49 protein-coding genes, 1 tRNA gene and 1 pseudogene (1 of these 51 running past the window's edge) are annotated in these 47,694 nt (G+C 61.4%); 12 read left to right on the top strand and 39 right to left on the bottom strand.

Features of this window, described 5'->3' with window-relative positions:
* From uvrC to pyrR, 22 genes are all read right to left on the bottom strand, one after another.
* Positions 1–369 carry the start of an excinuclease ABC subunit UvrC gene (gene uvrC, locus HMPREF2967_RS03320; protein ID WP_070683013.1) on the bottom strand. The gene continues 1,686 nt to the left of window position 1, outside the view, so the window shows 369 of its 2,055 coding nt (coding positions 1–369); the start codon lies at positions 367–369; its stop codon lies beyond the left edge, outside the window.
* Positions 369–992, bottom strand: a complete 624-nt coding sequence (locus HMPREF2967_RS03325; RefSeq protein ID WP_070684985.1) for a PH domain-containing protein — start codon at positions 990–992, stop codon at positions 369–371. Before HMPREF2967_RS03325 ends, uvrC begins: the two co-directional genes overlap by 1 nt.
* Positions 993–1,075: 83 nt before the next feature.
* Entirely contained in the window at positions 1,076–1,558 is a 483-nt protein-coding gene (ribH, locus tag HMPREF2967_RS03330; protein WP_070524305.1) for a 6,7-dimethyl-8-ribityllumazine synthase, read from the bottom strand.
* Between the two features lie 42 nt (positions 1,559–1,600).
* Positions 1,601–2,863, bottom strand: a complete 1,263-nt coding sequence (locus tag HMPREF2967_RS03335; RefSeq protein ID WP_070524307.1) for a bifunctional 3,4-dihydroxy-2-butanone-4-phosphate synthase/GTP cyclohydrolase II — start codon at positions 2,861–2,863, stop codon at positions 1,601–1,603.
* An 11-nt stretch (positions 2,864–2,874) separates the two neighbouring features.
* Positions 2,875–3,513: a riboflavin synthase gene (locus tag HMPREF2967_RS03340; protein WP_070564433.1), complete on the bottom strand. Its 639-nt coding sequence runs from the start codon at positions 3,511–3,513 to the stop codon at positions 2,875–2,877.
* 18 nt (positions 3,514–3,531) lie between these two features.
* Positions 3,532–4,557, bottom strand: a complete 1,026-nt coding sequence (gene ribD, locus HMPREF2967_RS03345; protein WP_083303831.1) for a bifunctional diaminohydroxyphosphoribosylaminopyrimidine deaminase/5-amino-6-(5-phosphoribosylamino)uracil reductase RibD — start codon at positions 4,555–4,557, stop codon at positions 3,532–3,534.
* On the bottom strand, positions 4,554–5,231 hold the full coding sequence (gene rpe / locus HMPREF2967_RS03350) for a ribulose-phosphate 3-epimerase (protein ID WP_070564430.1): 678 nt from the start codon (positions 5,229–5,231) through the stop codon (positions 4,554–4,556). Before rpe ends, ribD begins: the two co-directional genes overlap by 4 nt.
* 28 nt (positions 5,232–5,259) lie before the next feature.
* On the bottom strand, positions 5,260–6,834 hold the full coding sequence (locus HMPREF2967_RS03355) for an RsmB/NOP family class I SAM-dependent RNA methyltransferase (RefSeq protein WP_070684987.1): 1,575 nt from the start codon (positions 6,832–6,834) through the stop codon (positions 5,260–5,262).
* The gene (gene fmt / locus HMPREF2967_RS03360; RefSeq protein ID WP_070684989.1) at positions 6,831–7,829 is read right to left on the bottom strand and encodes a methionyl-tRNA formyltransferase; all 999 of its coding nucleotides are present in this window, start codon (positions 7,827–7,829) and stop codon (positions 6,831–6,833) included. Before fmt ends, HMPREF2967_RS03355 begins: the two co-directional genes overlap by 4 nt.
* Before the next feature lie 88 nt (positions 7,830–7,917).
* A complete protein-coding gene (gene def / locus HMPREF2967_RS03365) occupies positions 7,918–8,427 on the bottom strand; it encodes a peptide deformylase (RefSeq protein ID WP_070684991.1) in 510 nt (169 codons plus the stop codon).
* 152 nt (positions 8,428–8,579) lie between these two features.
* Complete coding sequence (locus HMPREF2967_RS03370) at positions 8,580–10,622, bottom strand: primosomal protein N' (RefSeq protein WP_070684993.1); 2,043 nt, start codon at positions 10,620–10,622, stop codon at positions 8,580–8,582.
* 11 nt (positions 10,623–10,633) lie between these two features.
* Positions 10,634–11,857, bottom strand: a complete 1,224-nt coding sequence (gene metK / locus HMPREF2967_RS03375; RefSeq protein ID WP_070532969.1) for a methionine adenosyltransferase — start codon at positions 11,855–11,857, stop codon at positions 10,634–10,636.
* A gap of 115 nt (positions 11,858–11,972) precedes the next feature.
* Entirely contained in the window at positions 11,973–13,193 is a 1,221-nt protein-coding gene (coaBC, locus tag HMPREF2967_RS03380) for a bifunctional phosphopantothenoylcysteine decarboxylase/phosphopantothenate--cysteine ligase CoaBC (RefSeq protein ID WP_070685030.1), read from the bottom strand.
* A gap of 214 nt (positions 13,194–13,407) precedes the next feature.
* Positions 13,408–13,710 carry a DNA-directed RNA polymerase subunit omega gene (gene rpoZ, locus HMPREF2967_RS03385; RefSeq protein ID WP_070524322.1) on the bottom strand — a complete coding sequence of 101 codons (303 nt, stop codon included), beginning with the start codon at positions 13,708–13,710 and terminating at the stop codon, positions 13,408–13,410.
* 38 nt (positions 13,711–13,748) lie between these two features.
* The gene (gene gmk, locus HMPREF2967_RS03390; RefSeq protein WP_070684995.1) at positions 13,749–14,318 is read right to left on the bottom strand and encodes a guanylate kinase; all 570 of its coding nucleotides are present in this window, start codon (positions 14,316–14,318) and stop codon (positions 13,749–13,751) included.
* Positions 14,319–14,326: 8 nt separating this feature from the next.
* Positions 14,327–14,647, bottom strand: coding sequence for an integration host factor, actinobacterial type (gene mihF, locus HMPREF2967_RS03395; RefSeq protein WP_010186801.1), 321 nt, complete (start codon positions 14,645–14,647; stop codon positions 14,327–14,329).
* A 270-nt stretch (positions 14,648–14,917) separates the two neighbouring features.
* Positions 14,918–15,766, bottom strand: coding sequence for an orotidine-5'-phosphate decarboxylase (gene pyrF / locus HMPREF2967_RS03400; RefSeq protein ID WP_070596569.1), 849 nt, complete (start codon positions 15,764–15,766; stop codon positions 14,918–14,920).
* The gene (carB, locus tag HMPREF2967_RS03405; RefSeq protein ID WP_070684997.1) at positions 15,750–19,091 is read right to left on the bottom strand and encodes a carbamoyl-phosphate synthase large subunit; all 3,342 of its coding nucleotides are present in this window, start codon (positions 19,089–19,091) and stop codon (positions 15,750–15,752) included. Before carB ends, pyrF begins: the two co-directional genes overlap by 17 nt.
* 30 nt (positions 19,092–19,121) lie before the next feature.
* Positions 19,122–20,285 (bottom strand): glutamine-hydrolyzing carbamoyl-phosphate synthase small subunit, encoded by a 1,164-nt coding sequence (carA, locus tag HMPREF2967_RS03410; protein WP_070564404.1) that lies wholly within the window; start codon positions 20,283–20,285, stop codon positions 19,122–19,124.
* A 103-nt stretch (positions 20,286–20,388) separates the two neighbouring features.
* Positions 20,389–21,747 (bottom strand): dihydroorotase, encoded by a 1,359-nt coding sequence (locus tag HMPREF2967_RS03415; protein ID WP_070564400.1) that lies wholly within the window; start codon positions 21,745–21,747, stop codon positions 20,389–20,391.
* A 44-nt stretch (positions 21,748–21,791) separates the two neighbouring features.
* Entirely contained in the window at positions 21,792–22,763 is a 972-nt protein-coding gene (locus HMPREF2967_RS03420) for an aspartate carbamoyltransferase catalytic subunit (RefSeq protein ID WP_070564397.1), read from the bottom strand.
* The gene (pyrR, locus tag HMPREF2967_RS03425; RefSeq protein WP_070532978.1) at positions 22,764–23,354 is read right to left on the bottom strand and encodes a bifunctional pyr operon transcriptional regulator/uracil phosphoribosyltransferase PyrR; all 591 of its coding nucleotides are present in this window, start codon (positions 23,352–23,354) and stop codon (positions 22,764–22,766) included. It lies immediately after the preceding gene.
* Positions 23,355–23,515: 161 nt separating this feature from the next.
* Here pyrR and HMPREF2967_RS03430 point away from each other — a divergent pair, with 161 nt between their 5' ends.
* The 5 genes from HMPREF2967_RS03430 to HMPREF2967_RS03450 are packed head-to-tail and all read left to right on the top strand — an operon-like array spanning position 23,516 to position 27,020.
* Positions 23,516–24,913 (top strand): TIGR01777 family oxidoreductase, encoded by a 1,398-nt coding sequence (locus HMPREF2967_RS03430; RefSeq protein WP_070684999.1) that lies wholly within the window; start codon positions 23,516–23,518, stop codon positions 24,911–24,913.
* A gap of 35 nt (positions 24,914–24,948) precedes the next feature.
* Positions 24,949–25,464: a YbjN domain-containing protein gene (locus HMPREF2967_RS03435; RefSeq protein ID WP_070564391.1), complete on the top strand. Its 516-nt coding sequence runs from the start codon at positions 24,949–24,951 to the stop codon at positions 25,462–25,464.
* Positions 25,457–25,978: a YbjN domain-containing protein gene (locus HMPREF2967_RS03440; RefSeq protein ID WP_070564388.1), complete on the top strand. Its 522-nt coding sequence runs from the start codon at positions 25,457–25,459 to the stop codon at positions 25,976–25,978. The genes HMPREF2967_RS03435 and HMPREF2967_RS03440 overlap by 8 nt, the downstream gene beginning before the upstream one ends.
* Positions 25,975–26,493: a hypothetical protein gene (locus HMPREF2967_RS03445; protein WP_070564385.1), complete on the top strand. Its 519-nt coding sequence runs from the start codon at positions 25,975–25,977 to the stop codon at positions 26,491–26,493. The genes HMPREF2967_RS03440 and HMPREF2967_RS03445 overlap by 4 nt, the downstream gene beginning before the upstream one ends.
* On the top strand, positions 26,490–27,020 hold the full coding sequence (locus tag HMPREF2967_RS03450) for a hypothetical protein (RefSeq protein ID WP_070524349.1): 531 nt from the start codon (positions 26,490–26,492) through the stop codon (positions 27,018–27,020). The genes HMPREF2967_RS03445 and HMPREF2967_RS03450 overlap by 4 nt, the downstream gene beginning before the upstream one ends.
* Before the next feature lie 3 nt (positions 27,021–27,023).
* Here HMPREF2967_RS03450 and HMPREF2967_RS03455 read toward each other — a convergent pair whose 3' ends face one another.
* Genes HMPREF2967_RS03455 through HMPREF2967_RS03490 form a run of 8 tightly spaced genes read right to left on the bottom strand, consistent with a single transcriptional unit; the run spans position 27,024 to position 34,928 of the window.
* The gene (locus tag HMPREF2967_RS03455; protein WP_070564382.1) at positions 27,024–27,878 is read right to left on the bottom strand and encodes a PPK2 family polyphosphate kinase; all 855 of its coding nucleotides are present in this window, start codon (positions 27,876–27,878) and stop codon (positions 27,024–27,026) included.
* A gap of 10 nt (positions 27,879–27,888) precedes the next feature.
* Entirely contained in the window at positions 27,889–28,659 is a 771-nt protein-coding gene (locus HMPREF2967_RS03460; RefSeq protein WP_070564379.1) for a sulfite exporter TauE/SafE family protein, read from the bottom strand.
* A 6-nt stretch (positions 28,660–28,665) separates the two neighbouring features.
* On the bottom strand, positions 28,666–29,142 hold the full coding sequence (coaD, locus tag HMPREF2967_RS03465) for a pantetheine-phosphate adenylyltransferase (RefSeq protein ID WP_070596563.1): 477 nt from the start codon (positions 29,140–29,142) through the stop codon (positions 28,666–28,668).
* Between the two features lie 2 nt (positions 29,143–29,144).
* Positions 29,145–29,747: a 16S rRNA (guanine(966)-N(2))-methyltransferase RsmD gene (gene rsmD, locus HMPREF2967_RS03470; protein WP_070564376.1), complete on the bottom strand. Its 603-nt coding sequence runs from the start codon at positions 29,745–29,747 to the stop codon at positions 29,145–29,147.
* 42 nt (positions 29,748–29,789) lie between these two features.
* Positions 29,790–31,886: an ATP-dependent DNA helicase RecG gene (locus HMPREF2967_RS03475; protein ID WP_070524361.1), complete on the bottom strand. Its 2,097-nt coding sequence runs from the start codon at positions 31,884–31,886 to the stop codon at positions 29,790–29,792.
* Positions 31,887–31,889: 3 nt separating this feature from the next.
* Positions 31,890–33,275: a DAK2 domain-containing protein gene (locus tag HMPREF2967_RS03480; protein WP_070564373.1), complete on the bottom strand. Its 1,386-nt coding sequence runs from the start codon at positions 33,273–33,275 to the stop codon at positions 31,890–31,892.
* Between the two features lie 10 nt (positions 33,276–33,285).
* Positions 33,286–33,894 (bottom strand): uracil-DNA glycosylase, encoded by a 609-nt coding sequence (locus tag HMPREF2967_RS03485; protein ID WP_154762012.1) that lies wholly within the window; start codon positions 33,892–33,894, stop codon positions 33,286–33,288.
* Between the two features lie 35 nt (positions 33,895–33,929).
* The gene (locus tag HMPREF2967_RS03490; RefSeq protein ID WP_070524368.1) at positions 33,930–34,928 is read right to left on the bottom strand and encodes a thiamine-phosphate kinase; all 999 of its coding nucleotides are present in this window, start codon (positions 34,926–34,928) and stop codon (positions 33,930–33,932) included.
* 57 nt (positions 34,929–34,985) lie between these two features.
* Here HMPREF2967_RS03490 and HMPREF2967_RS03495 point away from each other — a divergent pair, with 57 nt between their 5' ends.
* Positions 34,986–35,900 (top strand): DUF3515 domain-containing protein, encoded by a 915-nt coding sequence (locus HMPREF2967_RS03495; protein WP_070524370.1) that lies wholly within the window; start codon positions 34,986–34,988, stop codon positions 35,898–35,900.
* 50 nt (positions 35,901–35,950) lie between these two features.
* Here the strand turns inward: HMPREF2967_RS03495 and HMPREF2967_RS03500 are convergent, their stop codons facing one another.
* Both HMPREF2967_RS03500 and HMPREF2967_RS03505 read right to left on the bottom strand, forming a co-directional pair.
* Positions 35,951–37,021: a D-alanine--D-alanine ligase family protein gene (locus HMPREF2967_RS03500; RefSeq protein WP_070685001.1), complete on the bottom strand. Its 1,071-nt coding sequence runs from the start codon at positions 37,019–37,021 to the stop codon at positions 35,951–35,953.
* A gap of 21 nt (positions 37,022–37,042) precedes the next feature.
* On the bottom strand, positions 37,043–38,041 hold the full coding sequence (locus tag HMPREF2967_RS03505; protein ID WP_070685003.1) for an NAD(P)H-dependent glycerol-3-phosphate dehydrogenase: 999 nt from the start codon (positions 38,039–38,041) through the stop codon (positions 37,043–37,045).
* A gap of 147 nt (positions 38,042–38,188) precedes the next feature.
* Between HMPREF2967_RS03505 and HMPREF2967_RS03510 the strand changes: the two genes are divergently transcribed.
* Positions 38,189–39,187: an NUDIX hydrolase gene (locus HMPREF2967_RS03510; protein WP_070623540.1), complete on the top strand. Its 999-nt coding sequence runs from the start codon at positions 38,189–38,191 to the stop codon at positions 39,185–39,187.
* A gap of 46 nt (positions 39,188–39,233) precedes the next feature.
* Here HMPREF2967_RS03510 and HMPREF2967_RS03515 read toward each other — a convergent pair whose 3' ends face one another.
* The 3 genes from HMPREF2967_RS03515 to leuC form a co-directional block, all read right to left on the bottom strand.
* On the bottom strand, positions 39,234–40,142 hold the full coding sequence (locus HMPREF2967_RS03515) for an EI24 domain-containing protein (RefSeq protein WP_070685005.1): 909 nt from the start codon (positions 40,140–40,142) through the stop codon (positions 39,234–39,236).
* Positions 40,143–40,217: 75 nt separating this feature from the next.
* Entirely contained in the window at positions 40,218–40,808 is a 591-nt protein-coding gene (gene leuD / locus HMPREF2967_RS03520) for a 3-isopropylmalate dehydratase small subunit (RefSeq protein WP_070685006.1), read from the bottom strand.
* A gap of 16 nt (positions 40,809–40,824) precedes the next feature.
* On the bottom strand, positions 40,825–42,267 hold the full coding sequence (leuC, locus tag HMPREF2967_RS03525; RefSeq protein WP_070685008.1) for a 3-isopropylmalate dehydratase large subunit: 1,443 nt from the start codon (positions 42,265–42,267) through the stop codon (positions 40,825–40,827).
* A gap of 48 nt (positions 42,268–42,315) precedes the next feature.
* On the opposite strand from leuC, the gene HMPREF2967_RS03530 reads away from it, so the two are divergent.
* The gene (locus tag HMPREF2967_RS03530; protein ID WP_070524385.1) at positions 42,316–43,029 is read left to right on the top strand and encodes an IclR family transcriptional regulator; all 714 of its coding nucleotides are present in this window, start codon (positions 42,316–42,318) and stop codon (positions 43,027–43,029) included.
* Positions 43,030–43,137: 108 nt separating this feature from the next.
* Here the strand turns inward: HMPREF2967_RS03530 and HMPREF2967_RS03535 are convergent, their stop codons facing one another.
* Complete coding sequence (locus tag HMPREF2967_RS03535) at positions 43,138–43,884, bottom strand: S1 family peptidase (protein ID WP_232770624.1); 747 nt, start codon at positions 43,882–43,884, stop codon at positions 43,138–43,140.
* Positions 43,885–44,107: 223 nt separating this feature from the next.
* Between HMPREF2967_RS03535 and HMPREF2967_RS12775 the strand changes: the two genes are divergently transcribed.
* Together HMPREF2967_RS12775 and HMPREF2967_RS03545 are read left to right on the top strand one after the other, a co-directional pair.
* Positions 44,108–44,398 carry a hypothetical protein gene (locus tag HMPREF2967_RS12775; RefSeq protein ID WP_083312576.1) on the top strand — a complete coding sequence of 97 codons (291 nt, stop codon included), beginning with the start codon at positions 44,108–44,110 and terminating at the stop codon, positions 44,396–44,398.
* Positions 44,399–44,513: 115 nt separating this feature from the next.
* A complete protein-coding gene (locus HMPREF2967_RS03545) occupies positions 44,514–45,230 on the top strand; it encodes a hypothetical protein (RefSeq protein WP_232770626.1) in 717 nt (238 codons plus the stop codon).
* A 56-nt stretch (positions 45,231–45,286) separates the two neighbouring features.
* On the opposite strand, the gene HMPREF2967_RS03550 is transcribed toward HMPREF2967_RS03545, so the two are convergent.
* Positions 45,287–45,359, bottom strand: a tRNA-Glu gene (locus HMPREF2967_RS03550).
* A gap of 633 nt (positions 45,360–45,992) precedes the next feature.
* Between HMPREF2967_RS03550 and HMPREF2967_RS03555 the strand changes: the two genes are divergently transcribed.
* Both HMPREF2967_RS03555 and HMPREF2967_RS03560 read left to right on the top strand, forming a co-directional pair.
* Positions 45,993–46,397, top strand: coding sequence for a hypothetical protein (locus HMPREF2967_RS03555; RefSeq protein ID WP_070623551.1), 405 nt, complete (start codon positions 45,993–45,995; stop codon positions 46,395–46,397).
* Positions 46,390–46,719, top strand: coding sequence for a transcriptional regulator (locus tag HMPREF2967_RS03560; protein ID WP_070623554.1), 330 nt, complete (start codon positions 46,390–46,392; stop codon positions 46,717–46,719). Before HMPREF2967_RS03555 ends, HMPREF2967_RS03560 begins: the two co-directional genes overlap by 8 nt.
* Here the strand turns inward: HMPREF2967_RS03560 and HMPREF2967_RS03565 are convergent.
* Both HMPREF2967_RS03565 and HMPREF2967_RS03570 read right to left on the bottom strand, forming a co-directional pair.
* Positions 46,714–47,277 (bottom strand): RBBP9/YdeN family alpha/beta hydrolase, encoded by a 564-nt coding sequence (locus HMPREF2967_RS03565; protein WP_070685012.1) that lies wholly within the window; start codon positions 47,275–47,277, stop codon positions 46,714–46,716. The two genes, HMPREF2967_RS03560 and HMPREF2967_RS03565, sit on opposite strands and share 6 nt — an antisense overlap.
* A 244-nt stretch (positions 47,278–47,521) precedes the next feature.
* Positions 47,522–47,694, bottom strand: a pseudogene (locus HMPREF2967_RS03570) (integrase core domain-containing protein); the annotation flags it as partial.

Below are 47,694 nucleotides of genomic sequence, written 5' to 3' on the forward strand. Positions count from 1 at the left end.
TGGGCCGCGGTAGAAAAACGCTCGCGGGATGGTCTCCCCCACAGATACCGCAAGCATCGGATACGTTTTGTCATCGCGGTACATGACGTTGAAGCGTGGATCGAAGCGCTTAATCCACGTGTACTCCAGCTGCAGCGCTTCCACCTCGCTGGCCACCACGGTCCATTCCACCGAAGCCGCAGTGAGGACCATTTGGCGGGTCCGCGGGTGCAGTTGCGTGATGTCTTGAAAATAATTCGATAGCCGCGCCCGCAAATTCTTTGCCTTGCCCACATAGATGACGCGGCGATTATCATCGCGGAACTTATAAACGCCCGGATCCGTGGGGATGCTTCCGGGCGCAGGGCGGTACTCAGAGGGATCGGCCACTAGTCATCCTGCGGCATGTAGCGGGCTTCCAAGTCACGGAAAGAGCGGACCTTGGTGATAATGTCCTGCTTATCGCCCGATTGCAGGGCCCACACCGGAACATATTCAAAGTCAGGAAGTTCGATGCGTGCCATGCGCGAGCCTTCGGGAAAGGACAGGCCATAGATGACCTGCCACGGGTAGAAGCGGGTTCCCACAATGTTGCGGATCTCTACGCCATCGGAGTTCGCGCGCAGCCGCGGACGCGTCAGCGCCAACCAAGACAGAATGGAGATAATCACGCCGACGCCGGGGAAGGCAAACTTATCAATCGTCGTCACAGTCGCGCCGGTAAAGGACAAGCCAACCGTGAAGCCCATAAACAGGTGCGCTGCCATCACAAGGATGATCCAGATGATTGCCACCTTGCGCAGGTAGGGCGAGGTGGCCTCATACTCCCAGGGCTTGGATGAAGTCTGGGCGAAGGGATCGGCGCTGGTATAAGCCCGCACCTGCTCATCGCTCACGCTCGAGGAACCCCCAGACGCAGCGGGCGCGCCCGGCTGCGAGGATTGGGAGGCCTTGCCAGCGCGGGCTGACCGCGCGCGCTCTTCGTGCGCCGAAGGCACCTGTGGATCCGTCATCGAGTTTCCATCTCCTCATCACTCCGCTAAGACAGGCCACGGGCCTGCGCGATATGCAGATCGCCGTGGTTGCGCTTGGCAGCCTACTTTAGGGTCGACTCGTTCAGTGTACGCAACGTATGCACGGTTTCTAAAGCTGCATGCATAGCCTCCGCGCCTTTATCTTCTGAAGAGTTCTCAAATCCGGCGCGATCGACGGCTTGCTCATAGTCGTTCACCGTCAGGACACCATTTCCCACGGGCGTCGACTCGTCGAGAGCAATCCGCGTCAGTCCCTGCGTGACCGAATCACACACGTAGTCAAAGTGCGGAGTGCCGCCGCGGACGACACAGCCCAGCGCCACGACAGCATCGTGGGTGCGCGCCGCAGCTTGGACCACGACGGGCAGCTCAAGGGCGCCGACGACGCGCAACGGAGTGACCTCAGCGCCAGCGGCTTCGGCGGTCTCAAGCGCGCGGCGGTGCAGCTGATCGCAGATCTCGGCGTTCCACGTGGCGGTGACTACGGCGACGCGCAGTCCCTCTCCCGAAACATTGTTCGGGGTTGGCAGGCCTTCCTTGCTCACGGTGTGCTCCTTTGTTTTGTTCTAGTGTTCGGTCTTAATGCTCTAAGAGTGTTTGAGATCCCATTCGGCCACCTGTGGCAGGTCGTGGCCCATCCTGTCGCGCTTCGTGCGCAGATAGCTAATGTTTTCGGCCGTGGCGGGTGTAGCCAGCCCGGTGCGGGCGGTGGCGTCAATGCCGAAGCCCTGTAGCCCTTCACCCTTGTGTGGGTTGTTGGTCAAGAGGTTGACGGATTTCACGCCCACATCGCGCAGGATTTGTCCGGCAACGGAGTACTCGCGGGCGTCTTCAGGCAGCCCCTGTTCCACGTTGGCGTCGACGGTGTCCATCCCGTCATCTTGCAAGCGATAGGCCTTGAGCTTGTTCACCAAGCCAATGCCACGCCCTTCCTGTCCGCGAAGGTAGATGACAATGCCACGCCCGGCCGCTTGGACCGCGCGGAGGGATTCCTGCAGCTGCGGGCCGCAGTCACAGCGCTCAGATGCAAAGACATCACCGGTCAGGCACTCAGAGTGCACGCGGACAGGTACGTCTTCCGCACCGGAATAGCTCTCCACGTCACCGACGAAGAGGGCAATGTGCTCGCGCTTGTCGACGCCATTCACATAGCCCACCGCGCGAAACTCGCCGTACTCGGTGGGCAGGCGGGTTTCTACCTCGCGGTGAACCTGTTGCTCATTGTGGCGGCGCCATTCGATGAGCTGCTCGATGGAGATCATCGTGAGCCCATGGGCGTCGGCAAAGCGGCGCAGCTCCGGCGAGCGAGCCATATCCGTGGGGTCTTCTTCGGAAACGATCTCACAGAGCACGCCGGCCGGGCGGAGCCCCGCCAACCGTGCCAGATCGATCGCGGCTTCCGTGTGGCCATCACGCTCGAGCACACCATTCGGGCGGGCAGCCAGCGGGACGACATGGCCCGGGCGCGTAAACTGCGACGGCTCGGAGGAGGGATCAGCCAACTTGCGGATGGTCTCACAGCGCGAGGTAGCGGAGATGCCAGTGGAGCCATTAGCCAGGTCCACGGTGACGGTGTAGGCGGTCTGCCGCACGTCCTGGTTAACCGCCATCATCGGGGGCAAGTTCAGGCGCTTGCAGTCCTCTGGGAGCAAAGGTGCACAAATATATCCGGAGCTATAACGCACCATGAAAGCCACGAGTTCCGGGGTGGCGAGCTCGGCGGCGAAGATGAGATCACCTTCGTTTTCCCGATCTTCATTGTCCACGACGACGACGGCCTTGCCGGCCGCGATGTCGGCGATGGCTTGCTCGACGCTATCTAAACTAAAAGCTGAATCTGCAGCGCTCATAAGGACTAACTCTATCCCTCTGTGCCCGCGGCGTGGGCGTTAGGGTGAACCATTTTCTCAACATACTTTGCAACCACGTCTACCTCGAGGTTTACGCGGTCGCCGGGCGCCATCGCACCAAACACGGTATCGCGCAATGTGGTGGGAATGAGAGAGACCTCAAAAAAGCCATCCGCGCCAGGTTTATCTTCATCCGCCGACACCGCGGACACCGTCAGGGACGTTCCTTGGACGGCGATGGATCCCTTCTCCACGACGTATCGGGCGAGCTCCCGCGGCAGGCTAAAACGCAACACCTCCCAGTGCTCCGAGGGGGTGCGGGAAAGCAGCGTGCCGGTGCCATCGACATGGCCTTGCACGATGTGGCCGCCCAAACGAGTCGTTGGGAGCACCGCCCGCTCGAGGTTAACCGCCGAACCCACTTCGAGTTCTCCCAATGAACTACGGTTCAAGGATTCCTTCATAACGTCTGCGATGAAGGTTCCTTCTCCCAGCTCGGCTACTGTCAGGCAGACGCCGTTGACAGCGATGGAATCACCCAACTGCGCATCACTCAGCACGGTGGATGCCGCGATGCCCAAACGGACTGCATCGCCCTGCGGTTCCACGCTATCGACGCGCCCGACTTCTTCTACGAGTCCGGTAAACATAGTCCGTACTCCCCTTTCCTACTTCTCGTTCTTCCGGTATTCCACGAGCAGGTCGGCGCCAAGCTCGGTAACCGCTGCGCGCTCCCACCTCGGAGCCAGCGCCAAGCTCGAGGCCACAGCCCGAGTGAGAACTCCCCTGCCCTGGCCAAGGATGACGTTGCCGATGTATGCCTGAATGAAATCCACGCTGCCCAGTTCCATAAAGCTCGTCGCGAGTCCAGCGCCGCCTTCGACGAGAATGTCGCGCGCGCCGCTGGCGTATAGCTCAGCTAGCGCCTCCTGCGGGGTGGCATAGTGCTCGAAACCTAGCTTTGCCAGATTACTGCTTCCGCCTCGGTCCACGTCCCGGGAGCCGATGACGACGCGCCGCGGCTGCGTTTCACGCAATGAGCCGTCCGGGTAGCGTGCCGTCAACGACGGGTTATCTGCCAGCGCGGTGCCCGTGCCGATGAGGATGGCATCCCTTTGTGCCCGGTCGCGGTGCACATGCTCGCGAGCCTGCTCTCCGGTAATCCATTGGCTGCTGCCATCCACTGCGGCGGTGAACCCGTCGAGGCTTTGGGCAAACTTGAGCGTCACGTGCGGCCTGCCCAAGCGCACCGAACCCAACCACCCGGCGAGTGCATCGCTCACGCCTTCCGGCGCCTCAATATGCCCCACGGTAATGCCGGCGCCGCGCAATGTGGCCGCGCCGCCGCCGGCCTCCGGGGTGGGGTCTGGGTGGAGGAAGTAAACGGCGGCCACAGAGGCATCGATAAGCGCCTGCGCACAGGGCCCAGTACGGCCGGTGTGGTTACAGGGTTCCAAGGTAACGACCGCCGTGCCGCCGCGCGCCTTGTCGCCCGCATCGCGCAACGCCATGACTTCGGCATGCGGACCGCCCGGGGGCTGGGTTGCGCCGACACCGGCGACGCGGCCGGCGGCATCAAGTATGACCGCTCCTACAGGCGGGTTTGGGCTCGTCGTGCCGCGCACCTTATCGCCGGCCTCCATGGCCACACGCAGCGCCCGCGTGAGAACCGCTGAGTCTAGGTGTGGGATCACAGCGTGGCCAAGCTACGCAGCTCGTCGACGGCCGCTGCCTTATCTGCTTGTTTGTAGATGGCGGAACCTGCGACGAAAGCATCGCAGCCCGCCTCGGCGGCGGAGCGAATCGTTTCAGCGGAAATGCCACCGTCAATCTCGATGAGGACGTCCAGACCGCGCTCGTCGATGGCCGCGCGCAAGGCGCGCACCTTGTCCAGCTGATCCGGCATAAAGCTCTGACCGCCAAAGCCCGGCTCAACTGACATAACGAGCACTTCGTCGAAGTGCTCGAGGGCGTCCAGCCAAGGCTCGATCGGCGTGCCCGGCTTAATGGAAAAGCCCGCGCGCACACCTAAATCCCGGATTGTGCGCGCCAGGGCGATGGCCGCGTCCTTGTCGGCGACGGCCTCGACGTGGAAGATGATGCAATCGGCGCCGGCCTTTGCGTAGGTTTCTACCCACTTCTCGGGTTCCTCAATCATGAGGTGAACGTCCAGCGTCTGCGGTGTAATCCCGTCCACCGTCGCAGTGATATCCGGGCCAAAAGACAGGTTCGGGACGAAGTGTCCATCCATAATGTCAACGTGGATCCAATCCGCGTTGGCCACGGCGCGGACCTCGTCGCCCAAACGGGTGAAGTCGGCGGCCAAGATGGACGGGGAAATAATGGGACCAGACGAGAGTGCAGACATGACCTTCAGCCTAGTCCCTCTCGCAGCCTCAGTCCGCTACTCGGCGCAAGACCGCGAAAAACATCGCATCGGTGCCATGGCGGTGCGGCCACATCTGCGCGGACAGCTCGGCGCCAAGGTCCCCCATCTCCGGCAGCACGTCGCGCGCATCCAGTTCTTCGATGTGAATCGCTGATCCCTCTGCGTGCCGCTGCACGGCGGCATCCACGATGCCCCTGGTCTCACGCAGATCCGGCGAGCAAGTCGAGTACACCACGACGCCACCTGGACGCACCAGCTCCAACGCGGACTCGAGCAGCTCGGTTTGCAGCTGGTTAAGCTCGGCAATGTCTGATTCGGCCTTGCGCCAGCGAGCTTCCGGGCGCCGCCGGAGCGCGCCTAGGCCGGAGCAGGGGGCGTCGACCAGCACGCGGTCGAAGCCTGGTTTCAGTCCTGGCGCTCGGCCGTCCGCTTGGTGCACGCGCACTGGCAGGTCCCCCACCGTCTTTTCCACCAACGTGGCGCGATGCGGGGAGACTTCGACGGCATCGACTGTCGCGCCCTCTATGCGTGCAATTGCACCCATGAGGGCGGCCTTGCCACCAGGTCCGGCGCACAGATCCAGCCAGCGTCCGGTGTCTTCACCACTGAGCTCGGCTTCCGTTACCGCGCGGGCAATGAGCTGCGAACCTTCGTCTTGGACTGCCGCTAGCCGTTGGCGAACCGGCTCTAGCGAACCAGGATCCCCGTGCTCAAGGTAGACCGCATAGGGAGAATAGCGGCCTTCCTCGCAACCGGTGATCAGGGCGAGTTCTTCGGCGGAGATCTCACCGGGGCGCGCTACCAAGTGCACAACGGGGCGTTGGGAGTCCGCCTCGAGTGCGAGCTCCAGCTCACGCGACTGATCGGCGCTGAGCGCACCAGTGCCATCGGGTTCCAACACACCCAAGGCACGGCCGAAGGAGCGGGCAATCCACTCCGGATGGGCATGGCGGAAGGCCAAAGCAGCCACCTGACCTTGGGGAGCAAGCTGATCCAACCACGCTTGCGCCGGTGTACGGGTGATGGTGCGCATGATGCCGTTGGCAAAACCTTTTGCCTTGTCCTGGCCAGCTGCTTCCACGAGGCGCACGGTAGTATCGACCGCCGCGTGTGCCTCAACGCGGGTATAGAGCACCTGGTAGGTTCCCATTCGCAGGGCGGTGAGCACGTCGGGGGCGATAGCGTCGAGGCCACGAGAGGCGCACTCGGCGATGACGGCATCGAGCACGCCCTCGGTCCGCAGCGTGCCGTAGGTTAACTCGGTGGCGAAGGCAGCATCGCGGCCACTGAGGCTATTGGCACGTACGGCTTTCGGCAGCGTGAGGTTGGCAAAGGCATCATCTGCGTTCACGCGTTGCAATACTTCGAAAGCCACAGCACGTGGACGATCCACCCCGCAGCGCCGCGCGGCAGAAATCACCGACGTCGACCGCACCGGGCGACGTGTATCGTGACGCTGACCGCCGCGACGCTCCCTGTTGCCCTTGGCTGGGCGTTTCGCACCGCTGCGTTGTTGCTGCCCTCGCTGTGCGCGGTCTGCAGGATCGCCTGACTTACTGCGGGATCTAAAACCTCCGCTCATGAGAACTTCACCTCATCCTCGCCACCTTCTACTGACTGCGAAGCCTTGCGTGCAAGCCCGCGGCCCCAGTCGGCGGCATTCATCATCTTCTTGCCTGGCGGTTGAATCTTTCCCAAACGTACCGGGGTGCTGCCAGTACCGACCATCACTTCCTTCTTGGCCACGTGAACTTCACCCGGCTGCAATGCGGGAAGCGCAGAGTGCTCAGTAAGGACCTCAAGTTCTGTGGGCGGCACTAGGCTTACTGGACCAAGCTTTAGGCGTGACTGCCCCAGCAGGGTCCAAGCACCCGGCCCTGGGGTATGCGCGCGAATGTGGCGATCAACTGCCTCGGCGGGCGCGGTCCAGTCGATGCGCGCATCGTCGGTAGAAATCTTGTGCGCGTACGAGGCTTCACCTCTCTGCGGCTGCGGCGCGATGCTGCCATCTTCCAGCCCATCCATGGTCCGCACGAGAAGGTCGCCACCGGCATAGGCCAGCCGCGTCAATAGGTCATCAGCGGTATCAGTGTCCTGGATGTCCTCTTCGATCGTGGCGAGGATGTCCCCGGTGTCCAGGCCTTGGTCGATGCGGAAGGTCGTAGCTCCCGTGCGGGTATCCCCAGCCGCAATAGCTGCTTGCACCGGTGCCGCCCCACGCCACGCCGGGAGCAGGGAGAAGTGAAGGTTCACCCAACCGTGCGTCGGAAGGTTCAGCAAGTCCTCGGTGATCAGGTTTCCGTAGGCAACCACGGGGATAGCCTCGGGAGCAATTTCTGCTAGTCGTGCACGCAGAGCATCACCGTCCTCGGTGCCAGGCTTAAGTGTGGTCGGCGTAAGCACCTCGATACCGTGTTTTTCCGCCAGTGCCTTCACCGGACTTGGATGTACCGTGCGGCCACGGCCCCGGCGGGCATCAGGCCGAGTAATGACTGCGGCCACCTCATGGGATGAGTCGATGAGCTTCTCCAAAGCTACAACGGCGGGCTCCGGGGTTCCGGCAAAAACAATACGCACTGCTAGAGCATGCCTTTCTCGTGTGAGAGTGTCTAAATCTACTGTTCAAGAATGAATCTGCTGTACTACTGATAAAGCAGGGCTATGGCTATGTGTTGAACCACTCCGATTGGCGGATGGTTTTCATGGAATCCTTCCGCAGTTCATCGCTCAGACGCTGCAAGAACAAGATCCCATCCAAGTGGTCCGTTTCGTGTTGGATACAACGCGCCATCAGCCCAGAGGCAAGCATGGATATCGGGCGGCCGTGTGGGTCGAAACCGCGCAAACGTACGGTAGAGAACCGTTCAGTGGGCTGCGAAATACCGGGGATAGACAGGCAACCTTCGGCCCCCAACTGCATATCCTGGCCCACCGCCTCCCATACCGGGTTAATGACGGCACCGCGCAAACCATGCTGATAATGCGAGCAATCGAAGACAAAGATGCGTTTGGTCACACCGATCTGGTTGGCCGCTAAACCTACTCCACCTGCAGCTTCCATTGTCTCCAGCATGTCCTGAGCTAAGCGTTCCAATGATGGCCCGAACTCGGTGATTTCCTCAGCTCTGGTGGTGAGGACCGGGTCGCCGTAGAGACGAACCTCGCGCACGGTCATAGTGGTACTCCTCGTGGTTGACGGTGTGGCACGTCGTGCGGGGGTTGTCGGCCTAGGCATTCCTTGCCTGCCCAGGACCCTCCGCGCTCCTGCACCGAGAATAGTTCACCTTCCGCGGGAGGCGCTCGACAGGGGTGGAAAGGAGCGCAGCGTTAACCGATGTTTATCGGATCCACGGCGATACGCAGAGGCAAGACATCCTTGCGAGCGCTGCGCAAGGAATTGGCTGTGCGCAAGGCCTGGCCCAGCAGGGACCTCGGGCCCAGCGGGGTTCGAATTAGCAGACGCTGTGGTTCGCCGCCGCGCTCATGATCGTATTCACCCGGCAAGCTCACGCCAGGCGGCAACGGTACGGGCCCGAGAAGCTCCGCATGCTCCGGCAGTTCCGCTAGCTCCAGGAATGCATCGAGGGAGGCGTCGGCCCCGTCGATCGCCGCCATATGCACCGCGGGTGGAAAGCGAACCTCGCGGCGCGCCTGCAACTCGGCCGCTGCGGCGCCCACCATGTCCCACCGACTAAAGAAGCCCACAAGCGGCAGCTGTTCATCCGCGGCGACGATAACGACACCACCCTCTTTGGCTGGCGCTACGAGGGTGGCCGCCGCGGCCCATGTGGCCAACGTGTCCTCCGTGGCGCGCAGATCCTGGCGGCCGAGCGACGCCCCGGTTTCCACAAGGAGCGCAGCCCCGTACATCCCGCTTTTCGCTACGCGCGGCTCCGCGCCGGGTGTCGCGATGACGAGCGCCGGTGCGTCTGGGATTTCATCTACGACGGTGGATCCACCGGATTGAATCACGCGTGTATTGGGAAAGGCCCGGCCCATCTCTTCCGCAGTGCGCTCGGAGCCCAACACGATGGCGCGCAACCGCGGTGAGCCGCACTCCGAACAGCGGTAATGCGCGTCAACGCGCCCGCACCACCGACACGTGGGCAGCGCCGCAGAATCGGTCGACTCGTGCTTCGAGCCGCGAGCGGAAGGCAGACCTAAGGGGCCGTTGCAATGACGACACCGCGCAGGAGATGCGCACTGCCCACAGGCGAGGATTGGGGCGTAGCCCTTGCGCGGGACTTGAACAAGGACGGGCTCGCCGCGGTCGAGGGCTGCGCGCGTGGCTTGGAAGGCGGAGCCGCTTACCGACGTCGTGCCTCCCCGCATATGGCGGGCCACGTTGACGCCATACGCACCCACCGCAACAATCTCGGGGCGCCTATCTTCCAGTGTGTTGGCGGCGGGTAGAAGATCGTGGGCCCACCCCGATTCAACGAGCAGTTGGGCTTCCGCGGTGCGGGCGTGGCCGGCGAGGATAAGGCTGCAACCTTCCTGCGCGGAGCGTGTGCTCAGCACTTCCCTGGAGTGAACATAGGGCTTGAGGTTGTCAACCAGGCTATCGTCGCCATCGTTGAGTAGGACGGCCAATTGGAGGCCCTTGACCGGGGCAAAGGCGGCGGAGCGCGTCCCGATGACGATTCGAGCTTGACCCGTCAACGCCGATAGATAGCGGCGATAGCGTGCCTGGGGGCCGGTGCTGTGCGCGAGCACCGTGATTTGTTTGGCAGAGACGTGGCGGCGAAAAGCCTCCTCGAGCTGATCCAAGTCCTTCTGGTCGGGTACGACCATGAGCACGCCGCCGCCTTGGAGCGCCACACTGGTGCCCAGCGCTGCCAGCGCGCTTGCCCAATCCTCCCCCGGCGCTATCTGCCATGCTGCTCGCGCGATATGGCCCGACAGCACCGAGTCCACGAAGGACTCACCATGCTGGTACCCGGACCACGCAGAAAGATCCGGGTGCTCCGCTGTGCCTAATTCTTCCCACGGTGTATCGACATCCGCTTCCTCAGCCTTCGCATGACGCGCCGGGATAGCGGCGCGAATGATATCGGAGCGCACGCCGCCATAGCGGGCCGCAAGGGATTCGATGAGCGCCGACATTTCCGGCGAGTACACCGCAAAGGGGGAAATGACGCGATCGATAAAGCGAAGTGATCCAGCGAAGTCGGAATCGCTGGCGCGGGAGAGCAGGATGGCGTCGACCAGCCGGCCATTGAAGCGAATACGCACGCGTACGCCTGGCTGGGCGGCCTGCGAATCCGATTCATCGATGAGGTAGTCGAATTCGCGGTCCAGGTGCGCTACCCCCAACAAAGGCAACACCCGCGCGACCGGTTGCTGGGCGGCGGGTGTCTTCTTGGGCATAGCGCCCGATTCTACAGGCCGGCGGCGCGGCGCAAGTCGACAGCCCGCGAGGTGTCCTCCCACGGAAGGTCAACATCGGTACGGCCAAAGTGACCGTAGGCCGCAGTTTGACGGTAGATCGGGCGCTGCAGGTTTAGCTCGCGGATAATGGCGGCGGGGCGCAGATCAAAAACCTTGTCCACCGCAGCCTGAATGTCGGCATCGCTCAAACCGGGTTGAGCAGTGCCGAAGGTTTCGACATAGAGACCAACGGGCTTTGCGCGGCCAATAGCGTATGCAACCTGCACTTCGGCGCGATCGGCCAGACCGGCGGCCACGATGTTCTTAGCTACCCAACGCATAGCGTAGGCGGCTGAGCGGTCCACCTTGCTCGGGTCTTTGCCGGAGAAGGCACCACCACCGTGGCGAGCCATGCCGCCGTAGGTATCGACGATGATCTTGCGCCCAGTCAGGCCTGCATCACCCATTGGCCCGCCAAGAATGAAGGAACCAGAGGGGTTGATGAGGAGCTCGGTGTCTTCGGTGTAGTACTTGCTCAGGTTCGCATCGTTGACGACCCACTCGACGACATGGGTGCGAAGCTGCTCCGCGAGCCAGTCCTGGGTCACCTCCGGATCATGCTGGGTGGAGATGACAATCGTCTCTAAGCGAGTCGGCACATCGTCCTCGTCATATGCAAAGGTGACCTGGGTCTTGCCATCTGGGCGCAGGGAAGGAACGATGCCTTCCTTGCGGACCTGGGTGAGGCGCCGCGAAAGGTGGTGTGCCGTAGAGATCGGCAGCGGCATGAATTCTGGAGTCTCATTCGTTGCGTAGCCGAACATGAGGCCCTGGTCGCCAGCGCCATATTGATCGTCATCCTCAAACTGGCCCGAGCGAACCTCGGTTGAGGCGTCCACTCCGGCACCAATCTCTTGGGATTGCTCACCAATGGCTACGTTGACTCCACAAGTGTGGCCGTCAAATCCCACGTCGGAGGAGGTAAACCCGATCTCCACGAGGGTCTTGCGTACAATCTGCGGGATCTCCACATACCCGGAGGTACGCACCTCACCCACAACGTGAACTTGACCCGTGGTGACAAGAGTCTCCACGGCGACGTGTGCGTTTGGGTCTTCCTTAAGGAGGGCGTCAAGAATGGCGTCCGAGATAGCGTCACAAATCTTATCCGGGTGACCTTCTGTCACGGATTCGCTGGTAAAAAGACGTACCGCCTGAACAGCTGTTTCAGTCACAAATCTTCCTTAAACTAGTTCTGCGCGCCGTGGGCAAGGCAGCGCCTATCCCACGTCCCGGCTAATAACACCGCCCCATCGTAGACCAAGCGGTCTACAGCTGCAAGAACGAGCGCTACCTTTCCAGAATTTCATTCACCACGTTAAGTATTTGGGCGGCTACAACCTGTTTCGACCCCGGTTCAACCTCCACCGGATCAGCACCCTTCCGAAGGATCCACCCTGCACTCGTTGGCTGTCCGAAGACCTTGCCCTCCCCAACCTCGTTGGCCATGAGTACATCGCACCCCTTCTTCAAGAATTTTTGCTGGGCGTACTCGAGCACGGTCGTGTGTGCATCCCCGGTCTCCGCTGCAAAACCGACGATGATGGCATCGCGCTTCAAGTCCCCATTCTCGCGGCGTTCGACCAACCCCTTGAGGATATCCGGGTTTTCCACCAGCTCGAGATGAGCTAAGTCCTCGTCAGCGGCCCCCTTCTTCATCTTGGAGTCCGCGACGGAAGCCGGCCGATAGTCTGAAACAGCTGCAGCCATGATGACGATATCCGCATCCACTGCTTCAGCGTTGATTGCCTTGTGCATATCGCGCGTAGAAGTCACCCGCACAACGGAGGCGCCTGATGGAATCGGAAGCGCGTCAGTATTCCCGGCAACGATAGTTACATCTGCACCGCGCTGCGCGGCTACTTCTCCCAAGGCAAAGCCCTGGCGACCAGAAGAACGATTGCCCAGGTACCGCACCGGATCTAGGTTCTCCTGCGTCCCCCCGGCAGAAATCACGACCTTGAGCCCCTGCCAATCATGATCCACGCGGTGGCCAGCAATAATTGTGCGGGCAAACTCCGCTATCTGCCCCGGTTCCGGCAAGCGGCCTGCACCGGAATCAACGCCGGTGAGCCGCCCATGGGCCGGTTCCATCACGATAACGCCGCGACGACGCAATGTCGCCACGTTGTCTTGCGTCGCAGGATTGAGCCACATCTCCGTGTGCATAGCTGGGGCAATGATGACAGGACACGTAGCAACCAGCACAGAGGCGCTCAGCAGATCATCGGCGCGGCCACAAGCCAGCCGAGCGATCAAGTCAGCGGTAGCTGGGGCGATGACGACGGCATCGGCCTGCTGCCCCAGCGCGACATGCTGCACCTCATCAACAGCATCGAAAACGGTAGTCGAGACCGGATGCCCTGACAGGGCCTCGAAGGTGGCTGCACCGACGAAATTTAACGCGGCTTCTGTAGGAATCACGCGGACATCATCGCCGTGCTCCGTGAAGTCCCGAATCAGATGACACGCTTTATAGGCGGCGATTCCGCCAGCCACACCGACAAGGATGCGACGCGGCTGCGTGGTTCCGCCTGCACCCGGTGAAGCCGCCTCTGCGGGAGCCGAGGCAGTGCTGCTCTCTGGACTATCTGGGGTTTGCTGTACATCCTTCACTCGGACGATAGTACCCAAGACACAACAAACCCACCCAAGCGCCTCAAGCGACACTAGGGTGGGTCTATTTCGGAATACGCGCTAGGCTGCTGCCTTCACGGGGCGAAGGCTAGTTGCCTTCCTCGTGGTCCAGCAGGCCGGCGTCGATCTCGCGCAGTGCGATGGACAGCGGCTTCTCGCCCGGCTCCGGGGTCACCAGCGGTCCGACGAACTCGAAGACGCCTTCGTCCTGTTCCTTGTAGTAGCTGTTGATCTGACGTGCGCGCTTAGCGGCGAAGATCACCAGGGCGTACTTAGACGAGACCTTGCCCAGCAGCTCATCGATAGGCGGGTCAGTGATACCCGTCGGCGGATCGAATACTGGCTCCGGCTTTGCGGCCTCAGAATTGGCAGGTGTGGTCACGTTGGTCACATGCACCTTTACTGTTGGTAGATGGTCAAAATCGTGGTCTATCCACGCAGGATAGCACTAATTGCAGCAACGGCCTCATCGAGATTGTCATTGACAACGATGTGGTCGAACTCTTTTTGCGCGGCAAGTTCCGTTTCTGCGGTGTGCAAACGGCGGTCAATCACATCCTGTGGCTCGGTACCGCGCCCAGTCAGGCGCTCCACCAAAACCTCCCAGGACGGTGGGGCCAGAAACACGGTTTCCGCCTCCGGCATCGCCGCCTTCACGTTGCGGGCGCCTGCAAGATCAACCTCCACCAACACTGGGTGACCAGCCAACATCGCTTCCCTAACGGGTTGAGCCGGCGTACCAGAACGCTGCAAACCACCGTGGATCTCTGCCCATTCGAGCATGTCTCCGGCGTCTATGTGTTCCTGGAAAGCCTCCGGGGAGACAAAGAAGTAGTCCACCCCATCAGACTCGCCGGGGCGGGGTTGGCGCGTCGTCATCGAGACGCTGAAGTAAAGGTTGTCTACATCATCGCGCAGGCGCGAAACCACAGTGGACTTACCCACAGCGGACGGCCCGGCCAGAACGACCAGGCGCCCGCGTGCAGTTTCGTCAGCCATTGCGCTAATTACTCGCCGTAGCCGAAACGCTCGAGCAGGGCGCGGCGCTGACGGTCACCCAGGCCACGCAGGCGGCGGGTCTGAGCAATCTCCAGGTCCTCCATGATTTCCTTAGCCTTGACCTTGCCAACCTTCGGCAGAGCCTCGAGAAGCGCGGAGACCTTGGTCTTACCGATGATCTCATCGGTCTCGGCCTTCTCCAGTACTTCCTGTAGGTTGGTTTCGCCGCGCTTCAGCGCAGCCTTGAGCTCAGCGCGAGCCTTGCGAGCCTCAGCGGCCTTTGCGAGAGCTTCTTTGCGCTGCTCATCTGTCAACTTGGGAAGGGCCACGGGTTTCCTCCGATTTCATTAGTACGAACATTGTCATCTGATGGCTAACACCAGAATCTCGGCTCACGGTGGGAAGATTTCCCCAGCGCGGGGTAGCTTTTGCTACCGCCGCGAACCGACTTCTGGCAATCCTAGCACTGGTCTGTACGCGATGACGTAACCCGGCCCCTTTCTATTAAAGGTTCCTGCACGTCAACGCACATGCCTTAAACAAAATACCAGGTAAACGGCGCGCCTGTTAATCCAGCGCGCCGTTTGAGACCGAGCTCTTTAGTCTCGGAACTCGGCAGCCGTATCAATTACGGCTTTGCGCAGGTCAGCAACGTCTGGGCCCGCCGAAAGGATGGCTCGGGAGACGTTGGCAAAGCCCAGCTCGGGTGCCGCGGAGGTGAGTTGCCTAACATCAGCCGGAGTCGCGCCCTGCGCGCCCACGCCCGGAAGAAGAACCGGACCATGTAAATGGTCTAATACCGGCGGCGCGTCGAGTGTCGCACCGACAACCACTCCGAGCGCTCCCACAGCGTCATCCATGACCATTGCCGCGGCATTGCGCTGTCCGAGTTCATCCACGACGCGCTGCGCGACGCTGCGGCCATCGACGCTCAGCGATTGCAACGCTACGGCCTCCGGATTGGAGGTCGCCGCAAGGACGAAGACACCAGCACGGGTCTTTTCCGCAATATCGAAGACAGGACTCAACGCTCCCACACCGAGGTAAGGCGATACCGTCACCGCGTCCGCGCGCAACGGCGAGTCCTCCCCCAGCCAGGCCTCGGCATAACCCGCCATGGTGGAGCCGATATCGCCGCGTTTAGCATCGGCCAGACTCAGGCAGCCTTGCTCGCGCAGTGCTGCCAGAACCTCTTCGAGGACGGCGAATCCGCGCGAACCACAGCGCTCAAAGAACGCCACTTGCGGCTTGACTACAGCTGCCGTGTCGGCGAATGCCTCTACGCAACGCATACTGAAGGTGCGCAGGCCGTCGACGTCGACTGACAGGCCCCACGCCTCCAGGAGGTGTGGGTGTGGGTCAATACCTACGCACAGACGCCCTCGTTGCCTACCGGCGGCGACAAGGCGATCGCCAAAGGTAGGTGCAGCATTAGTTGGCTGGGTCATGCTTGAGCTCCTGCAGCGCGCGTACCTTAAGATCTCCCTGACGCAGCGCCTCGATGCCCTGCACCGCCGCGGTAACGCCCTGGACGGTCGTCACCAGCGGAACCCCGACGGATACTGCCGCGGCGCGAATGTCATAGCCGTCGTGGCGTGCGCCGGCCGAACCGGCCGGGGTGTTGAGGATGAGGTCGACCTTGCCGGCCAGGATGGCGTCGACGATAGACTCTTGTCCCTCCTCAGCCTCGGAGACCTTGACTGCCACCTCGCACTCCACGCCATTGCGGCGCAGCATCTGCGCGGTGCCTGCCGTGGCGACGATGGTGTAGCCCATGTAGGCCAGGCGCTGAATCGGGAAGATCAGCGTGCGCTTGTCGCGGTTGGCCACAGACACGAAGACCGTGCCCTCCGTCGGCAGCTCGCCGAAGGCGGCCATCTCACCCTTGGCATAAGCTGCGCCGAAGTTGTCGGCCAAGCCCATGACCTCACCGGTGGACTTCATCTCCGGAGAGAGCAGCGTGTCAAGCAGCTGACCGTCCGGGCGGCGGAAGCGGTTGAACGGCAGCACGGCTTCCTTAACCGCAATCGGGTGCTCAATGGGCAGGGAGCCGCCGTCATAAGTGGACGGGATGATTCCCTCATCCTTGAGCTGCGCGATGGACGCGCCGAGCATGACGCGCGCTGCGGCCTTAGCCATCGGCACACCGGTGGCCTTGGACACGAACGGCACCGTACGGGACGCGCGCGGGTTGGCCTCAATGACGTAGAGGGTGTCGTCCTTAAGCGCGTACTGGACGTTCATCAGGCCCTTGACGCCGATACCATGCGCTAGACGACGCGTCGACTCCCGCACCTTTTCAACATCCTCCCGGCCGAGCGTCATCGGCGGCAAGGCGCAGGAGGAGTCGCCGGAGTGGATACCCGCCTCCTCGATGTGCTCCATGACTCCGCCGAGGTAGACCTCCTCGCCGTCGCACAGCGCGTCGACGTCGATCTCGATAGCGTTGTCGAGGAAGCGGTCCACCAACACCGGGTGATCCGAGGTGATCTCGGTGGCGCGCTCGATGTAGTCACGCAGGGAGTCTTCGTCATAGACAATCTCCATGCCGCGGCCGCCCAGCACGTAGGACGGGCGGACCAGCACTGGGTAGCCGATGCTCGCGGCGACCTCGCGGGCCTCATCGAAGGAGGTAGCGGTGCCGAAGTCCGGTGCTGGAAGCTCGGCAGCGGCAAGCACCTTACCGAACTCGCCGCGGTCTTCCGCCAGGTCGATGGCGGCGGCAGAGGTTCCGACGACCGGAACACCCGCGGCCGTCAGGCGCTCGGCCAAGCCCAGCGGGGTCTGCCCGCCCAGCTGGACGATGACACCGGCAACCTCACCACAGGCGGCCTCTGCGTGGTAGACCTCCATGACATCTTCGAAGGTCAAGGGCTCGAAGTAGAGGCGGTCTGCAGTGTCGTAGTCCGTCGAAACTGTCTCTGGGTTGCAGTTGACCATGACCGTCTCATAGCCCTCGCGGGAGAGCTCCAGCGCGGCATGCACGCAGGAGTAGTCAAACTCGATGCCTTGACCGATGCGGTTCGGGCCGGAGCCCAAGATGATGACCTTGCCCTTGGTCTTTTCGGAACTGGCTCGAACCTCGGATTCCGCGTTCGGATCCATCTCGTAGGTGCTGTAGTGGTACGGGGTTTGTGCCTCGAACTCGCCCGCACAGGTATCAACGGTCTTGTAGACCGGGCGAATACCCAGGGACCAGCGCAGGGAACGCACGCCATCCTCACCGGCGAACTCCGGGCGAAGCGCGGCAATCTGGGCATCTGAGAGGCCAAAGACCTTGGCGCGGCGCAACAACTGCGCGTCGAGCACTGGGGCGTTCTCGAGCTCCTCGCGGAACTGCACGAGTGCTTCGAGCTCCGCCAAGAACCACGGGTCCAGGTGGGAGTGCTCGTGGAGCTGCTCAACGGTAGCACCCAAACGCAGCGCCAGCTCGATGTCGTACATACGGCCCTCGGTCGGGCGCTCTAGATCCTTGAGCACGGCGTCGAGGTCGGTGGCGCGCTCACCGGCGAAATACTCATCCGGCTTGGTCCAGAAACCAGAAGGCTTGCCCTCCAGCGAGCGCATGACCTTATTGAGGCCGGAGATGTAGTTGCGGCCAATGCCCATGGCCTCGCCCACAGACTTCATCGTGGTGGTCAGGGTGTCATCAGCGCCCGGGAACTTCTCGAAGGCAAAGCGAGGGGCCTTGACGATGACGTAGTCCAGCGTCGGCTCGAAGGCGGCCGGGGTCACGCCGGTGATGTCGTTACGAACCTCGTCCAGGGTGTAGCCGATAGCCAGCTTGGCAGCCAGCTTGGCAATCGGGAAACCGGTGGCCTTAGAAGCTAGCGCCGAAGAGCGGGACACACGCGGATTCATCTCGATGGTGATGATGCGGCCATCATCCGGGTTCACAGCGAACTGGATATTGCAGCCGCCGGTGTCGACGCCGACCTCGCGGATGATGGCGATACCCTGGTCGCGCATCTTCTGGTACTCGCGGTCAGTCAAGGTCAAGGCCGGGGCTACGGTGACGGAGTCACCGGTGTGGACGCCAAGGGCGTCGACGTTCTCGATGGAGGCGATGACCACGACGTTATCGTCGCCATCGCGCATGAGCTCAAGCTCGAACTCCTTCCAGCCCAGGATGGACTCCTCGATGAGGACGTTCGCTTCCGGCGAGGCGGCCAGGCCGCCGCCGGCGATACGGTCGAGGTCCTCCTCGTTGAAGGCCAGACCAGAGCCCAGGCCGCCCATCGTAAACGATGGGCGTACAACGACCGGGAGGCCGAGCTCGGCGACAGTCTCGTGAACCTCATCCATGGTGTGGCAGACGCGGGAGCGCGCGGATTCGCCGCCGATGGAGGCCACGATGTCCTTGAATTTCTGGCGGTCCTCGCCGCGCTCGATGGCGTCGATATCGGCACCGATGAGCTCGATATCGTACTTCTTCAGGATGCCCAGGCGGTCCAGCTGTACGGCGGCGTTGAGGGCGGTCTGGCCACCGAGGGTTGCCAGCACGGCGTCGATAGGATTGCCCTCTTCTTTTTCCTTCTGGAAAATCTTCTCGATGAACTCGGGCTCGATGGGTTCCACATAGGTGTGGTCTGCGAACTCCGGGTCGGTCATAATCGTTGCCGGGTTGGAATTGACCAGCGTTACGCGCAGGCCTTCCTCCTTGAGCACGCGGCAGGCCTGGGTACCGGAGTAGTCGAACTCGCAGGCCTGGCCAATAACAATCGGGCCGGAGCCGATAACCAGGACGTGATTGATGTCGTTGCGCTTTGGCATTAGTTTCTTCTTCCTCTTCCTGGTTGCGTTCTACTTGTTCGGGGACTTCTCAGTCATGAGCTCGATGAACTGGTCAAAGAGCGGGTTAGCATCGTGCGGGCCAGCAGCGGACTCAGGGTGGTACTGCACGGAGTAGGCCATGCCGTTCTTGAGCGCCACGCCCTCGATGGTGTTGTCGTTGAGGCAGGTGTGGGACACAACTGCCGGGCCGAAGTCAGTATCGAACTCCTCGCCCGCCGGGTTCTCCTTGCCCGAGGGGCTGGCCAGGGCGAAGCCGTGGTTCTGCGAGGTGATGTCGAGCTTGCCGGTGAGCTGGTTGCGCACCGGGACGTTGATACCGCGGTGGCCGAACTTCAGCTTGTAGGTGTCCATACCCAGCGCGCGGCCGAGGATTTGGTTGCCAAAGCAGATGCCAAAAAAGGGGTACTTGGCAGCAAGGATATCGCGCACGATGCCCACCATGGTGTCAGCGGTAGCCGGGTCGCCCGGACCGTTGGAGACAAACACTCCATCCGGGTTGTACTGCTTGATCTTCTCGAAGGGGGTGTTGGCTGGAACCACGATGGTTTCGATGCCGCGCTCAGCAAAGTTCTTCGGGGTCGCGGTCTTGACTCCCATGTCATAGGCCACGACAGTAAAGCGCTTCTCCCCTACGGCCGGGAAGGTGTAGACCTCATCAGTCGATACTTCTTCGGACAGGTCAAGACCGGCCATAGACGGCTGGTTCTTGACCTCAGCGATGAGCTCCTCAACGTCCCGCTCAGCTGCCTCGCCGGAGAAGATGCCGGCCTTAATGGAGCCGTGGTTACGCAGGTGACGCACCAGGGTACGGGTATCAATTCCGCCGATGCCGATGATTCCCTGCTTCTCCATCTCCTCCGGCAGGGAACGGGCGGCGCGCCAGTTGGAAACACGGCGGGCAAGGTCACGGATAACCAGGCCGGCAACCCAAATCTGGTCGCCGTGGGACTCGCTGTCCTCATCGTTCCAGCCCGTATTACCAATCTGGGGCGCGGAGGCAACCACGATCTGACGGTGATAAGACGGGTCAGTCATGGTCTCTTGGTAGCCAGTCATGGCGGTAGTAAAGACGGCCTCGCCCAGGGTTGTGCCCGTGGCGCCGAAGCCGAAGCCACGGAAAGTACGGCCATCGGCGAGGACCAGAATGGCGGGGGTGGTGCTAGTGGAAGTCACTGTGCGTTAAACCTTTCAGTGATTTTGTCGGTGAAGGGTTGGTTGTGTTGGCTATGAGCGTTGGGTACTCGGGTTGAGCAACTCTGACTCTCGATTATCCCGATTATTCGTCTGCCTCGTCACCACTTTCAGCAGAGAGGTCATAGGTCACCGCGCCGCGCAGGATGGTGTAGGTAACGCGCGCGCCAAACTCCTCCCCCTCATAGGGGTTGTTCTCCGACTTCGAGGCCAGGCGGGTGGAATCTGATACCCACTCATGTTCCGGATCAACGATGGTGAGGTTGGCCGGCTCGCCGACCGCAATCGGGCGACCATGGCCGGGCAGGCGGGTAATCTCCGCCGGACGCTCCGACATGACGCGAGCAACGAAGCGCCAATCCGCCAGACCAGTGGCGACAAAGAGCTTGGCGATGACCGCCAGGGAGGATTCAAGTCCCAGCATGCCCGGCTTGGCGTGCTCGAACTCGACACACTTGTCTTCGCTGCCGTGCGGGGCGTGGTCCGTTGCCACGACGTCGATAAGCCCGTCGAGCAATGCCTGGCGCAGGGCCAGGGTGTCGGATTCCTCGCGCAGCGGCGGGTTGACGCGGAAGACGCCGTCATAGGTCACCAGCTTGTCATCGGTCAGCAGCAGGTGGTGCGGGGTCACCTCAGCGGTCAGCGGAATCCCCTGCTCCTTAGCCCACTTGAGCAGCTCGACTGTGCCCTTCGTCGAAGCGTGGCAGATGTGCATGCGGTTACCGTAGTCACGCGCGAGCAGTGCGTCGCGCGCCACGATCGATTCCTCAGCCACGCGCGGCCAGCCGCGCAGACCCAGGCGGGCGGCAACCTCGCCCTCATGGGCACTCGCGCCTTCGGTCATACGGTGATCCTCTGCGTGCTGGGCCAGCAGGACGTCGAGCCCCTTGGCGTATTCCAACGCACGGCGCATGAGCTGCGGGTCCTGGACACACTTGCCGTCGTCCGAGAACATGCGCACCTTTGCATCCGAGCGGGCCATCATGCCGAACTCGGTCAGCGTTTTGCCCTCCAAGCCCTTCGTGATGGAGCCAACCGGATGGACGTCGCACAAACCGCGCGCCTGGCCCTTGGCCCAAACGGACTCCGCGATGATCGGCTGGTCCGTGACCGGGGAGGTATTCGCCATGGTGAACACGGCAGTAAACCCACCCTTGGCGGCGGCCCGCGAGCCGGTCTCGATGGTTTCTGTGTCCTCGCGGCCGGGCTCACGCAGGTGGACGTGCATGTCCACCAATCCCGGGAGCAGCACGTTGCCGCCCCCGTCGATGGTGCGGTCGACGCCTTCCGCTGGGGTGATATCGGCGGCGCCGATCGCCTCGATGACGCCATCCTTGATCAGGATGTTAGTGGGTTCCCCTTCCCCATAGGGGCGAACATTGGTGATGAGCAAGGTGCCCGCCGCGGGAGCAGAGAGCACGCCGGTGTCTGGATAAGTAGTCATGGTTTCTGAAAAGCTCTCCTCGTTGATTTATGAGATAACTCGTTTTAGATACCGGCGTTCTCGCCGTTGGTGAGCAGCGTAAAGAGGGTGGCCATGCGCACGTGGACACCGTTGTGGACCTGCTGGAGCACTGCGGTGTTGTCATAGTCAGCCACCGCGTAGTTGATTTCCATGCCGCGGACCATGGGGCCCGGGTGCATGATGATGGCGTCCTTCTTCATGGCAGCAGCGCGTTCCTTGGACATCCCGTAAAGAGCCGCATACTCGCGGTGCGAGGGGAAGAAGCCGCCGTTCATACGCTCAGCTTGGACGCGCAGCATCATGACGACATCGGCCTTGGCCACCTCGGAGTCGAAGTCATGGGAGACGCGTACCGGCCAGGTGTCGACGCCAAAGGGCAGTAGCGTCGGCGGAGCGACAAGCGTAACCTCAGCGCCCAACGTCGACAGCAGGTCCACGTTGGAGCGCACGACGCGGGAGTGCAGGCAGTCACCGACGATGGTGACGTTCAGGCCCTCGAAGCCGGTGCCAGAGGCGGAGCGATCCGTACCAAGGTGTAGCCGCTGGCGCATCGTGACGGCGTCGAGAAGCGCCTGCGTGGGGTGCTGGTGGGCACCATCGCCGGCGTTAATCACGCTCGGTCCCTGTCCTCCCGGTGCTACCCAACCGGCCAGCTGCTGCGCCGCACCGGAGGAAGGATGGCGGATGATGATGGCATCGGCGCCGATGGAGGTCAACGTCAGGCCAGTGTCCTTGAGGGACTCGCCCTTCTTCACCGAAGACGTCGACGCAGACAGGTTGATGACATCCGCCGACATCCACTTTCCCGCCGTTTCAAAGGAGGAACGAGTACGGGTGGAGTTCTCATAGAACAACGTAAACACGGTTCGCCCGCGCAGAGTCGGCAACTTCTTGACTTCGCGGCCGTCCAAGGCTTCCCGGAAACGGTCGGCCTCATCCATGAGCCCAAGGATTTCCTCGGCGCTGTGGTCGGCGATATTAATGAGGTGCTTCATTTATGCCTCCTTGCCGGGCTGTGCAGTGAAGCGGGTAAGAACGACGGCATCCCGGCCGTCGATGTCGGCGTTGTAGACGGTGACGTCCTCGTCGCGCGCAGTGGGGATATTCTTGCCCACGTAATCGGCGCGGATGGGCACCTGGCGGTGCCCGCGGTCCACGAGGACGGCAAGTTGGATAATGTCGGGGCGCCCGATATCTGCCAGGGCGTCCAGCGCGGCGCGGATGGTGCGGCCGGAGTACAGCACATCATCAACAAGGATGACCGTGGCGCCGTTGATACCACCGGCTGGGACTGTGGTGGGCTGCAATGCCCGGTGCGGGCGGGCATATAGATCGTCGCGATACAACGTGATGTCCAGGGAACCCCAGGGAACCTCCACCCCGGAGAATTCCTCAATCTTTTCGGCAAGGCGCTGCGCTAAAGGCACGCCACCAGAGGGAATGCCTAAGAGCAGGACCCGAGGAGATTCACTCGAATCAAGCGCCGTTTTCTCAATGATCTGGTGCGCGATGCGTGCGACAGTACGCGCGACGTCTTTCGAGCTCAGCAGCTCGTTGGACTCCGCGTGGGTGCCGGTTTCACTCATCGTGACCTCCTTCCCCGCCTCACGGTGCGGTCTTTAAAGGATGTCGGACAATGGTTAATAGGACTTGTCTATGCTTGAAAGCCAGCCCCAACCATAGCACTCTTCATCCGTGCTGTATACGCCCTCGCACCCCCGAATTTTCTGAGGCAGGTCCATAGACAGTGAGTTTTACTACCCAGCACGTTGTTCCAGCCCCGCGCGGAGAGGTATGGCAATGGCACACCCGCCCCGGGGCGCTCGCCCGCCTCACCGCGCCATTTGGATTCATGTCTCCCCTGCAGCAGGCCGAGTCACTGGCAGACGGAACATCGGTCTTGAGCTTGCCTGGCGGCCTGAAATGGGTTGCCCGGCATGATTTGAGTAGGTACCAGCCGCGGCGTTCCTTTGCGGATCTGTGCATCAACGCCCCCTTCCGTTCGCTGGCGAACTGGCGCCATGAGCACTTCTTTGAGGATCACCCGGAAGGCACACTCATCACCGACAAGGTGGACACACGCATTCCCACGGGTGCGGTGGAGTCGGTCTTTGCCTACCGTCAGCAACAGCTCATCGAAGACTTTCGCTTTGCCCAACGGCTCGGTGAGCTCAACGCCGAGCCCCGCACAATAGCGATTACGGGAACGCACGGGACGGTTGGCGCTGCTGTGGCCGCGCAGCTTGGCACCTTGGGCCATACCGTCGTGCCTCTAGTGCGCTCCTCCCCGGGCGCCGGCGAGCGCTTGTGGCGCCCAAACATTCCCGCCAAGGATTTGTTAGAGGGAGTCGATGTTCTCATCCACCTAGCCGGGGAGCCAATCTTCGGTCGTTTTAACACCGCTCACAAGGAGGCGATCCGGGATTCGCGCGTGGGCCCCACTCACCTGTTGGCCCAGCTTGTAGCCCAGACACCGTCCGTGTCAGCGATGATCTGCGCCTCCGCCATCGGCATCTACGGTCCGGACCGGGGCGACGAGGATCTCACCGAAGAATCGGAGCGTGGGGATGGTTTCCTCGCCGACGTCGTGGGGGCGTGGGAGGAGGCCTGCGCGCCGGCGCGCGAGGCGGGAAAGCGCGTGGTGAACCTGCGCACCGGCATAGTGCAATCAGCCAACGCGGGTATCCTCCCGCTGCTGCGTGCATTGTTTTCTACTGGACTCGGCGGCGCGTTCGGCAAGGGCACCATGTGGAATAGCTGGGTTGCACAGGACGATCTTTCAGACATGTTTGTCCGCGCCGCGCTCGACTCAGAGTGGCAGGGCGCGATCAACGGGGTCTCCCCGCAGCCGGTGCTCAACCGAGACTATGTCGACGCCCTCGGCGCCCTGCTCCACCGTCCCACCTTCATCCCCATTCCCAGCGTCGGGCCCGCCCTGCTGCTGGGTAAGGAAGGCGCACGCGAGCTCGCACTGGCTAACCAGAAGGTGGTGCCCAGCCGACTGGAGAATCTGGGCCACGTCTTCCGCTACCCAGAGTTAAAACCAGCACTTGCCCACGAACTCGGCGGCGAACAGCTCGTCGATGCCCCCACCTGCGCACCCGAGGCGGACGGCTCCGGTAGTGTCGGGGCCGGAAAAGATTAAGAAATATGTAGCAAGTAGCAAAGTGAGTAGAAGAATTGACGGACACCACTAATCACGACGACGCGCAGCAGCGCCAGCTGCAGCCCGACACCCCCATCGAGGAAGTCACCCTCGAGCGCATCGCGGAGATCTTTGAGTCAGAGAACTTGGAGTACCGCATCGAAGAGCAAAAGACCCAGGACGGCCAGACGGTCAACCTTCTGCGCACCGGTTTCTCAAACGCCGCCATTGCCTTCCAGCTCGTTGGCTCCTCCCTCATCGTCGATTCCGTGTGGCGCGGCTCGGTCCCCGCCTCCGAGGGGCCTGCGCTCCTCATGCACATCAACGCGTGGAACCAGGACCATTTCACCCCGGCTTTCCGCTTCTTCGAGGCGCCCGATAACGCCTTGGCGGTCTCTGGTGCGCGTGATCTCGACGTGACACATGGTGCCTCCCGCAACCAGCTTGGCGCGTTCGTCATGTCTACCTTGGATGCCGTGTTGCAGTCCTTCGAGTGGATTGAACAGCAGTACCCGCAGCTCGTTACCTGGAAGGAGCACAACCATGACTAATCCGACAACCACCGCCGCCGAAGACCCGCACGCACTGCCGGAGGTCACCCTCGACCGCATCATCGAGGCGATGAAGACCTTCGACATTGAACTCGAGCCAGTCACCGGCCGCGACGATGCCGCCACTGCAAACCTCAACGGTCTGCCCTGCATGTTCGCCGTGTTGGAGAGCGTTGCCATCGTGCGCTGTGATGTGCCGACGGACGTCAACTACGCCAAGGCTGATGCAGGCCTTTTCCTGGCGGCCAACCAGATCAACTCCGTGGCCATGGGTGCCCGCGCGGTGATCGCGGACTTCGACGGCATGCTCCTCGTGCGCACTGAGGCCGACCTTCCATGCGCGGCCGGAATGACTGACGAACAACTCGCGGCCGCACTGCGCGCCTCCGTGGACGGCGTCATCAACGCCCAGAACGCCATGGTCGCCGCCGCCGAAGAGATGGCCAAGCTCGGTTCGGAATCCGCCGCGCAGGCGGGAGAAGGATCCGAGGCCGCCCAGGGTGAACAGCAGTGACCGATCTCCACGTGGTTGAGCCGGTCACCATCGACCGGCTAGCGCAGTTGTGCGAGCTTATCGACGCCGACTATGCACTCATCGAGGCAGCACCAGAAGCCGCCGAGGACGCGGCTGCTGACAACTCCCCGGCCGCGCGGCGCGTGCTGCAGACCGGTGTCCCCCATATCGCTGTGCACTGTGACCTTGACGCCGAGGGTGACGTGTTGAGCGCCTTCGCCTCCTGGGAAGGCACGCTTCCCGCACACCTGGAGCAAGACGTGGCCGCCGCCGTGGCGGAGCTGAACTGGGCTAGCGTTGCACCGACGTTGAGTTACCTCGTGGAAGAGGATGCAAAGGGAAACGAGGAAATCCACCTAGGAGCCAACCGCGCCATGGCTGTGGGCGAAGGCCTCTCCTTGGCCCAGCTGGGCCACTTCCTGCTGAGCTCGCTCGCCAGCTTCGCGGAAATCTTCGATATCGTGGCGCAGCGCTTCCCGCAGGCAGTCACCTGGGATAAGGAGGAGCAAGCATGAGCCACAACTCGACAACGAACCAGAATGCATCCGTAGGTTCCGATCCCTTCGATATCATGTCCGGCTCACCACTGCCCGCCGTGAGCCGGGATCGCGTGCTCACCGCGCTGAACAGCACCGAACTGGACATGGCGGCCACTGCGCACCCGGAGGATGCGACTGCCGCAGTTGCCCGCCTCAACGATCTGGACTGGGTCATCACCGTGGAAGAGGGCCTCGTGCGCATCGAGTGCGTACTCTCCACGCAGCTCAACGCCGACATGCTCCCCATCTTCCACGTCCTGTGCAATGAGTTCAATGCAGGCGCATTCGATGGGCGCGCGCTCGTCGGGCTGGTCGAGGATGAGGTGGAGCTGCGCGGTGACGCCTGCTTCGTCACCACTGCCGGACTGAACGAAGACCAGCTCTTCCACGCGCTTAACGTGGGCGTCATCAATGCCCAAGAAGCTCTGCTCTCTGTTCTCGATACCTTCAACGCCGCGGCCCGTGAACTTGCCCGCGACGTCGATGACGCAGAAAGCGACTAGCTCTTAGTCGGCGTCCTTAATGCGCTGGCGCTCTACTTCCGGATCAAAGTCGGGCGCTGGCCATTCCAGGTCCAGGTGGCGTAGGAGATCCACGATGAGGAACTTCAGCGCCATCCGGGCATACTTTTTATTATCGGTGGGGATGACGTACCAGGGTGCGTAGTTTTCATCTGTGCGCCGAATGGCATCCTGATAGGCCGCCATGTAGTCATCCCAATAGGCCCGCTCTTCCACATCGGAAGGGTCATATTTCCAGAACTTGTCCTCCCGTTCCGTGCGCTCCAGTAGGTTCTTCTTCTGCGCGTCCTTGGACAGATGCAAGAAAACCTTGATGACCTTGACGCCCTTCGCCGTCAGATCCAGCTCATAGTCGCGGATGGCTTCGATGCGTCGGTCCACTTCTTCTTCATCGACCCACTCGTGTACGCGTTGGATGAGGACATCTTCGTAGTGCGAGCGATCAAAGGCCACGATTTGCCCCGGCTGTGGGTCATGCTTGCGGATGCGCCACAAGAAGTCGTGTTCTAATTCCTCCTCGGTGGGCTTACCAAAGCTCACGGTCGTGGTTCCCTGAGGGTCAAAGGTGTTCAACACGTGGCGGATAGCCCCGCCCTTGCCCGAGGTATCCATGCCCTGCAAGACAATGAGCACCGCTGGGGCGTCCTCACCATAGCTGCGACCATTGGCAAAAAGCCGCTCTTGGAATTCATACAGCTCATCATCGTACTTGGAGAAGCGAGCGGCGAGCTCCTCCTTATCGCCGTCAAAACCGGGGGTTGCCGAAGCATCGACCGAATCAATCTGAAAATTCTTGCCAGCGCGCAGGGACAGTGCGTCCTCAATCTTGAATTTCGCCATGGGTCCCACCCTACCCAGGCGCTGTCCAAGCACCCAGAGTGAACAAGCCTCGCAGCAATGCGCTGAGCGCCCCCAAGCTTGCCAGCGATAGCGAGAGCTTATGCGCCTTGTCCCGTGAGACCCGTCCTGCAATCTTCTTACCTAGGAAGATGCCAATGCACATGCCAACGACGCCGCAGGGCCACACCAGCCAGTGCAAGCCCTCAAAACCGCCGGATCCCAAGAAGAATTTGGTCAACACCGACGACAGGCCGCCAATGAAGAAGCAGGGCTGTAGGGTTGGCGCGAGGACCTCCTTGGGCCACCGCGCAGCCTGCGCATACACAGTGATGACCGGGCCGGCCACGCCCGCAAGCGTGTTGGTGAACCCACCCAAGATGCCCGCGGAAATGGCTGGGCCCGTACCGCGCATCTCCGGGACGAACTTTCGCCCGAAGACCACCACACCCAACGCGATCAACAAGGCCGCGCCAACGAGTACCAACAATGCTGCGGTATCAATACGCGCGATGAGCAGGGCTGCCGGGATTGAGCCGAGGATCATGAAGGGGCCGATGCGCAGCCACTTTCCCCAATCCACGTTCTCACGCATCGAATAGGTCGTGAGAACAGCGTTAAGGCAGGCCAAAACATTGATGACCATGATGCCTTCCACCGGGCCGAGGAAGAGGGTCAGGATTGGTCCACCAATGAGGCCAAGGCCCATGCCGGACACTCGTTGCAGGCAGGAGCCAGCTAGAACTGTGAAGAGAACAACGAGCGGTATTGCCAGTACAGACATGTCCCCTTAGCCTCGGTACCGTTCCATGACAGCAGCAGCCACATGCTCCGGGAACATACCCGTGACGTCGCCTCCGTAGTGTGCCACCTGCTTGCACAGCGAGGAGGAAATGTAGCCGTACTTCTCATCTGTTAGCAAGAAGACCGTATCGATTCCGGAAAGGCGCCGGTTCATCTGCGCCATGGGCAGCTCGTATTCATAGTCCAAGGAGGAGCGAAGGCCCTTCACAATCGTGTCTATGCCATGCGCGCTGGTGTAGTCCACGAGCAGACCGCCCCACCAGTCCACCTCGATTTCCGGGGCGACGGTACGGCGAATCAAATCCACGCGCTCCTCCACGCTGAACAACCCGGAAGGCTTGTCTGGGTTGCCCGTCACCAGCACCGTGACCTTGTCAAAGAGCTCGCTCGCACGGTTAAACACGTCAACGTGCCCTAGCGTGATGGGATCGAAAGAGCCGGGGCATACGGCGTGGGTCGGCATGGCTAGTCCTCCTGGTTGTCGGTGTGATTGGTGTCCGAGGTCTCCGCGTCGCGGTGATAAATCGCCATATCAAAACGCGCGATACCGAAGGTCCGCTTCTTGAGCTTCTGACCGGTGGGCTCGAAACCTTCCGGCCATTGTGTCTGTGGGGAATCTACATGGCGCTCGATGACAACAATCGCGGCATCATCCAGCACCGGCTCGATCGCCGCGAGAAGTCCGTCGACGTCATCGAAGCTATACGGCGGATCCGCGAGCACCATGTCGAAATAGCCGCGCGGTGCGGTGGCCAGGTAGGAGGAGGCATTCATTTCTCGTACCTCGACGCGCGGGTGCTTGACCACCCCAATGTTGTGGCGGATGACTTTTACGGCCGCGGCGTTGTTCTCCACGAGGACGACTTCTTCGGCACCGCGGCTGGCCGCCTCCAGACCCAGCGCACCTGAGCCCGCAAACAGATCCAGCACGCGGGAATCAATGAAACCCCAACGCACGTTCAGAGATGAGAAAAGTCCCTCACGGGCACGGTCGGACGTGGGCCTCGTCCCGGCTTCGGGCACCTTGATGGTGCGCCCGCGGGCCTCCCCGGCGATGATTCTGGTCATGGCTTCTACCCTATCTCCCCTGTCCCAGCCGCGGAGACTCCCCTAGTTCTTCTCCAAAAATCCCTGCTCATCGGCGCTCAGATTGTGCGTCAACTGCTCCGCCAGGTCAGGATTGCGCTCAACCAATGCGGCGGCATCGGCATGCGTGCGCTCGATGATGTCCCTGTCATAAACAAGGTCGAGCAATTTGAGCGTGCGCTTCGTGCCGGATTGGAGTGTTCCTAAGATGTCGCCTTCGTGGCGTTGCGTGAGATCCAATTCGGCAAGGTCAAAGCCGGACGGCGTATCCGCAATGGCTTTGATGCGCCGAAAGGACTTGCTGTCTGGCTCGGCCAGCGTATGCAGCAAACACACGGATTCGTTTCCCCCGCGGCCCACGCGCCCGCGCAGCTGATGTAACTGCGAAACTCCAAAATTCTCCGATTCACGGATGAGCATGACGGTGGCGTTGGGCACATCGACGCCGACCTCGATGACCGTGGTGGCCACGAGGACGTCAATCTCCCCGCGGGCGAATCGCTCCATCACCTCATCCTTATCGGGCATCTTGCCGTGGAGCATCTCCACTCGAAGCCCGCGAAAAGGTAGGTTGCGCAATTGCAAAGACATGGTTTCCACCCCGCCCTCGCCTTCAATTCGCGGGCAGACGATATAGGCCTGGTGGCCTTTGCTCACCTCTTCGCGAATGCGCTCGATGGCGCGGCGCACCCATTCCGGTTTCCATTCAGGCACCACCGCGGAAAGGATGGGTTTGCGCCCACCGGGAAGCTCCTTGAGCGTCGAGACTGCCAGGTCACCGAAGACGGTCATGGCAATGGTGCGCGGAATGGGGGTTGCTGTCATCACCAGCACGTGCGGGCTGATGCCCTCACGCGTCTTGGTGCGCAGACTATCGCGCTGCTCCACGCCGAAACGGTGTTGCTCATCCACGATGACCAGGCCAAGATCGAAAAACTCTACGCTGTCCTGGATGATGGCGTGGGTGCCGATGACGATATCGGCCTCACCAGAAACAATCTCCAGCAGCGCCTTGCGCTTCTCCGCCGTCTTCATCGACCCTGTCAAGACCGTAACGGTGACACCATCCGGAACGCTGGCGCTTATCGACGCCCCATGCTGCGCCGCCAGCACCTCCGTCGGCGCCAGGAGCGCGGCCTGCTTGCCGGCGTCTACCGCTTGCAGCATGGCGCACGTGGCAACGAGCGTTTTTCCCGAACCCACCTCGCCTTGCAGCAGTCGCATCATGGGCGCGGTGCCGCAGAGATCAGCATCGATTTCGGCGATGACGCGGCGTTGGCCGTCGGTTAGCGCAAAGGGCAGCTCAGAAAGCAGCTCATCGCGGTAGCCCTCCAGAATGGCTGGCATTGGGGTTGCCGTGCGCGCCTTGACGTCGCGCTGACGAAGGGCCATGACCAATCCGATCGACAAGGCCTCGTTGTATTTCAGACGCTGGATGGCGCGTTCCGGCCCGCTGTCTCCCGGTTCGTGGATTTCGCGCACTGCCTGATCGAGCGTCACCATCATCCGATAGTCCAGCGGCTCCGGAATAGGCGGGGTGTGTTCGAGGACCTTGTGGATGGCACCCATGATGTACCACGACGTCACCTTCCCGCTGGCCGGGTAGACGGGGATCCATTCACGTTGCAAGAAGGTGTCTAGTGAACCGAACTGGGAGAGCTTCTTGAGCGAGCCTGTCCCCTGCCCGGTTGCGCTATCCAGCAGGGACTCCTGATAGCGGCCGGGATCAAGGATGAGGAAGTCGGGGTGCTGCAGGCTGGGATATCCGCGAAAGTACTTCAGCTTGCCGGAGAGCATGACGCGCATACCTCGGCCCAGCACGCGCTGGACGTAGTGCGCGTTAAAGAAGGAGGCTTGGACTCCGTTATCCATGTAGAGGATAAACACCATGGCTTTAGAGGTGTGCTTGACGCGGGCCTCCTCAATGACGCCGGTGATGGTGACGTGATCTCCGTCCTCGGCACCGCCGAGGCCCACGTCCTTGTTGTGGCGGATATAGTCACGCGGATAATGGCTAAGCAGCTCCCCGCACGTGGTGTAGCCGAAGGCGCGCTTGAACGCCGCGGCATCCTTCTTTGCCAGTACTTCCGTCAGCGCCCGATCGTCTTGCCATCCCAGCATGGTCTACTCCACCCCGATCTCCGTGCGCAATCCGGGAACTCGAAGCACAACGACGTCGACACCAAGAATCTGCGTCAACTCTTCAGCATCGATGTCACAGCCGGACAACACAGTGATTTGTTCGCCCCCATAGGCCAACTGGGTGCGGCATGCCGCGATGATGCCGTCGAGGCTTTCTGTTTCCGGATGAGCCACCCGCATGGAACGCGCGGCATCGGACATAGCGGCCACTACTTCGGCCGAACGAGAGGGGTTGGGCGAATACACCGATAGCGCGGCGAGCCCGGCCACGATGGAGCCAGTCGGTATGACTGTCGCCCTGCCTGGATCTCCACCGCACCCGTTGGGCAGGAAAAGATCGCCTGCCGCAGCATGTTCCAGATCCTCGCCGGGCCCAATTGCTCGCGCCCCAGCCTTCTCAAATAGCTCCCGCGCGGCCCCTTCGGGCACCGCGGCAAAAATACGCCGCTGCGGGCTCTCGCCCTCGCTGTGCTCCGTGGCGCACGCCCCCGCCTCTGCGGGCGGCAGCGCCTCGAGCCGCAGGTTGCTGACCTTTCCCAGGCCGTAGGCCTTTTCGATCACCGTGCCGGCCTCCGGACTATGGATGTGAACGCTGCCAGAGGTGTCCGTCGCCCGCGCGATGACGAGGCTATTGCCCAGCGAGGCCAATGTTTGTTCAACCTCAGCGAGGTTTCCCTCGAAGAAGAAGACGACTTCGATCTCTGCAAGCTCCTCAGGTTTCTCTGGCACCGAAACGCTCAACGGCTGGTTGGCGGGTTCTTCACCGGTGACCTGTGCAAGGAGGCACTCCAGCAGAATCACGAAGCCGGTACCGCCGGCATCCACGACACCTGCCTCGCGCAGCGCGGGCAGTTGCGACGGAGTCTGCGCCAGGGCCTGCCGTGCGGCGTCTAACGCTGCAACCAGGATGCCGTGTAGCTGGGCACCGGGCTGCCCGGCGGCCTCACTGGCAGCGGCCGCTGCAGCGCGCAAAACGGTGATGATGGTGCCTTCTACTGGGGCGGCAAGCGCGCGATCGACCAACGTGACAGCCAGCGTCAAAGCATCAGCGAGGACCGCACCATCCACGCGCGAGTCCGTTGTGGCATCGGCAACGCCACGCAGCACCTGCGAGAGCACCATCCCCGAGTTGCCGCGGGCACCGCGCACCGAACCGATGGCCAATGCTTCAGCGACGTCCGCCTCACCCTTATCGGCCTCCGCCAAGGCGGACTCCATGGTGTGCGCCATGTTGGATCCCGTGTCCGAATCGGGCACCGGGAAAACGTTGAGGGCATTGATTTCAGCGCGGCGGCGCTGCAGCTCCTCCACGGTTCGTGCGGCCCACTCATGCAGACCACGAGCGTCCAACTCGGCGGGATATGACATGGTGGCTAGTTTACAAGCGCCAGTCCACCGCGGGGACGCCACGGGCCTCTAAGGCCGCGTTTGCGCGGGAGAAAGGGCGCGAGCCGAAGAAGCCACGCCGCGCTGACAGCGGCGAGGGATGCGGGGAAGTAATGCAGTCCGTGCCCGGTAGGTAGGCCTGGCAGGACTGGGCGTCGCGGCCCCACAGGATGGCCACGATATCGCGCCCCGCCAGCGCCCTAATGGCTGCCTCGGTAATCGCCTCCCACCCGAGCCGGCGGTGCGAACCCGCCTGGCCCGGGGCCACGGTGAGTACCCGGTTGAGCAGTAGTACGCCCTGGTCAAACCAGGCCCGCAGGTCACCATCGGCGCGGCCGGGGATGCCGAGGTCGGCGCCAAGCTCGGCGTAGATATTCTTCAGCGAACGCGGTGCCGGCACGCCCGGCCGCGTGGAGAAGGACAAGCCCATGGCATGCCCCGGCGTGGGATAGGGATCCTGGCCCACGATGAGCACCCGCACGTCCTCGAGGGGCATCGACAGGGCGGCAAAGACGTCCTCGGCCGGCGGCAAGAACTCTGCCCCAATCTCACGCTCGATGCGTGGGAGGTTGTCCTCCAAGGCCTGCCTGATGTGCGGCATCCACGAATAGTGGATGTGAGAAGTATCGATGTGGCTCACGCAAATCCCTCCCAGCCCTCGCTATAGCGAGGTTCCTCTCCATCGATGGTTACTCCGGTGCCGCGCATCACCCGGCCAATTTCCCGGAACCCGGAGGGGGCAGCCTTAAACGTCGTAGCCAACAGCGTGTGGTCCTCCCCACCCGCCAAGACCCACTCCCAAGGGTCGATGCCGAGCACCGCACCGGCGGCGGCCACAAGCGGATCGGGGGCAATGGCGCCGCGGTCAAAATCGATGCGCACCCCGGAGCGCTCAGCCAAGTGCCCCACATCGCGCACGAGACCATCCGAGTTATCCGTCATCGCGGTCGAGCCGGTTGCCCGAGCGATGACGCCGCGTCCGGGTGCGAGGGTGGGCGCGCAGTGGGCGTCGATCAGTGGCCAGAGCTCGTCCAGCTCCGGGGGCAGCGCGCGGCCGTAACGTTGCAAGAGGGCCAAGCCCGCCCCGGAATACCCAATCTTGCCGTGCGCCACTAACTTCTGGCCCGCACGCGCACCATCCAGAGTTAACGGTGCGCCGCTTCCGCCCAAAGAGCCCATCGCTGTGACGTTGATGACCAGGCTGTCGCTGCGGGTCAAATCACCGCCGACCAGCTCGGCGTTGTACACCGCGCACCGCTCAGCAATGCCTTGCGCTATCCCCCGCACGAAATCCACCGGGGTATCGCCCGGGGCGGCGATCGCCAGAAGCGCTGCAGTGGGCCGAGCCCCCATTGCCTCAATATCGGCAAAGTTGCGCACGATGGCCTTGTGACCGACTTCCGCGGCGGTGGACCAGTCCCGCCGAAAATGCCGGCCCTCCACCATCATGTCCGTCGAGGCCACAGTGCGCGAATTAGGCGCCGCCGGATAAAGCACCGCGGCATCATCGCCGTTGAGTGCACTCGGCGCTGCGGTGACGATTTCATGGATAACGTGCCGTTCGCCGGCTTGGTCGAGGGTATGGGATAAACCCACCGTCACGGACTCCTTTTCCTTGCGCAGATGGCGCACCATTCTGGCACGCCTTCAACGTTCGTTCTTCTTGGGCTATCAGCGATAGGATAAGCCCCTATGGATACCCAATTTAACCGCACCGCTATATACATCTCACTCGGGATTGCCATCGCGATGGTCTTCGCGGTGATTTTTGGGGCAAAGTACGTCATCACCAGCGCCGCGCAACAGCCGGTGGCGCTGCCTCCCACTCCGTCTGAAGCAGCGGACTCCCCCGAATGCGCCGCTGTCGTCGACTCTCTGCCGGAAAAGCTCATGGGATACTCACGGGTCGAACTCGTCGACCCAGCCCCGGCGGGTGCCGCAGCCTGGACGAAGAGCTCGGAGGACAAAGTAACCCTGCGCTGTGGCGTTGACCTGCCGCAGCAGTTTACGGATTATTCCCAGACCATCGAGGCCGACGGCGAATCCTGGTTGCAGGTCATTGACGCCACCCCCGGCTCGAACCTCACGACGTGGTACAGCACCCAGCGCACTCCTGCGGTCGCCGTGACTACGTCTACAGGCGACGCACATTCCGACGCCCCGCAAGGGCTAACAGAAGCCCTCAACAAACTAGATAAAAAGCCTCAAGACCCCAATCCGGCACCGCTATCCAAACTCAAGGCAGGTCCGGATTCCATGTGCCCCGCGCTGGACAAGGCTCTGCCAGACTCACTCGCGGAGGGCTATACGCGCCGCACGGATGCTGGCGCTAAGAACACCTGGGTCTACAGCGCGCCGGGCCATGAGGAAATAGTCGTGCGCTGCGGTGTCGCCGCTCCGGAGAACTACCGCGCGGGCGTTCAGCTCCAGCAGGTTAATGACGTCCCTTGGTTCGAGGACACCACGCTGGCGGAAGGCACAACGGCCGGCACGTGGTTCGCACTCGGCCGCGCGGAGGACCTCGCGCTGTCTGCCCCGCAAGAGGCAGCGAACTCGGCGCTGGTGCGGCTTAGCGACGCCCTCGTTGAAGCCACCCCCGCTCAGTAGGTGTCGCGGCCTCTTTCTTCACCACCTTCCCTTCGCGCACGGCTCAGGGACTAGGAACGCGCGAGAGCGGTCTGGATGAGAGTATCGAGCAGTTCGGCGTAGCCCACTCCCACGGCGGCGAAGACCTGCGGGTACATCGAAATCGGCGTGAATCCAGGGAAGGTATTGATCTCGTTGATGCAATAAGAGTCTTCGCTAACGAAGAAATCCACGCGCGACAGCCCCGTAGCGCCCAGCGCCCGGAAGGCCTCGATGGCGCGCTGACGCAGCTCGTCGATGAGCTCCGCGCTTAGCGGCGCAGGAATCGCCGCCGACACTCCCTCATCGATGTACTTGGCATCGAAGTCATAAAAGCCTTCCTCCGACTCGGTGGTCCCCAAAAGCTTGGCCGGAACAGAGGCTTGCAGGCTTCCGTCCGGGTGCTCGAGGACGCCCACCTCAACCTCATCTCCGCGGATCTCAGGCTCGACTAGGACCTTGTCATCGGACTCATAAGCCAGGGTCAGCGCCGCGTCAAAATCTTCCCACGCGGAAACCTTGGAGACACCGATGGAGGAACCGCCCCGCGCCGGCTTCACGAAGACAGGCAAACCAAGGCGCTCTTTCTGGGCATCATTCAGCGTATCTCCACCGCTAAGCACTTCTTGGGGTGCGACGGGAAGACCTTCGGCCACTAGGAGCTTCTTGGTGAACTCCTTGTCCATACCCACCGCAGAGGCCAGTACGCCCGCGCCGACGTAGGGGATTCCGGAAAGCTCAAAAAGACCCTGTACCGTGCCATCTTCCCCATAAGGTCCATGGAGAACTGGAACGATGACATCCACCTCTGTGTAGTGCTCGTGGCGGGTGACATTGTGGATGCGCCCGCGTGTTGCGGGGTTGAGGGATAGCGCCAACTCATCGTGGAGTTCCACCTCAGGCAGGCGCCCATCGACGATGGCGAGGCCCGCGCGGTTGCCCTGGGTCCAGGTGCCTTCCCGCGTGATACCGATCGGCACGACCTCATACTTTTCTGGATCTAGGTGCTCCATGATCGCGCCGGCGGAAATGCATGACACCGAGTGCTCGGAGCTGCGGCCGCCGTACACAACGGCTACGCGCACAGGTTTCGCTTCAGTCATACCGAGCAACTTTACTCGGCTTTACTCAGCTTTCTTGGTACGACCCATCAGAGCGACGATCATGTCGTCGACAGTCACGCCACGGTGACACACTCCATAGACCGCCTGGGTAATGGGCATCTCCACGCCCGCGCGCTGCGCCAACCTAAAAATGGAATCGGAAGAGATAACGCCTTCCGCGACCTGCCCGTTAGTGGCCGCGGTAGCTTCCTCCAGAGTCCCGCCCTGGCCAAGGCGGTAGCCAAAGGTACGGTTGCGCGAGAGCGTCGAGCTGCACGTCGCCACAAGGTCACCCATTCCAGCTAGACCAGAGAAGGTAAATGGATCCGCGCCCAGTTTCACACCAAGGCGGGTAATCTCAGCAAGCCCGCGCGTGATAATGGTCGCCATCGTGTTATTGCCCAACCCCTTGCCAGCGGCCATACCACACGCAAGAGCAATAACGTTCTTGCAGGCGCCACCAATTTCTGCGCCGATAACATCGGTGTTGGTATAGGGGCGGAAATATGGAGCGGCAGCTGCGTGCTGGACGGCCTCCGCGCGGGCAGCATCGCTGCAGGCAATAACCGTAGCGGCCGGCTGCTCCTGAGCCACCTCCTTGGCCAAGTTGGGCCCTGAGAGCACGGCAATGCGGTCAGCGGATACGCCGGCGGCGTCCGCGATGACCTCGCTCATCAAGTTAAGCGTAGCTTTCTCCACGCCCTTCGAGATTGAGACCAAGGTAGCGTCCTCCGGCAAGAGCGGCGCCCATTTCTCCAGGTTTCCGCGAAGGGTTTGGGAAGGAACGCCGAAGATGACGATGTCTGCAGTTTTCAGAGCAGCGGCGGGTTCGGTGGTTGCCCGGATCGACTCAGGCAGTAAGAGCTCCGGGAGATAGTCCGGGTTTTCGTGGCGCGTGTTGATGGTGTTTGCCAGTTCCTCGCGGCGCGCCCACAAGCTGACGTCATTGCCGGCGTCAGCAAAGACTTTCGCCAGCGTGGTTCCCCACGAACCCGCGCCCATTACTGCCACGTTTGCCATGTGCCACCTCACGATCAATTCCACTGCATCGACTTTTCCCATTAAAGCACGCCCGGCATTGAAATACGTTCGGCGCGTAAAGCTGCATCGTGGCGGCGAGTGGAGGAAGATGGAGAAGGTCACAAGCTACAGGCACAAAGGAGCAGCATGCCCAAGGCAAAGAACATGCATGAGACGGATAAAGATATCCGATCGGAGGTCTTCATCTCTGGTCGCCACCAGGAGATCCCTGTCGATCCGGCGGATGAGTTCAAGCGGACGACGCTTGCCGCTGGTGCGGTTCTCTGGCGTGGGGATCCGCACGATCCGGAGGTTGCTATCATCCACCGCCCGCACTACGACGATTGGTCGCTGCCTAAGGGCAAAGTCGATCCGGGCGAATCACTTCCCGTCACCGCCGCGCGCGAGATCTTCGAGGAAACCGGCTACACCGTGCGCCTGGGCAAGCTCATTGGCAAGGTGGCTTATCCCGTTCAAGGACGCACGAAGGTTGTCTACTACTGGCTGGCACGTGTACTCGACGGCGAATACACCACGAATTCGGAGACCGATGAGCTGCGTTGGATGACAATCGACGAGGCCTGCACGCTGCTCTCCTACGACGTTGATACGCAGGTGCTGGCGAAGGCTAAGAAGCGCCTACGCCTGGCTCCGACGACGCGCGTGCTGTATGTCCGCCATGCACGCGCTCACCAGCGCCGCTCCTGGGAGGGCGATGATGACCTGCGCCCGCTGGATAAGAAAGGCCGCCGCCAAGCAGAGATGCTCGTGCCGATGCTCACGCCTTTTCACCCGACCGCCATTTACAGCGCCCCGCCGCAGCGCTGCCAGCACACCGCTGCCCCGTTGGCGGATGAGCTCGGCATGGACATCGCTGTAAACAAAGCATTCGGTGACGATGTGTTTGCTGAATCCCCTGAAGACGCCCGCGCGGCCTTCCAGCGCGTTGTTGACGGCGGCGGTGTCCCCGTCATCGTGAGCCAGGGACTAACCATTCCGGGGATTATCGAATCCTACGCGCCGAAGTTCATCACGACTCCCATCGACGAGCTCAAGTTCAAGAAGGCTTCGGTGTGGGTGCTCTCCTTCAACGACGGTGAACTTACCGGCGCAGACTACCTCGCTAGCCCGCTGCCCGTGCGATAAGCACTACATCGCCACTTCACCAGGTACCTTTCGCCGTCCTGCTGTTCTATTCCCAACGCACAGCAGGGCGGCGCTGCATAGCACGGGTGAAAAGGACCATCCCCAAAGCCCAGATCGGGTAGGCGGCAAGGAAGCCAACGATGGGGATAAATATGACAAAGCTCGTGATGAGGGAACAGATCAAGATAAAGAGCAGCGATTGCCCAAGGTTCTCAATGACCAAGTTCAAAGCCTCCCGGAAGCACTCCATGAGAGGCTTATCCGGGGCATCAGCCTTGATGACAGGCGCTGGCCACAGAAGCGCAAAGAGAATCAGTCCGGGGAAGCCGCCCGCAATTGTTCCGAGCATTGCCAAAATAAAGAAGCAAGCATAGACGCCGGCGCAACCATTCAGCTGGGCAAACCTAAAGTAGTCGCGGAAGGTGACCTTCTCCCCATCAGCGATCTTCCGGGAGCCATTAAAGAGGTTCGCCATCAGCCAGAAAAGATAAGCGAAGGCGGCTAGCCCCATGACAACCATGAGAGGGATCCCCACGGTAGTCGCTAAAGGCTCGATGTCCGTGCCATTTCCTTCCATTACTGCGAATACACCGCCTACAACGGTTCCCGGCACAAGAAGAAGAGCAAACGTGATAATGAGATGCACCTGCATGGCCAGCATTCCTGGCACCGGTTGCTTTAAGTAACCCTTGAATGACTGGCCCAGAATATCCATGGCGTCAATGGGCGGCGCTCCTGCCCCGCCGGGTGGGTTGCCAGGTACTGCGCCGGGCTGGTGGTACCCGTAGCTTCCCGTCTGCTGGTAGCCGTAGCCGTTTGGTTGCCGGTAGCCGTAGCTCCCGGATTGTTGATAGTCGTAGCCACCGGGCTGGTGATAGTCGTAGCCACCGTACCCGGTGCTGCCGTCGAATTGATTGCCGTTCTCTCTGCTAAAGCCGTCAAAAGGATTAGTCATGCTGAGGATGTTAACGGCGCTATGTGCACTGCGCCACAGGAGGCGGGGAATACTACCCCACCGGTGCCGCCTCCGCTAAGACGCAACGACGCGCGGTTTGAATCCCGGGCGCTTGGATTCAAAGGCATCGATATCGTCCTCGTTACGCAAGGTCAGGCCGATGTCGTCGAGCCCCTCCATAAGGCGCCAACGGGTGTAGTCATCGATATCGAAGGTATAGCTATTGCCGCCCACGGTGACCGTGCGCGCGTCCAAGTCGACGGTGGTTTCGGTCTCCCCGGCCTCCAGCTGCTTCCAGATAAGCTCAATGTCTTCTTGTTCCATGAGCCCCGTCAGCAAGCCCGCTTTACCGGAGTTGCCGCGGAAAATATCTGCGAAGCGCGAGGAAAACACCGCCTTGAAGCCGTATTCTGCAAGCGCCCACACCGCATGCTCGCGGGAAGAACCGGTACCAAAGTCCGGGCCTGCGAAGAGCACGGAGCCCTCTTTAAACGGTTCCTGGTTGAGCACGAAGTTCTTATCGCTGCGCCAATTGGAGAACAGGCCGTCGGCAAAGCCGGTGCGCTTCACGGATTTCAGGTAACGCGCGGGAATAATCTGGTCGGTGTCCACATTGGAGACACGCAGCGGAACGCCGACGCCCGTGTGAGTAATAAACTTCTCCATTGTCTTTTTCCTTTCTTTAAGCGCCGGCGACGGCGGAATCGTCGATGTCTGCTGGTGAGGCCAAGTGGCCCAGAACGGCAGTTGCCGCGGCGACGGCCGGGGACACCAGGTGGGTGCGGCCGCCAGGACCCTGACGGCCCTCAAAGTTGCGGTTGCTTGTCGACGCCGACCTCTCCCCCGGCTTCAGCTGGTCCGGGTTCATGCCCAAGCACATCGAGCAACCAGCGGTGCGCCACTCGGCGCCGAAGTCGGTGAAGATCTTGTCCAGCCCTTCCTCCTCAGCCTGGGCCTTGACCACGGCCGAAGACGGAACCACCATCATGCGGGTATCAGCCGCGATGCTGCGCCCCTTGACCACTTCGGCGGCCGCGCGCAGATCCTCGATGCGCGCGTTCGTGCACGATCCAAGGAAGACCGTGTCGATCTGGATATCGCGCAGCGGCGTGCCGGGTTTCAGGTCCATGTAGGCCAAGGCCTTCTCGACGGCGGCTTTTTCGCCGTCGTCGCCGCACTCCTCTGGGTCGGGCACGGTAGCGCTCAATGGCAAGCCCTGTCCCGGGTTAGTACCCCAAGTCACGAAAGGCGTCAACGCGGAGCCGTCGATCTCCACGACGGTGTCGAATTCGGCGCCGTCGTCAGTCGGCAGCGTCTTCCAGTACTCGACGGCCGCGTCCCAATCTTCTCCTTGGGGTGCGAACTCACGGCCCTTGACGTACTCAAAAGTGGTCTCATCCGGAGCCACCATGCCGGCGCGGGCACCGGCCTCGATGGACATATTGCAGATGGTCATGCGGGCTTCCATCGACATCTTGCGAATGGCCTCACCGCGGTACTCGATGATGTGGCCTTGGCCGCCGCCGGTGCCAATCTTGGCGATGATCGCCAAAATCAAATCCTTGGCGGAAACGCCCTCCGCCAGCTCACCGCTGACCTCGATGGCCATTGTCTTAAAGGGCTTAAGCGAAAGTGTCTGGGTGGCCATGACGTGCTCCACCTCAGAGGTACCGATGCCCATGGCAATAGAACCGAAGGCGCCGTGCGTCGACGTGTGCGAGTCACCGCACACGATGGTCATGCCGGGCTGCGTAATGCCCAGCTGAGGACCCACTGTGTGAACGATGCCCTGTTGAGCATCACCCATCGAATGCAGGCGCACGCCGAACTCTTCACAGTTCTTGCGCAGCGTGGACACCTGCGTGCGGGAGACCTCATCCTTGATTTCTAAAAGGTTGCCGGACTTAATGCCCACGGTTGGAACGTTATGGTCCTCAGTGGCCAGGTGCAGCTCTGGGTGGCGCATCCTGCGACCGGCCAGGCGAAGACCATCGAAAGCCTGCGGGCTGGTAACTTCATGCAAGAGTTGGAAGTCAATATAGAGAAGATCGGGCTCGCCGTTCTCCCCTTTACGCACGACATGGTCGCGCCATACCTTCTCTGCGAGTGTCAGTTTCTCAGTCATGTGCCTCTCCACTTGAAATCTCAATTAATGGGACGTAGATTTCATTATATGGGAGAGTATAGCGCAGTATCAGGAATTAAGGTATTGGATCGCGCGGTAGCCATCATGATGGCCGCGACCAACCAACCTTCTACGCTCAACGAGCTTTGTGAGACCACCGGCCTGCCTCGGGCAACGGCACACCGTCTCGCCACAGCGCTCGAGGCGCACCGAATCCTCACCCGCACCCCCGATGGAAAGTGGGGCGCTGGGCCGGCCCTACCCGGCAACCGTGATCGCATAATCGAAACCGCAGGCCCCATTATGGAGGAGCTTCTCGACGCCACCGGTGAGTCCGTCCAGCTTTACGAACTCTCCGGCACCACGCGCACGTGTATCGCCACGCGTGAGCCGGAGATCGGACTCCACAACGTGGTGCCCGTAGGCCGCCAGCTTCCACTCACCTCCGGTTCCGCCGCCCGCGTCTTCGCCGCCTTTGCTGATGTCCATGTTCCTGACGCCATCTTTAGCGAGCACGATGTCGAACTCGCGCGCACCAACGGCTACTCCGAATCCATCGAAGAGCGCGAGTCAGACCTCGCTTCCGTTTCCGCCCCCGTCTTCGACGGCGCAGGAAACTTCATCGCCGTCCTTTCCGTCTCCGGTTCCGCCGAACGCTTCCGTCCTTCCCCGGCGGAAAAGTTCGCAGATGTCCTGGTTAGCGCATCCAACCGCTTAAGTGCCGCACTCTCCAATGGCACGCCACGCGACGGCCACCGCTAAGACAACCCGCTAAGAACTGGCCACTTAGCGCAGCGCACACTTAGCGCAGCGCACACTTAGCGCAGCGCAATGCAGCGCAGTGGAGCCTAAAGCCTCGAGGCTGCGTTCCTAAATACCGAGACCGAAATACATCGCAAGGCCGCGCAGCCCTTCCGGTCCCGCGCTACTCGTCGAGGACAATGCCTCACCTTTTTCTTGGGCCACCCGGACTGGGTTTCCTGGCTCCCGGTTGGGGCGGCGCGGCACCCAACCCTGGTGCGGCAGGCGCGCTAGTTCATCCGCATGTGGCATGCGCGCATAATTTGAGAAAGTAACTGTCCGGCCACCCCGATTAGCCTGGGTAATCCCCTGGTAGATGCCCACAACGCCCGGCTGCCCTGGGACGGACACTGCTCCACCGCTGTCCCCTGGCGCCAGAGACACGTCCGCCGCATAGTTCATGCCCGGAAAGACACCCGGCCCCTTCACCGCGGTGCCACACTGACGCGACGCGGCCTGTCCGTCGAAGCACACCGTTGTGCCTTCACCAGGCACCGGTGGCATGCCATCCCCGGTGAGCGGGTTGCCTGCCGAATAGGTTCCGCCGGCGAATTGAATATAGGCCAAGTCATGCCCCGCAGCCCCCGAGGGCGTGAACCAACGCAACGTTCCTAGGTGCTGGCCTGCTTCGTTATACACTTGTTCGCCATTTAAGCCACAGTGCGCCGAGGTCCACGCCCGATTAGCCTCGACGTAACCAACAGTGCACAACGCGCCATCAGAAGCCGCGATCTTTTGTCCTTGCCGAACCGGCACCCCCTCAGCAGCGGTCGCGGGGGCGGCGAGAGCAAAGGCCAGCGAGCATGCGCCAGCCATGAATGCAAAGCCTGGTAAGACACGGGAAAAGCGAAGTTGCGGAGACCTTTTCATCATCACCCCACTCTAGCCTGGGCTAGGCCAATTCTCCCTTCACGCCCCGTGTTCAGCTCCGGCGATACCCCCACCCACCCCCGCTATTGAAAGTGTATTGGAAACGCGCTTTACTAACATTGACAGCTACTGAAAATGTAGTGAAAATTCCCGACCTCCAGGAGGAGCCATGACCCACACCATCCACGACGAGCACACCCACGTCCACGGCGAAGGCTGCGGCCACGTCGCCTTCCCGCACGGCAATCACACCGACTACGTACACGACGGCCACATTCATCGCGAGCATGAAGGCCACTGGGACGAGTGCGAGGCATCCGAGCACACCGTTCACGATGCCCACGAACACGAGCACGGCGAGGGTTGCGGGCACGTCGCTATTCCCCATGGCGACCACGTGGACTACCTGCATGATGGTCACCGCCACGCGGCACATGACGGCCACTGGGATTGCCACTAAGAGCTACCCCGATTCTGTTTATTGAGCTGCCCAATCTGAGTGCACGTCACTGTGATTGGGCAGCTTTCCCCGTTTTCCCCAGCGCATCGCCACACATCTCGTTAGGGTGGGCTTTATGACTTCCACGCGCGCCCACCGTCCCATCGCAGCTTTTGCAGCCATAATCACCGCCGGTGTTCTAACAGTCGGATGCTCCACGTCATCCGAGATGGCAGCGCCGTCGAGGACGGACGTGGCATCGGGTGAGCCAACGTTTGAGAACACTTACCCGGCATTTCAGCCGCTTAACGATGACGCTGAGCTTCACGTTCCGAACGCTGTCGACGAGGCAGCCCCCGACGGCCCTGAACCAACCTTGCCGGACAACGCAGGCAATCAGCCTGCGGACCAGGCTCAACAACCTGACACACAGGCCCAGAGTGCACAAGGAGCCCAAGCCGCCCAACCAGCAGCAGGCCAACACCAGACCTCTCAGACGGCACAATCGGCCACGTATAACAGCCTTTCTGAACAACTCCCCGAGGGCGACGCCAACGGCGCGTCAGTCAACGTTTACGGCACGCCCGCCACTGTGTGCCAGATGGGCGATGGCTATAACATCGCTTTCGTCATGGCCGGTGCGAACACCAGTTGCGATTTCGCCCGTTCCACGGCAGGCCGTTTGATGACCTTGGCGCCAGGCTCTAAAGACGACCTCCGGTCCTTCATCCCCGGACAGGTCACCGTCAACAGCCCCATTACCCAACAGAACTATTCACTGACATGCCAAACCGATGAGCACGAGGTAATTCGCTGCACAGGCGGTAATAACGCTGAGGTCCTCATCGTCTAGTCTTTAGCCTAAACCGAAAAGGCGGCGAGCATGATGCTCGCCGCCTTTTATTTTTGTACCCCGTACGGGATTTGAACCCGTGTTACCGGCGTGAGAGGCCGGCGTCCTAGGCCGCTAGACGAACGGGGCTCGTTTAGCTGTCCGTTGCGGACTTGCTAAACACTATAGGATCGGCGAAAGAATACACAAATCGGCAGCTAGTATGGCTTTTACACAAAGAAAATCCCGAACCTCGTTGCCGCTTTCGACTGCGATGAAATCATTGACTCTCAGGGCCCGGGCGCGGATCGAATCAGTGGTTATTCCGCTGGCGTGCCGTTGGCAGCTGGGGCCGGAGCACTCGTTAGTCATCGCTAGAGGTTCGGGAGGACACGTGCGCTAACAGCATGTGGTGCAAGGCTCCTACTTCGCTCGAATGTTGGCTTTAGGAAGTTGTGGATTATGGCGATGCCGCCTCGTATTATCTGCTAGAGTCGCGTCGGCGATAGTGATGATTATCAGCTTCCGCCATCCGCTCTCCTTTCTGTCGGGAATGCCTTATACCTGCAGTGTATGACCGCCAAAGGCATAGCGGAAGGGATTAGACCAATTGGCCACTGGTATACCCCCTGGTAACTTTCCCAAGTCCGCTTACACTTGGACTTTTAACCCTCCGGTAAGGGGCACAACCACACCACTCCTTGATTACAACAGCCCGCGCCCCTTACTTGCACTTAATGCAAGTGATACACTTGCATTAGATGCAAACAAAGGAGTCAGGCCATGAACGATGAACTCAAGATCATTCAAGACGCCCAACAGCGGACCGCCTGGACACAAAGCTGGTGGGCGGTAGCACTTGTAGCGCTCGGTATCGGTAGCAGTCTTGCGCTATCCAAGGTGTCCTGGTGGTACACACTCGCAATCCTGATACCGACGTTCATTCTCGGTTTCCTCCTCAAGGACAAGATCGCGAACCCTTTTGTTCGCCCCAACCCCAACAAGGGGCCGAGGAACGATCGCGCCACGTGGTCACGCGTACTACTTCCCGGCGCAATGATTTTCTCCACCACGCCGACACCTGATGCATGGCCATGGATGATCACCAGCGGGGTCGTCGTTTCCGCGGCGATGGCTTGGATGCTCTACGAGAACCGCAACGCGGCCATAAAGGGCTCCAATGCCTAAGGACGCACCCAACCAATCCCCTGAGCTAGATCCAGTTATCCACCCGATTAACCGCCTCAGAATCTGTGCCACGCTCTACTCCGCCGGTGCCACCGACGGACGGCAAATGAAGTACAGCAAACTCGCCGAGTTGACCGAGCTCCCCGCCGATACGCTGTCCAAGCAGTTAAAGCACCTCGAGGATCACGGCTACATTAGCCGCACCCGGGAGTATGGTTCTACCCGCGCCAAGGACGCCGTGTGGGTCGCGCTCACCGAGGCGGGTGCACAGGCTTACGCGCAGCACGTGGAGGCGCTCAAAGCGATGACTGAGGGCCTATAGGCTGCGCAGCCACTGCGTGATGCGATCCCCCAGCTGTGGAAGCTCGGTATAGCCGTCGTCTTCAAGAAAGTGTCCCGCGTCGTGGATGGTGATGGGCGTGGCCGAGAGGGCGTCGGCAAGCTGCTGCGTGAGGGAAGGGTCCACCAGGACATCGTCAGTAGACACGAAGACCTCTGTGTGCGCGATGTGGTGCTTGACAGCCGGCACGTCGACGCGAGCCTGGCCAATAAACTCGTCAAGCTCTGGGATCACACGAAGCTTCTCCACAAACCCAGAGACAATGAAGAGCCCAGGAAGCTCCCACTCACCCTCCAATGCAGTGAGATAGTGCAGCAACGCGGTGCCGCCCAGGCTATGCGTGATGATGCAGGTATTAGCGTTTGGACGCTCAATACCGTTGCGTATCGACTCTACCCACTCATCGAGCTTCGGAGCGTTCGGTTCCGGCAGCGCGATGGTGTGAACGGTGTGGCCATCGGCGGTCAACAGGCGCTCTAGCCACGGGAACCAGTGACTGTCAGGGCTGGCTTGGTATCCATGAATAATGTAGAAGCGCATGGTCGCCGATCATACGAAAAAAGAGTGGCAAGCTCATCGTACTCGCCACTCTGTGGTGGTACGCCAATCATCCCGCAACACATACGAGGTTTTGTCAAGCGCCACTGAGCCCTTCAAAGAGGTCAATCTACCAGGGTTAATGAGATAAATATCTGGGGTTGCCCGCAAATCGTGGACACGTAGTGGAGCTACCTAGTGGTTAGGCAGCTATTTCTTTTCTGCTGATGGTTGAACCGGTGTGGTTCTCGAAGTCGACGGGGCTGACCATCCCCAGTGCGGAGTGCCGGCGCCGACGGTTGTAGACGACTTCAATCCAGTAGGCAACGGCCTTGCGTGCGGCATCACGGGTAGGCCAGCGCTTACGGTCGTAGAACTCGATTTTAAGCGTCGACCAGAACGACTCGGCCATCGCGTTAT

The organism is Corynebacterium sp. HMSC059E07, assembly GCF_001814395.1.
In the GTDB taxonomy this organism is placed as follows: Bacteria; Actinomycetota; Actinomycetes; order Mycobacteriales; family Mycobacteriaceae; genus Corynebacterium; species Corynebacterium hesseae.

What these genes read in the sequence shown, in the direction of transcription:
- HMPREF2967_RS03325 (WP_070684985.1), bottom strand. Translation starts at nt 992, where the DNA reads ATGACGGATCCACAGGTGCCTTCGGCGCACGAAGAGCGCGCGCGGTCA.
- HMPREF2967_RS03335 (WP_070524307.1), bottom strand. Translation starts at nt 2,863, where the DNA reads ATGAGCGCTGCAGATTCAGCTTTTAGTTTAGATAGCGTCGAGCAAGCC.
- HMPREF2967_RS03340 (WP_070564433.1), bottom strand. Translation starts at nt 3,513, where the DNA reads ATGTTTACCGGACTCGTAGAAGAAGTCGGGCGCGTCGATAGCGTGGAA.
- rpe (WP_070564430.1), bottom strand. Translation starts at nt 5,231, where the DNA reads ATGTCTGCACTCTCGTCTGGTCCCATTATTTCCCCGTCCATCTTGGCC.
- HMPREF2967_RS03355 (WP_070684987.1), bottom strand. Translation starts at nt 6,834, where the DNA reads ATGAGCGGAGGTTTTAGATCCCGCAGTAAGTCAGGCGATCCTGCAGAC.
- def (WP_070684991.1), bottom strand. Translation starts at nt 8,427, where the DNA reads ATGACCGTGCGCGAGGTTCGTCTCTACGGCGACCCGGTCCTCACCACC.
- HMPREF2967_RS03370 (WP_070684993.1), bottom strand. Translation starts at nt 10,622, where the DNA reads ATGCCCAAGAAGACACCCGCCGCCCAGCAACCGGTCGCGCGGGTGTTG.
- gmk (WP_070684995.1), bottom strand. Translation starts at nt 14,318, where the DNA reads ATGGCTGACGAAACTGCACGCGGGCGCCTGGTCGTTCTGGCCGGGCCG.
- pyrF (WP_070596569.1), bottom strand. Translation starts at nt 15,766, where the DNA reads ATGACCCAGCCAACTAATGCTGCACCTACCTTTGGCGATCGCCTTGTC.
- carB (WP_070684997.1), bottom strand. Translation starts at nt 19,091, where the DNA reads ATGCCAAAGCGCAACGACATCAATCACGTCCTGGTTATCGGCTCCGGC.
- HMPREF2967_RS03415 (WP_070564400.1), bottom strand. Translation starts at nt 21,747, where the DNA reads ATGACTACTTATCCAGACACCGGCGTGCTCTCTGCTCCCGCGGCGGGC.
- HMPREF2967_RS03420 (WP_070564397.1), bottom strand. Translation starts at nt 22,763, where the DNA reads ATGAAGCACCTCATTAATATCGCCGACCACAGCGCCGAGGAAATCCTT.
- pyrR (WP_070532978.1), bottom strand. Translation starts at nt 23,354, where the DNA reads ATGAGTGAAACCGGCACCCACGCGGAGTCCAACGAGCTGCTGAGCTCG.
- HMPREF2967_RS03440 (WP_070564388.1), top strand. Translation starts at nt 25,457, where the DNA reads ATGACTAATCCGACAACCACCGCCGCCGAAGACCCGCACGCACTGCCG.
- HMPREF2967_RS03450 (WP_070524349.1), top strand. Translation starts at nt 26,490, where the DNA reads ATGAGCCACAACTCGACAACGAACCAGAATGCATCCGTAGGTTCCGAT.
- HMPREF2967_RS03455 (WP_070564382.1), bottom strand. Translation starts at nt 27,878, where the DNA reads ATGGCGAAATTCAAGATTGAGGACGCACTGTCCCTGCGCGCTGGCAAG.
- HMPREF2967_RS03460 (WP_070564379.1), bottom strand. Translation starts at nt 28,659, where the DNA reads ATGTCTGTACTGGCAATACCGCTCGTTGTTCTCTTCACAGTTCTAGCT.
- coaD (WP_070596563.1), bottom strand. Translation starts at nt 29,142, where the DNA reads ATGCCGACCCACGCCGTATGCCCCGGCTCTTTCGATCCCATCACGCTA.
- rsmD (WP_070564376.1), bottom strand. Translation starts at nt 29,747, where the DNA reads ATGACCAGAATCATCGCCGGGGAGGCCCGCGGGCGCACCATCAAGGTG.
- HMPREF2967_RS03475 (WP_070524361.1), bottom strand. Translation starts at nt 31,886, where the DNA reads ATGCTGGGATGGCAAGACGATCGGGCGCTGACGGAAGTACTGGCAAAG.
- HMPREF2967_RS03480 (WP_070564373.1), bottom strand. Translation starts at nt 33,275, where the DNA reads ATGTCATATCCCGCCGAGTTGGACGCTCGTGGTCTGCATGAGTGGGCC.
- HMPREF2967_RS03485 (WP_154762012.1), bottom strand. Translation starts at nt 33,894, where the DNA reads ATGCCGCACATCAGGCAGGCCTTGGAGGACAACCTCCCACGCATCGAG.
- HMPREF2967_RS03490 (WP_070524368.1), bottom strand. Translation starts at nt 34,928, where the DNA reads ATGGTGCGCCATCTGCGCAAGGAAAAGGAGTCCGTGACGGTGGGTTTA.
- HMPREF2967_RS03495 (WP_070524370.1), top strand. Translation starts at nt 34,986, where the DNA reads ATGGATACCCAATTTAACCGCACCGCTATATACATCTCACTCGGGATT.
- HMPREF2967_RS03500 (WP_070685001.1), bottom strand. Translation starts at nt 37,021, where the DNA reads ATGACTGAAGCGAAACCTGTGCGCGTAGCCGTTGTGTACGGCGGCCGC.
- HMPREF2967_RS03505 (WP_070685003.1), bottom strand. Translation starts at nt 38,041, where the DNA reads ATGGCAAACGTGGCAGTAATGGGCGCGGGTTCGTGGGGAACCACGCTG.
- HMPREF2967_RS03510 (WP_070623540.1), top strand. Translation starts at nt 38,189, where the DNA reads ATGCCCAAGGCAAAGAACATGCATGAGACGGATAAAGATATCCGATCG.
- HMPREF2967_RS03515 (WP_070685005.1), bottom strand. Translation starts at nt 40,142, where the DNA reads ATGACTAATCCTTTTGACGGCTTTAGCAGAGAGAACGGCAATCAATTC.
- leuD (WP_070685006.1), bottom strand. Translation starts at nt 40,808, where the DNA reads ATGGAGAAGTTTATTACTCACACGGGCGTCGGCGTTCCGCTGCGTGTC.
- leuC (WP_070685008.1), bottom strand. Translation starts at nt 42,267, where the DNA reads ATGACTGAGAAACTGACACTCGCAGAGAAGGTATGGCGCGACCATGTC.
- HMPREF2967_RS03530 (WP_070524385.1), top strand. Translation starts at nt 42,316, where the DNA reads ATGGGAGAGTATAGCGCAGTATCAGGAATTAAGGTATTGGATCGCGCG.
- HMPREF2967_RS03535 (WP_232770624.1), bottom strand. Translation starts at nt 43,884, where the DNA reads ATGGCTGGCGCATGCTCGCTGGCCTTTGCTCTCGCCGCCCCCGCGACC.
- HMPREF2967_RS12775 (WP_083312576.1), top strand. Translation starts at nt 44,108, where the DNA reads ATGACCCACACCATCCACGACGAGCACACCCACGTCCACGGCGAAGGC.
- HMPREF2967_RS03545 (WP_232770626.1), top strand. Translation starts at nt 44,514, where the DNA reads ATGACTTCCACGCGCGCCCACCGTCCCATCGCAGCTTTTGCAGCCATA.
- HMPREF2967_RS03555 (WP_070623551.1), top strand. Translation starts at nt 45,993, where the DNA reads ATGAACGATGAACTCAAGATCATTCAAGACGCCCAACAGCGGACCGCC.
- HMPREF2967_RS03560 (WP_070623554.1), top strand. Translation starts at nt 46,390, where the DNA reads ATGCCTAAGGACGCACCCAACCAATCCCCTGAGCTAGATCCAGTTATC.
- HMPREF2967_RS03565 (WP_070685012.1), bottom strand. Translation starts at nt 47,277, where the DNA reads ATGCGCTTCTACATTATTCATGGATACCAAGCCAGCCCTGACAGTCAC.